Below are 57,671 nucleotides of genomic sequence, written 5' to 3' on the forward strand. Positions count from 1 at the left end.
CGCACCCATACTCAGGATGCAACCCCTCTGACGCTCGGCCAGGAGTTTTCCGGCTATGCGGCGCAGGTAGCATCATCGATCAAGCGTATCGAACTGACGCTGCCCGGCCTTTGCGAACTGGCACAGGGCGGCACTGCCGTCGGCACCGGCCTCAACGCGCCTGTCGGCTTTGCCGAAAAGGTTGCCGAAGAGATTGCCACCATCACCGGCCTGCCCTTCGTCACCGCTCCGAACAAGTTCGAAGCACTGGCCGCTCATGACTCGATGGTCTTCGCCCATGGCGCGATCAACGCGGCGGCAGCAGCGCTCTTCAAGATCGCCAACGATATCCGTTTCCTGGGTTCCGGCCCACGCGCCGGTCTCGGCGAACTTGCATTGCCGGAAAACGAGCCAGGCTCCTCGATCATGCCAGGCAAGGTCAACCCGACCCAGTCCGAGGCGCTGACCCAGGTCTGCGCCCACATCTTCGGCAACCAGGCCGCCATCACCTTCGCAGGATCGCAGGGCCACTTCGAGCTCAACGTCTATAACCCGATGATGGCCTACAACTTCTTGCAGTCCGTCCAGCTTCTGGGCGATGCAGCCGTTTCCTTCACCGACAATTGCGTGGTCGGCATCGAAGCGCGCGAAGACAACATCCGCAAGGGCGTGGAGAACTCGCTCATGCTCGTGACCGCGCTGAACACCAAGCTCGGCTATGACGCCTGCGCCAAGATTGCCAAGACCGCGCACAAGAACGGCACGACGCTGCGCGAAGAGGCTGTCGGTGGCGGATATCTGTCGAACGAGGAATTCGATCAGTACGTCCGTCCGGAAAACATGATCGGCCCTAAGTAATGACAAAGGTCAGGCAACGGGTCGCACTCGTTGTCTGACCACACTCCCCATCTCAGGCTTTTCTGAAATACTATTTACAGCCATTAATTTTCGTAGATAAAATCTTTGCGAGACTGTAACTGGATTCCGTGTTCACGTGCGATTCTCGGAGAAGGCTACGCCCAAGAACACGCCGACTTTCCATGCAGCATCAACAATCGGTTGGGGAACCATCGTTGAGGCGTGTCGGTCAGAACAAAAACGGGACGATCTGGGGACACATCATGAATACGGGGCCGACACAAAATTTTCCCGGAGCAGACGTGGCGAGCCAAATCTTGCACGCCATGCGCAGCATGGGTATCTCGCCCATTCCCCGCAATTACAATCTTTTCTACGAAGCCTTCATCGGCTCCAACCCCGCTCTTTCCAAGGAACTGCTGCAGCTCGGCAGCAAGGCGACCCAGGAAGAACTGGACGAACTGGGCACCCGCTACTTCAACCATAGCCACAGCAAGATCATCGAGACGGTTCACGAGAAGCTGCATCTCGAGCTGGACGCCTTGCTCACTGTTTTGAAGCACGAGCAATCAAGCCTTGAGAAATACAATCGGCTGCTGGATGAAACGCGCGAGCGGATCACGGTCAAAAGCGCGACAAGCACCTCACTCGTTGGCGCGGCCATCGCGATCCTTTCAGAAGCAACCGGGACCAAGATCGCCCAAGGCGAGAGCAGTTCCAAAGACTTGGACAGACATGCTGAAGAGATGCAGCAGGTTCGTCTTGAACTGGATGAATACAAGCGCATCGCCAATACAGACTCGCTCACCCGTCTGTCGAACCGCCGGGCCTTCGATGAAAGGCTCGCATCGACCTACGATACGAGCTTCGGGCTCCATCTGTCGTCCCTGATCCTGCTGGACATCGATAACTTCAAGCGCGTCAACGATACTTACGGCCACCCCGTCGGAGACAAGATTCTTGCAAGCGTTGCATCGGTCATCCGCAAGTCGGTCCGTAAGGATATCTTTGTGGCCAGAAATGGCGGCGAGGAATTTGCGATCATCGTAGACAACATGAATGCCGACGAAGTGCGGGAGATGTGCGAGCGCATTCGCCTCTCGCTCGAAAAGACCCCGTTCCGAAACTCGAAGACCGGCGTGGATTACGGGCAGATTACCGTTTCCATCGGTTACGCAATGGCCTCTCAGGCGCAAAATCCTGTCGAACTCTACGCCCGTTCAGACGTCGCGCTCTACAATGCCAAGACGTCCGGGCGCAACCGCACCATCATGTTCGAAGACGGGATGCAGAAAAACTACTCCGGCAAAAGCTGGCTGATCTACCGGACGTAAGGATCGGGCTCAGCGGCGCGCCGCTGATCTCATGGGAATCGCACTTTTCACCACATGGTTTTCGCCGCGCGCTCCGGCCACTCTTTGTCGTATGTCTCCTTGTCGAAATCCGCTTTGGCCGCTTTCAACAATGCGCCGGGTGTCGGCAGCGACTTCGGATCGATGAAGTTTTCGAGATTCCACAGCTCGGAGCGGATCAGCGCACGGGCACATTGGAAGTAGACTTCGTCGATGGTGACCACCGTCACCGTGCGCGGGTTCTTCCCATCCATCACGAAGCTCGCGAGCAACGCGGGTTCTGCCGACACCACCGCCTTGCCGTTGATGCGCATTGTGGTGGTCGAACCGGGGACGAGGAACATCAGGGCTACACGCGGGTCCCGCACGATGTTCATGAGAGAATCGACGCGATTGTTGCCGCGCCAGTCTGGCAGCAGAACGGTTTTCTCATCCTGAACCCGAACGACACCGCCCTTGTCGCCGCGCGGCGAACAGTCCATTCCCTCCGGCCCGACGGTTGCCAGCGCCAGAAAGGGTGCCGCCTCGATCATCTTGCGGTATTCGGGCGTGAGAGTTGACGTGACTTTGACCAGGGAAGCCTCGGAGCAACCGTCATAGATTGCCTTCAACTCCTCAACAGAACGAATAATTCCCATAAACCCTCACTCCCGATTAAGCTGTCTTTCCACAAAGCGTCAGCCGCTGGCCTCTGCCTCTTCACGTGCTTCGCGTTGCGCGCGCTCGCGTGCTGTCCTGGCAGCCACGAGATCGGCGGGCGAAGCATTGCCGCGTATCAGCGACCGGCCCGCATAAATACCGCCCACGACCTCGATCGCAAAGCGCTCGACATCCACATCTCGAAACTCTTCCACCAGCCGCTCGGCTGTATCCCGTTCTTCACCGACGGAGGTCAGGGCCTTCTGCGAGAAATCCAGCGCCGATTCATAGGTTTCGCGGATCTGATAATCGACGCCGGCCTTGACCAGATCGATTGCGTGACCGCGATCGAAAGCGCGGGCCAGAACCGGTACGAGGGGAAACTCGTGCTTGACGATTTCGGCAATGCGGATCGCAGCCTCCTTGTCATCGATGCAGATCAGCACCGCGCGTGCGGTTGCGGCGCCAGCTGCATGCAGGATCTCCGAGCGTGCGCCATCGCCATAATAGACCTTGAAGCCAAAATCGGCCGCATCGCGGACAAAATCCGCGTCCTTGTCGATCAGCGACAACGTGTAGCCCCGCGCGAGCAGCGGCTGGCTAACGATCTGACCGAAGCGGCCGAAGCCAATGATCAGAATGCTGCCCTCGACATTTTCGGGAAGCTCCAGACCATCCGTGTTGGGCTTTGCCGCCGGCATGATCCGGTCATGGGCAATGACCATCAAGGGCGTCAGTATCATCGAGATGATGATCATCGCGGTCAGCACCGCATTGGTTTCGGCATCGAGAATGCCTGCAGTGGATGCGGCGGAATAGAGGACGAAGGCAAATTCGCCGCCCTGTGCCATCAGCACGGCACGCTCGATCGCCTCACGCTGGCAGGTACCGACGAGGCGGGCCACGCTGTAGATCAACAGCGCCTTGACGAACATATAGGCAATGACGCCGATGACCACGATCTTCCAGTTGGCAGCAATCACCGAAAGATCGATCGCCATGCCGACGCCAAGGAAGAAAAGCCCAAGCAGGATGCCGCGAAACGGCTCGATATCGGCTTCCAATTGATGGCGAAAAGCGGACTCGGAAAGAAGCACGCCAGCAAGGAAGGCGCCCATCGCCATGGACAGGCCACTCACCTGCATCAGCAGGGCCGATCCAAGAACGACGAGCAGAGCCGCAGCCGTCATCACCTCGCGCGCGCCGGAAGACGCCAGCAGTCGGAAGAGAGGGTTGAGCAGATAGCGACCGGCAAAGATCAGGGCAACGGTCGCAGCCAAAGCAATACCGATCGAGGAGAGCCGCTCCGCCATCGTGACTTCTTCGCCGCCACTGCCGAGGAATGTGACCAGCACCAGAAGTGGCACAATTGCCAGATCCTCGAAGAGAAGGATGGCGATGATGCGCTGCCCTTTCAACGTCGAGAGGCTGTTGCGCTCTTGAAGCATCTGCATGACGATGGCGGTGGATGTGAGAACGAAACCCGTTCCCGCGACGAAGGAGGGAATGACAGCATAGCCGAAAGCCACGCCGATCATCGTCAGGCCGCCGATACAGACCATCACCTGAAGCGCGCCGAGACCGAAAATGTCCTTGCGCATGGACCACAGCCTTGAGGGCTGCATCTCAAGACCGATGATGAAGAGGAACATCACCACGCCGAGTTCGGCGATATGGATGATGGCCTGCGGATCGGAAAAGGCACCTAAGCCGAAAGGGCCGATGACAAGACCGGCCGCGAGATAACCAAGAACCGAGCCGAGACCAATGCGCTTGAAGATGGGTGCTGCCACCACACCGGCGGCCAGCAGGACGACCACTTGGGCCAGATCATTCGCATTTCCCTCGACGGCCAAGTGTCACCTCCATATTGAAATCACATGCAACTTCCCTAACGGAACCGCGGCTCCCTGCTCAAGCCTTTTTCCGCGAGTTCCTGTTCGTAACTCTGGAACAGTGCGTCTCCTTTTTCGCCCAACTCCTGGAGATAGCGCCAGGTAAAGATACCGCTGTCATGCCCGTCATCGAATGCGATGCGTACCGCATAGTTGCCCGTGGCGACCACGTTGCGGATCGCCACATCGCGCTTGCCCGGCACCGTCACCTTCTGCCCGGGACCATGTCCCTGAACTTCCGCCGAAGGGGATAGGACGCGCAGCATTTCGGCGGGGAGCGTGTGAGAGACACCATTATCGAACACCACCGTCAGGTGTTTGCGATCTTTGGAAACCCGCAATTCGGTGGGCCATGCTTCACTCATGTCGAGTTCCGTCACGTTAAAGGGAAGGAACAACTATGGCCTTGTCGGCTTAGAGGCAAGACATTACATGTTGTAGCAGAACGATCCCGAGATCCAATCGCGCAAAGTACCTGAACATGGAGAGATCGGCTTGAACAGCGTTCTAACGCATCTCGGGCAAGCTCAAGCAATTGCCAAAGCTGATGGCCCCATGATCGACCCCTTCGGTCGGGCGGTCACCTATTTGCGCGTCTCGGTGACGGATCGCTGTGATTTTCGCTGCACCTACTGCATGTCGGAGCACATGACCTTTCTGCCGAAGAAGGATCTGCTGACGCTCGAAGAACTCGACCGGCTCTGTTCCGCCTTCATCGCCAAGGGCGTGCGCAAGCTGCGCCTGACAGGCGGTGAACCACTGGTGCGCAAGAACATCATGCATCTCATCCGCAATCTCGGCCGCCATGTTGAAGCGGGCCGGCTGGATGAGTTGACGCTGACCACCAATGGCTCGCAGCTTGCCGCTCATGCTGCCGAACTTTACGATTGCGGCGTGCGCCGGATCAATGTGTCGCTTGATACGCTCGATGCGGAGAAGTTCCGACAGATCACCCGTTGGGGTGATTTCTCCAAGGTGATGGCCGGTATTGACGCGGCTCTTGCGGCGGGCATCAAGATCAAGCTCAATGCAGTGGCGCTGAAAGACTTCAACGAGCACGAAATTCCCGAACTCATGCGTTTTGCCCACGCGCGTGGCATGGATCTCACGGTCATTGAAACCATGCCGATGGGCGAGATCGAGGAGGACCGCACCGATCGCTATTTGCCGCTGTCGGACCTCCGTGCCTCGCTCGAAGAGCGCTTCACGCTCACCGACATTCCCTTCAAGACGGGCGGACCCGCACGCTACGTAGAGGTCAAGGAAACTGGTGGACGGCTCGGCTTCATCACGCCGATGACGCATAATTTCTGCGAGAGCTGCAACCGCGTCCGCATTACCTGCACCGGCACGCTCTATATGTGCCTCGGTCAGGACGATGCGGCGGATTTGAGAACGCCGCTTCGCGCCTCCGACAGCGACGCGCTTCTGTCTCAGGCGATCGACGACGCGATCCTTCGCAAACCCAAGGGTCACGACTTCATCATCGATCGGAATCGCAAGCGACCCGCCGTCGCCCGCCACATGAGCGTCACCGGCGGCTGATTCTTCAGCTAGCTTATTATTTGATACCCTTACATTAAATGGATTGAATTCGAGCGCTCACCATGTCACGACTTTGGGACAGGAGGAGTGAACGGAGTCGCCTCGCTGCGGAAGGCCCGCATCGCGACCTCGTTCTTGGGATGGCATCATGGCATTGACGGACAATACGCGCGGAGCGCTGCTCATGGCTCTGGCGATGGCAAGCTTTACGGTCAACGACGCCTTCACCAAGTCCGTCACGCCCTACATCAATATCGGACAGATCCTCTTCGTTCGCGGCGTTATGACCTGCGTTCTGGTTTACGTGATTGCGCGCCATATGGGCGCGCTGCGCCCACTCAAGACCATGTTGCGCCCCGTCATCCTGATGCGTTGTCTCTGCGAGATTTCAGCCTCCATCCTATACCTCAAGGCGCTCAGCATGATGCAATTCGCCAATGTGGCGGCCATCATGCAGTCCCTCCCCCTTGCGGTGACGCTCGGTGCAGCACTTTTCTTGAAGGAGCCTGTGGGCTGGCGACGCTGGACTGCGATTTTGGTCGGCTTTCTTGGAGTCCTTGTTATTCTCAGACCCGGTCCGGAAGGTTTTACCTCCGGCGCACTACTGGTGCTGGGTGCGATGTTCGTTACCGCCGGACGCGACCTCTTGACCCGGCGCATGTATGCAGATGTTCCCTCCATGGCCGTCACCATGACAACCACCGTCGTCAACACCTTGTTCGGTGCGGCGCTGATCATGCCATTTGGTGGCTGGCAGCCGATGGACACCTATGTCTGGTCCCATCTGGTGGCAGCCGCCTTCCTAGTCGTCATCGGTTATCAGGCGGTCATCACGGCAATGCGCAGCGGTGACATCTCCTTCGTTGCACCCTTCCGCTACACCAGCATGATCTGGGCCTTCTCGATCGGCTTTTTCTTCTTCGGCGATCATTTGGATGTCTGGACGCTGTCGGGCACGGCCATCATTGTCGCCTCCGGTCTCTACACATTCTACCGCGAAAGCCGGCGTCACCGTGCGCCGATCGCCAAGCAAGCGATAGGCATCGAATGAACAAGGCGCGCTTTCTCGATCGCTCGACCCCACCGCATGTGATGACACTCGTTCTGGTGGCCGGTGTCGCAGCACTCAGCATGAATGTCTTCCTGCCGTCGCTTGCGGCAATGTCGGTCTATTTCGGCACTGATTATGCCGTCATGCAGTTTGCCGTCTCAGGCTATCTCGCCGCCACTGCCGTGCTTCAACTCGTGATCGGACCGCTGTCCGATCGCTTCGGGCGTAGACCCGTGATGCTCGTCAGCATCGTGCTGATGATTGTCGCCACGCTGATCTGCACATTCGCGCCGAACATCACCGTCTTCATGATTGGCCGCGTTCTGCAGGCGGCTATTGCCTCGGGCTTCGTTCTGGCGAGAGCGATCGTTCGTGACATGGTGCCTGCCGAGCAGGCGGCCTCGATGATCGGCTACGTCACCATGGGCATGTCGGTGGTGCCTATGGTCGGGCCCACCGTCGGCGGTTTTCTCAATGATCTCGCCGGCTGGCAGGCAAGCTTCGCTTTTGTCGGCATGTCGGCGGTGGTGGTTCTGCTGCTCGTCTTTTTCGACATGGGCGAAACCAACCGGCAGAAGTCGGCAAGTTTCGCAGCCCAGTTCCAGGCCTGGCCGCAGCTTCTTCGCTCCACCCGTTTCTGGGGCTATGCGCTGACCTGCACGCTCTCCTCCGGCCTGTTTTTCTCCTTCCTCGGCGGCGCGCCGTTCGTCGGCAGTGTGCTCTACGGGCTGACGCCAGCGGTGCTGGGCATGCAGTTCTTCTTCATGGCGACAGGATATATGCTGGGCAACTTCGTTTCCGGCCGCTACGCCAGCCGCATCGGCATCCCGGTGATGATGCTGGCCGGCAATGTGATCGCGCTTGTCGGCATCGTCATTGCATACCTGCTCCTTCAACTTGATCTCGGCAGCCACTATGAGTTCTTCATTCCGCTCGCGCTGATCGGCGTCGGCAATGGCGTGACACTGCCGAGCGCCAATGCCGGCATGGTCAGCGTCCAGCCGCATCTGGCAGGCTCCGCCTCCGGACTTGGCGGCGCGCTGACGATTGGCGGTGGAGCGATGCTTTCCGTTGTCGCCTCGTCTCTGCTATCGGAGGAAGCTGGAACGACGCATCTGCTCCTCGTCATGCTGGTGAATGGCGTGCTTGCCGTGGCGACAAGCGCTTATGCGGGCAGACAGGAGCGCCGCCACGCGCAGCGTCTGCTAAGAGGTGAGGCATGATGAAAACCGCACGCTCCCTTCCTGGCCTGATTCTGGCCGGCGGTCTTTCGCGACGCATGGGCTCCAACAAGGCTCTCTGCCCCTTTGGCGAGCGACACCTTCTGCACCACGTCATTGATAGACTGGCGCCACAGATTTCGACGCTGGCGCTCAATGCCACCGGCGAGTGGGGCAAGGCCTTCGACCTGCCTCTCGTGCCAGATACCAAGATGGGTCACGCAGGACCTCTCGCTGGCGTTCTCGCAGGCTTGCAGCACTTTAGAGACCACCCATCTGGCGCGAGCCACATGTTGACGGCGCCTTCAGACAGTCCGTTTTTTCCGGACGATCTTGCTTCGAAGCTTTTGGATCACCTACCGGACGAGAACACCATCGTTGTCGCCGCATCCAACGGACAGGTTCATCCCGTCTTTGCTCTCTGGCCGTTTGCTCTCGTCGAGGATCTGGAGAACTGGCTCGCGGAGGACGACAACCGTCGCATCCGCAGCTTTCTGGCGCGCCACCCCACGATCGGCGTGTCCTTTCCACCAGTGGAAAGCGCCACCAGTTCCATCGATCCGTTTTTCAACATCAACACCCCGGAAGAGCTATCGCAAGCGCAAACCTTCCTGAAGAGTCTTACTCCATGACGCGTCAAAAAGTGTTTGGCATTTCCGGCTGGAAAAACTCGGGCAAGACTGGGCTGGCAGTCCGCATCGTCACGGAGCTCACCGCGCGCGGCTACCGTGTCTCCACGATCAAGCACGCCCATCATGATTTCGATATCGACAAGGTGGGTGCGGATAGCTGGCGGCACAGACAGGCCGGCGCGCATGAGGTGACGATCGTATCCGGCACGCGCTTTGCCATCATGCATGAGCTGCGCGGCGCGGCTGAACCCTCTTTCGAGGAAATCCTCGCGCGCATTGCGCCCTGCGATCTGGTTCTGATCGAAGGCTATAAATACGAGCCCGTGCCGAAAATAGAGGCCCGCCGGAAGGACGCCGCAAAGACGGAACCGCTGGCGCCGAGCGATCCGCATATCATTGCAATCGCTGCCGATCACTTGATCCCGGAAAGTACTCTTCCCGTTTTCGATCTCGATGACACAGGCCGTATCGCCGACTTCATCGAGGCGACGGTCGGACTTGAGCGTCCATCAAAATGAAAAAGCCGGGCCTTCCGACCCGGCTTTTCCTTTACCTTGATACGCAAAACACTATTCAAGGAAAGAGGATGGGTTCACCGGCGTTGCGTCCTTGCGGACTTCGAAGTGAACCTGAGGACGCTTAGCACTGCCAGTCATGCCGGAGGTGGCAATTGTCTGGCCGCGCTGAACCTTCTGGCCGCGCTGAACATCGAGGTTGGCAGCGTTGCCGTAAACAGTGACCTTGCCGTCGTCGTGACGCACCAGGACCGTGTTGCCGAGTTGCTTCAGACCGTTGCCGGCATAGATGACCACACCGTTTTCGGCAGCCTTGATCGGCGTGCCTTCCGGAACGGAGATGTTGATGCCGTCATTGCGGTTGCCATCGACATTCTCACCGAAGCCGGAAATCACGGCACCGCGAACCGGCCAGCGATACTTGCCGATGCCGGTGGATTCCGGCGCGATTGACGCGACATCAGACTTCTTCTCGACATCGCTCACACTTGCTTCGGCAGCCGGTGCCTTCGGCACTTCTGTCTTGGCAACAGGTGTCTCGACAGCCTTTGCAGCAGCCGCGGGCGCAACAGTCTCATGCGGCTTGACCGAGGCGGTCTTGATGCCGTCTGTTCCAGCGGCTGGGATGGCGAGCGTCTGACCGATGCGAATATTGCCATCTGCAATGTTGTTGGCAGATTTCAGCTCGGCAACGGAGACGCCGTTTTCACGAGCGATCTTGGCAAGGCTGTCGCCCGGCTTGACCTTGTAGCCACCGGTTGGCGGCAGCGGCTTGCCACCTGGAGGGGTCAGCTTGCCATTCTCAGCCGAAACCTTGTCGCGAGCAGCGCCCTGTGCCGGCAGGACAGCGAGATTCTGTTCCTGACCACGGGTTGGAGCCGGGGCGTTGTTCTTGCTCAAATCGATATTGTTGGACGCAGCACGGGCTGCATTGGGTGTCTGACCAAAGCGCGGAATGACGATCGACTGACCAGGACGCGCAGCCGATGCACTCTTCAGGCCATTTGCCTGCAGGATTGCCTTCTCCGGCACGCCGTAGCGTCTGGAGAGCGTTGCGACGGTCTCGCCGGAATTCAGCGTGACCGAAGACGCGCCTTCCGTGTGCCAGCCATTATTGTCGCGCTTGACGGAGCCGGTCGACAGCGTATCGGCGCTGTTGTTCGCCGGCAGCCGCGCCGACGCCATGGAGGGTGCGCCGTTTGCGGTCGCAGATGGGAATGGCTGTGCCATGGCTTCGCGTCTCGTCGCAGGATCGCGGCTTGCTACCGGCGATGGAGCGGAGAGCTCGGCGCGCTGAACAGGTGCGGCAGAGGATGCCGAACGGGCCGTTGATGGCTGGACCGAACCATAGCCGCCATTCGAAGCCGGATAAGGCTGGTTCATGGCCGCGTTCTGGTTGCCATAACCGCCCTGCGGGGCGGCAGCATAACCGCCACCATTCATATCAGCCTGGGGAACGGGGGCCTGACCATAGGCACCGGCACCGTTGCGCTGAGGAATGGACGCGGTCGTCATCTGATCCGTATTGTTACTGGAAAAGAGTCCGCTAAAGCGTGTCGCGTCCGAGCTGCAACCCGTTGCGACGCTTGCCAGCAATGCCGCTGCGAACATCTTTGCGATTGATTTTCCGGTTTTAGGCGAATGACTCATACGCATGACTCGATCTACACTGACGCAAACGCCGCATCGGAATCGATCCGGCTGAACAAACACTTGCAAGGCCCCTCTTCCGAAACGGAAAAACCATGCGTCGATGAGATGATTAAAGCGCGTTAGTGTTACCACGCCGTTAAAACGTTAAGCTCTTCGCATATTTTTTGATAATTCGATAACCATGCCGGCCTCAGCGATATCCAGCATGGGGTCTCATCCGTCGCCAATGCATGGCCCTGCCTGATTCCCACCAGTTGACCGCGACCCCTCATCCGCGCCAAATCTCGATGGAGGGGAGGAACCACGATGATCGACAAGCTGGAATTTTTCATTGCTCTAGCCCGCGCGGAACATTTCGGTCGGGCAGCCGAAGAATGCCGCATCTCGCAGCCGACACTTTCGGCAGCAATCCGCCAGCTTGAGGATCAGTTGGGCGTCGTGCTGGTCGTGCGCGGGTCGCGCTATCAGGGGCTGACCCCGGAAGGCCAACGCGTTCTCGAATGGGCAAGGCGGATCGTCGGCGATGCTCGCACCATGCGCGAAGAGATGCGCGCAGCCCGAAAGGGTCTCGCGGGGCATATCAGGATCGCCGTTATCCCCACTGCACTCGCCATGGTGCCAAGGCTGACCGAGCCTTTTCAGGCACGTCACCCGGATGTTACGTTCTCGGTCGCCTCGCGGACGTCCCTGCAGGTTCTCAGTCAGCTGGAAAATCTCGAGATCGACGCGGGAATCACCTACCTCGACAATGAACCGCTGGGCCGGGTCACCACCGTTCCTCTTTATTCGGAACGCTACCACCTCATTACAGCAGCCGGAACGCCGCTTGCGGATCGCGAAGTTGTGACGTGGAAGGAGGTCTCCGGTCTTCGGCTTTGTCTATTAACACCGGACATGCAAAACCGTCGTATCATCAATGCGCATATGGCTGAAGCTGGCGTCCAAACAAAGCCGACACTTGAATCCAATTCGATGATCGTGCTGTTTTCCCACATAAGAACCGGTCAATGGGCCTCCATCATGCCGCGTAACGTTGCGGAATCATTCGGTTTTCCGGAGCAGATCCGGATGATACCGATCTCGGAGCCGGATGCTGAACACTTGGTGGGATTGGTCGCGACCCATCGTGAGCCTCACACGCCTCTCGTTTCAGCGCTTCTGCATGAAGCCAGATCCCGCGCGGCGGCATCGGCTTTCGATAGAAATTTTCTATCGCATAACGGGACGTCTTTATTGACCTGACGGATGCATTCTCGCCATCCTTCCCGAAAGCCAGATTGGGACACGCGCAACCTACGAGCACTCGGCTTCTCGGTATCGCGGGTTCCACGGAGATAAGTCTCTGTCTGTCTGGCGTCGGTTTGGGAGGACTGACCATGAACATTCGAGCGGTTGCCAGTACCGAGGCAAGCCGGATATCCGAAATCATCGATCACTGTCGCCACTTGGAAGGTCCGATGTTGCCTATCCTGCACCAGGTGCAGGCGGAGTTCGGCTATATTCCGGAAAGTGCCAAGCAGTTGATCGCCTCCGCGCTCAATGTTTCGCGCGCCGAAGTGCATGGTGTCATCACCTTCTACCACGATTTTCGCGATCACCCCGCCGGGCGCCACACCCTGAAGCTCTGTCGTGCCGAAGCCTGTCAGTCGATGGGCGGCGACAGGCTTGCCGAACGCGCGAAAGCAAGGCTCGGCCTCGACTGGCACGAAACCGCACCCGATGGCTCGGTCACGCTCGAACTTGTCTTCTGTCTTGGCCTCTGCGCTTCTGCCCCGGCCGCCATGCTGGACGGTGAGCTTTATGGACGCGTCGATGAGCACTGTCTGAACGACATCGTGGCGGAGGTCAGCAAATGACCATCACCGTCTTCGTTCCCCGCGATGCGGCAGCCCTTGCTGTCGGTGCCGACAGGGTGGCCGCGGCCATCGAGCGAGAGGCCGCCTCCCGCGGCCATGATGTCCACATTGTCCGCAACGGCTCTCGCGGCGTGCTCTGGCTGGAGGTGCTGGTCGAAGTGCGCACCGACGCGGGTCGTGTCGCCTATGGGCCGGTCAAGGCATCGGATGTCCCGTCTCTTTTCGAAGCGGATTTTCTCAATGGCGGCGCGCACCCACTCGCCCATGGCCTGACAGAGGATATCCCATTCTTCAAAAGCCAGACACGCCTCACCTTCTCGCGCTGTGGCGTTACCGATCCTCTGTCGCTCGATGACTATCGCCAGTATCAGGGCCTGGCCGGCCTGGAGAAGGCGATCGGGATGCCTCCTGCGGACATCGTCCGACAGGTCACCGACAGCGGCCTTCGTGGACGCGGTGGTGCAGGCTTCCCGACAGGCATCAAATGGAAGACCGTCGCAGACGCTTCCGCTGACCAGAAATACATCGTCTGCAACGCCGATGAGGGCGACAGCGGTACCTTCGCAGATCGCATGATCATGGAAGGCGATCCCTTCGTCCTGATCGAGGGCATGGCTATCGCCGCAATCGCAGTCGGTGCGACCAAGGGCTACATCTACACCCGCTCCGAGTATCCGCATGCGATCGCCGTCATGGACGAGGCGATAAAAATTGCTCGCTCTGCTGGCATCCTCGGCTCTTCCGTGATGGGCTCGTCCCACGCCTTCGATATGGAAGTGCGCGTTGGCGCCGGTGCCTATGTCTGCGGCGAGGAAACCTCGCTTCTCAACAGTCTGGAAGGCAAGCGCGGTATCGTTCGGGCCAAGCCGCCGCTTCCAGCGCTCCAGGGCCTGTTCGGCAAGCCGACCGTCGTCAACAACGTCATGTCGCTGGCTTCCATTCCGGTGATCATGGATCGCGGCGCGCAGTTCTATCGCGATTACGGCGTCGGCCGCTCCAATGGCACGATCCCGATTCAGCTCGCCGGCAACCTGAAACATGGCGGTCTCTACGAAGCCGCGTTTGGCATGACGCTCGGCCAACTCGTCAACGAGATTGGCGGCGGCACCATTTCCGGTCGCCCGGTCAAGGCGGTGCAGGTGGGCGGTCCACTCGGTGCCTATTTCCCGCCATCGCTCTTCGACACGGTCTTCGACTATGAAGCCTTTACCGCCACCGGCGGTCTGATCGGTCACGCGGGCATTGTCGTCTTCGACGACACCGTCGACATGCTGAATCAGGCACGTTTTGCAATGGAATTCTGTGCGGTCGAAAGCTGTGGCAAATGCACGCCCTGCCGCATCGGCTCGACACGCGGCGTCGAAACCGCCGACAAGATCGCGCGCGGTATCGAACCCGAGAAAAACCGCCAGCTTCTGGCCGATCTCTGCAACACCATGAAGTTCGGCTCGCTCTGCGCGCTGGGCGGCTTCACCCCCTATCCGGTGATGAGCGCGATGACGCACTTCCCGGAGGATTTCGCACCCACCCCACTTGTTGAAGCGGCGGAGTGATACCATGACCCTTGTTCACGAAATCGATTACGGTACCCCGGCCTCAAAATCCACGGACGTGGTGACGCTGACCATCGATGGTCGCGAGATCACCGTGCCTGCGGGCACCTCCATCATGCGCGCCTCCATGGAAGCGGGTATTCAGGTTCCGAAGCTTTGCGCCACCGATATGGTCGACGCATTCGGCTCCTGCCGCCTCTGTCTGGTGGAGGTGGAGGGTCGAAACGGCACCCCCGCCTCCTGCACCACGCCGGTTGCGCCAGGTCTCGTCGTCCATACACAGACGGAACGGTTGAAGCAAATCCGCAAGGGGGTGATGGAGCTCTACATCTCCGACCACCCGCTCGACTGCCTGACCTGTGCGGCCAATGGCGATTGCGAGTTGCAGGACATGGCAGGTGCGGTTGGCCTGCGTGATGTGCGCTACGGCTATGAGGGCGACAACCACGTCAAGGCGCGCTCGACTGATGGCGGCGTCAACGCGCAGTGGATGCCGAAGGACGAGTCGAACCCCTACTTCACCTATGATCCTTCAAAATGCATCGTCTGCTCACGCTGCGTCCGCGCCTGCGAAGACGTGCAAGGTACGTTCGCCCTGACCATCGAAGGGCGTGGCTTTGATAGCCGCGTGTCGCCCGGTGCGCATGAAGCCTTCCTCGATTCCGAATGCGTCTCCTGCGGCGCCTGTGTTCAGGCCTGTCCCACGGCAACACTGACGGAAAAATCCGTGATCGCCATTGGTCAGCCAGAACATTCAATGGTCACCACCTGCGCCTATTGTGGCGTGGGCTGTTCCTTCAAGGCGGAAATGCGCGGCGAAGAGCTGGTCCGTATGGTGCCGTGGAAGGATGGACAGGCAAATCGTGGCCATTCCTGCGTCAAGGGCCGCTTTGCCTATGGCTATGCCAGCCACAAGGACCGCATCCTCAATCCGATGATCCGTGAAAAGATTACAGACCCCTGGCGGGAGGTGACGTGGGAAGAGGCATACTCCCATGTGGCGTCCGAATTCCGTCGTATCCAAAGCCAGTACGGGAAGGACTCGATCGGCGGCATCACGTCCTCGCGCTGCACCAATGAAGAGACCTACCTGGTGCAGAAGCTGATCCGCGCCGGCTTTGGCAACAACAATGTCGATACCTGCGCCCGCGTCTGCCATTCGCCAACCGGCTATGGCCTCGGCCAGGCCTTCGGCACATCTGCCGGCACACAGAACTTCGACAGTGTCGAACAGTCTGACGTCGTGCTTGTCATTGGCGCGAACCCCACGGATGGCCACCCGGTCTTCGGCTCCCGGCTGAAGAAGCGGCTGCGCCAGGGCGCCAAGCTGATCGTCATAGATCCACGCCGCATCGATCTTGTGCGCACGCCGCATGTGGAGGCTGCCTTCCACCTGCCGCTGAAGCCCGGCACCAACGTTGCGGTGCTGACTGCACTTGCCCATGTCATCGTCACCGAAGGTCTCTTCAACGAAGCCTTCATTCGCGAACGTTGCGATTGGTCCGAATTCGAGGACTGGGCAGCCTTCGTATCGGAAGAGGAGCACAGCCCGGAGGAGACGGAAAAGTTCACCGGCGTTCCGGCAGCAGAGCTTCGCGGTGCTGCGCGTCTTTATGCCCGCGGCGGCAATGGCGCCATCTATTATGGTCTTGGCGTCACCGAACACAGCCAGGGCTCCACCACCGTCATGGCAATCGCCAACCTCGCAATGGCAACGGGCAATATCGGTCGTCCTGGCGTCGGCGTGAACCCGCTGCGTGGTCAAAACAACGTCCAGGGCTCCTGCGATATGGGCTCTTTCCCCCACGAACTGCCGGGCTATCGCCATATCTCGGACGACGCGACGCGCGAGACTTTCGAAAAGCTATGGGGCGTGACGCTCAACAGTGAGCCTGGCTTGCGTATTCCCAACATGCTGGATGCCGCAGTCGAAGGGTCGTTCAAGGGCATCTACATTCAGGGCGAAGACATTCTGCAATCCGACCCGGATACAAAGCATGTGTCTGCAGGACTCGCTGCCATGGAATGCGTCGTCGTACACGACCTCTTCCTCAACGAGACAGCAAACTACGCCCATGTCTTCCTGCCGGGATCGACCTTCCTCGAAAAGGACGGCACCTTCACCAATGCCGAACGCCGCATCAATCGCGTGCGCAAGGTGATGAGCCCGAAAAATGGCTATGCCGATTGGGAGGTAACGCAGAAGCTCGCCCAGGCGATGGGGCTCGATTGGAACTACACCCATCCATCCGAGATCATGGACGAGATCGCAGCAACAACGCCAAGCTTCGCCAGTGTTTCCTACGACTATCTGGAGAAGCACGGCTCGGTCCAATGGCCTTGCAACGAGAAATTCCCGCTCGGCTCACCCATCATGCATGTCGACGGCTTCGTGCGTGGCAAGGGCAAGTTCATCCGCACCGAATATGTGGCGACTGACGAACGAACCGGCCCTCGCTTCCCATTACTGCTGACGACAGGTCGTATCCTCTCCCAGTACAATGTCGGCGCGCAAACCCGCCGTACCGAGAATGTCGTGTGGCACGAGGAGGACCGGCTGGAAATTCATCCTCACGACGCCGAACAGCGCGGCATCAAGGACGGTGACTGGATCAAGCTCGCAAGCCGTTCAGGCGACACAACGCTTCGGGCGCTGATCACCGACCGCGTAGCGCCCGGCGTCGTCTATACGACCTTCCACCATCCGGACACGCAGGCCAATGTCATCACCACGGACTTCTCCGACTGGGCGACCAACTGTCCGGAATACAAGGTGACGGCCGTTCAGGTCTCGCCATCCAACGGTCCGACGGAGTGGCAGGAAGATTATGAAGAATTCTCCCGCCAGTCGCGCCGAATCGTGGCGAAACTTGACGCGGCGGAATAGGATCGGAGAATGCAGCAGAAACCGAGCCGAACGATCGACGAATGGCGCTTCCGACAGGGGCGAATGGAGGCGGGCCACCGCATCGTCCCGGAGGAAGTACCGGTCGCCTTCTCCTATGGAGGCTCCACCCATGCGGTGATGATGGCAACGCCGACAGACCTCATCGACTTCGCCTATGGTTTTTCGCTGGCGGAGGAAATCGTGACGTCGGCGGAAGATATCCTCGAGGTCGATCTGGTTGAAGCGGGTCGAGGGATCGACGTGCAGATTACGCTGAAGGATACGACAGCCGACGCGCTGGTGGCCCGCCGCCGGCGCATGGCAGGACCAGTCGGCTGTGGTCTTTGTGGTATTGAATCGATCGAGCAGGCAACTCGCAAGGTTGCGACGGTCAAGGATCCGGCGGCCCGCCTCATGCCCAGGCAGATCAGCGAAGCCATTCGCCTGCTTGGCGATGGGCAAGGCCTCAATCGCGAAACACGAGCTGTACACGGCGCGGGTTTCTACCGGCCAGAGAACGGCATCGTCGCGGTGCGAGAAGATGTCGGGCGGCACAATGCTCTGGACAAGCTCTCCGGTGCAATCCTCCGCTCCGGGCATCCGGCAACCGATGGTATCGTGGTCGTCACCAGCCGTCTTTCCGTCGAAATGGTGCAGAAAACGGCCCTTCTCGGATGCCCGGTCCTCGTCGCGATTTCGGCGCCGACAGCGCTTGCCATCGAGACGGCAGAAGAAGCTGGCATCAGCCTGATCGGTATCGCCCGCGGCGATGAATTCGAAGTGTTTACCAGGCCTGACCGTCTGGTCTCCGGGGAGAGCAGTCATGTCGCTTAGCCACACAGATGAGAAGCTGATCCGCATGGCGAACCAGATCGCCACATTCTTTACCTCGCAGCCGCAGGACGTGCAGGTGGATGGGGTGGCCACGCACATCAACAAGTTCTGGGAGCCGCGCATGCGGCGGCGGTTCTTCGAGATGATCGACAACGGCGCAGACGGCTTCCTGCCGCTCGTCGTGACGGCATCGGCAAAGATCAAGCGGCCGGGAGACCCAACCACGCAGGCGGTCGGCCTGGGAGAAGACGCAGCAAAGGGTGCGCCGGGAGGCAAAGGTCCGATTGCTGGAGAATCTCTTTCGGAACCCAGCATTCCTTCCGGCGCGGCGTGAAGGTGGACCGAAAGCGCACGGTCCTTGCGCACGCCAATATGAGGTCGAAACCTACATCCTGGAAGACGGGTTTGATCAGCCCGGCTTTCCCTTTTTCATCGATGCCCGCTCATCAGGTGTGAGCGAGAGCATTTGACGTTGTCCTGACATTCCAAAGAGGGAGGTATTGTCGATGGCAGTTGCAGGCGTAAGCGGAGGAGGCATGGCGGGGGCAGGTCTTCTCGATCGAGAGCGAATTATCGCCAAACCCGGTTTCAACCGGTGGCTGGTTCCGCCAGCCGCACTGGCAATCCACCTGTGCATCGGAATGGCCTATGGCTTCAGCGTGTTCTGGCTGCCGTTGTCGCGAGCCCTTCCGGCGACCGATCCGAGCTGCTCGAGCCTGACGCTCGTCGGCGCTCTCTTCACCACCGCCTGCAATTGGCGCGTGGCGGACCTTGGATGGATCTACACGCTCTTCTTCGTTCTGCTCGGCTGCTCGGCTGCCATCTGGGGCGGCTGGCTGGAGCGTGTCGGTCCACGCAAGGCTGGCTTCGTTTCCGCCTGCTGCTGGTGCGGCGGTATTCTCGTTGCAGCGCTCGGCGTTATGACCCATCAGTTGTGGCTGATGTGGCTCGGTGCTGGCGTGATTGGCGGCGTGGGTCTTGGACTTGGTTACATCTCTCCCGTCTCGACCCTGATCAAGTGGTTCCCGGATCGGCGCGGCATGGCAACCGGCATGGCCATCATGGGTTTCGGTGGCGGCGCAATGATCGGCGCTCCACTTGCCAACCTGCTGATGGGCTATTTCAAGACCGACACGACGGTCGGCGTGTGGCAGACTTTCGTCGTGATGGCGTTGATCTATTTCGTCTTCATGATGGCAGGTGCTTTCGGCTACCGCATACCACCGGCTGGCTGGCGCCCCGAAGGCTGGACGCCGCCGGCTGCCAAAAGCGCGATGATCACGACGCGTCATGTGCATCTGCGTGATGCTCACAAGACCAAACAGTTCTGGTTGATCTGGGCAGTTCTCTGCCTCAACGTCTCTGCCGGTATCGGCGTCATCGGCATGGCCTCGCCCATGCTGCAGGAAATCTTCGCTGGTTCCTTGATCGGCCAGCCAAGCGTTGCCTTTGCCGATCTTGACGCCGCGCAGAAGGCACAGATCGCGGCAATCGCCGCTGGCTTCACTGGCCTTCTGTCGCTCTTCAACATTGGTGGCCGCTTCTTCTGGGCATCGATGTCCGATAAGATCGGCAGAAAGAACACCTATTTCTGCTTCTTCATCCTCGGCATCATCCTCTATGCGCTGGCACCCACGCTTGCTCTGATGGGCTCCAAGGCTCTCTTCGTCCTCGCCTTCGGCATCATCCTGTCGATGTATGGCGGCGGTTTTGCCACCATTCCGGCCTATCTGGCAGACATCTTCGGCACGCAATTCGTTGGCGCCATCCACGGTCGTTTGCTGACAGCCTGGGCAACGGCCGGCATCGTCGGTCCGGTCGTGGTCAACTATATCCGTGAGGCGCAGATCGCCGCCGGTGTAGCGCCTGGGCCGGCCCTCTATACCAGCACGATGTATATTCTTGCCGGTATGCTGGCGCTTGGCCTCATCGCCAACGCCTTCGTCAAGCCGCTCTCCGACAAGTGGTTCATGTCGGATGAGGAAGTCGCCTCGCTCCAGGCCAAGACCGCTGCCGCCAATGCCGGCCCGACCGGTTCCTTCGGCATCGGCAAGGGTGGCTTCGATGGCAAGGCCGCTCTCGCCTGGGCCGCTGTCGGCCTTCCGCTTCTGTGGGGCGTGTGGGTGACGCTGAAGAGCAGCTTCGCGCTCTTCGGGTAAGTTGCCGACGGATCTCAAAGACCATCAAGAGCCGGCGAAAGTCGGCTCTTTTTTTGCCAGTTTGCCCCGGCGTTCTACAGGTAGGTCGCGATATGGGATTCGATCGGCAAATAAGGCGTCTCGAAGAGTTCCTCGCGCTCGAAGCGGCTGCCGGTCTTGGAGAAACGGGTCATCACGCAGCGACCGTCTTCCAGGATGATCGGTGCAATCATCATACCACCAGAGACGATCTGCTCGGTGAAGAAGCGCGGCATGGCAGAAAAGGCTGCGGTGGAGACGATACGGTCGAAGGTCCCCTCGCCGACTAGACCGTTGGAGCCGTCGGCCTGACGGATCACAACGTTACGAATGCTGAGATCATCCATCCGGTTCTGTGCCGCTTGAACCAGCGTCTTGTAGCGCTCAACCGAGAGCACGCGCTCGACTCTGCGCCCAAGCACGGCCGTCATGAAGCCGCTTCCGGTGCCGATTTCAAGCACGCGCTGGCCTGGCTTAACCTGAAGCCGGGAGACGATCTTCACCGCCATATCGGCACCTTCCATGAAGGCCCCGCAGTCGATCGGGATGGTGCGGCTGGAATAAGCATCCGCCGCAAGCGGTGCCGGGACGAAGAGAGAGCGTGGCGTCTGCTCGACGGCGGTCAGGAGATCGAGATCGGAAATGCCTTCGGCCCGCAGCCTCAAGACGAGAGCGGCAAAGCCTTCTTTCTCCACCATGGGGGATTTCAATCGTTCACTCCGAATCCAAGTGCCTTGGCGATCCGATCCTTGACCGTGTAGTCGGTAAGGTCAAGCTTGAGAGGTGTTACGGAAATCTGGTTGTTCTTGACGGCATGGATATCCGTGCCTTCCATGAAGGTGCCAAGCCGCTCCCCGAAGCGCAGCCAGTAGTAAGGAAGGCCGCGGCCATCCTGACGCTGCTCCACCGTCAGCCCGAAATCAAGCTTGCCTTGCCCCGTGACGCTCACGCCCTGCACGTCTTTCGGCGCGCAATTGGGGAAGTTGAGATTGAGGAATGTGCCATCCGGCAGATCGATCTCGCTCAGCTTGCGAATGAGATCCGGCGCATAGGTTTCAGCGACCTCCCAGGGAACGATCCGCTCGGCATTGCCCGTATAGGCGTAGGCCTGGCTAAGCGCAAAGGAACGCACGCCTTGCAGCGTACCTTCGATAGCGCCGGCAATCGTACCCGAATAGGTCACATCATCGGCCATGTTGGCGCCGGAATTGACACCGGAGAGAACGAGATCGGGCTTGCCGGGAAGAACTTCACGAATGCCCATGATCACGCAGTCTGTCGGCGTGCCGCGAAGCGCGTAGTGCTTGTCGGAGATCTTGCGCAGGCGAAGCGGTTCGGAAAGCGTCAGGGAGTGTGCAAGACCGCTCTGGTCGGTTTCCGGTGCGACGATCCAGACATCGTCCGACAGAGTGCGGGCAATGCGCTCAAGCGCTGCCAGCCCCTCGGCATGGATACCATCATCATTGGTCAGCAAAATCCGCATGGTCTTCTCCCTCATCGGTTCGTTCTACAACACACAGCGCCCGTCTCCGCTCAACCAAATGTCTTGCTGGACGACGCTCTCCTCCGGGCAGAGATGAAGTACTCCTGCGCCGTCGAAGCAGGAGTCGATATCGAAGCTCAGGCTGCCTTCTCGATCCGAGTCAGGCCACCCATGTAAGGCAACAACACGTCCGGAATGGTCACCGAGCCATCGTCGTTGAGATAGTTTTCCAGAACCGCGATCAGGCAACGTCCGACGGCCGTGCCCGAACCGTTCAGCGTATGAACGAACTTCGTAGCCTTGTCGCCCTTACCGCGATAGCGCGCATCCATACGCCGTGCCTGGAAGTCACCACAGACGGAGCAGGACGAGATTTCGCGATAGGTGTTCTGGCCTGGAAGCCAGACTTCGAGGTCATAGGTCTTGCGCGCGCCAAAGCCCATATCGCCAGTGCACAGCGTCATGGTGCGGAAATGCAGGCCAAGGCGCTTCAGCACTTCTTCGGCGCAGGCCGTCATGCGCTCATGCTCGGCGATCGAGCTTTCCGCATCGGTGATCGAGACGAGTTCGCACTTCCAGAACTGGTGCTGGCGCAGCATGCCGCGCGTATCGCGACCCGCAGAGCCCGCTTCCGAACGGAACGATGGGGTGAGCGCCGTGAAACGAAGCGGCAATTTCTCCTGATCGAGGATTTCGCCACCAACCAAGTTTGTCAGCGTCACTTCAGCGGTCGGGATCAGGTATCGTCCATCCGTCGTCTTGAAGAGGTCTTCTTCGAACTTCGGAAGATTGCCCGTGCCATACAGCGTTTCGGCGCGCACCATCAGCGGCGAAGACACTTCTGTGTAGCCATGCTCGCGGGTGTGCAGATCGATCATGAACTGACCAAGCGCGCGCTCCAGTCTAGCAATCTGGCTCGTGAGAACCGTGAAGCGCGAACCGGAAAGCTTTGCCGCACGGTCGAAATCCATGTAGCCAAGCGCTTCGCCGATCTCGAAATGCTCCTTGGCTTCGTGATTCCAGCCGGGTTTCTGGCCGACGACGCGGGTCACGACGTTGTCGTTCTCATCCTTGCCGACCGGCACATCGTCCAGCGGGATATTGGGAATGCGCGACAGGGCATCGTTCAACTGGCTGGTAACCTGACGGTCCTCCTCTTCCAGCTTCGGCATGCTGTCCTTGATGTCGGCAACCTCTGCCTTCAGCTTCTCCGCAAGCTCAGCATTCTTCTGCGCCATCGCCGCACCGATTTCCTTGGAGGCGGTGTTGCGGCGGGATTGCATGTCCTGCAGGGTCTGGATAACGGAGCGGCGCTTCTCGTCGAGCGCAATCAGGCTCGCGGACTGAGGTTCGGCTCCGCGCTTGGCCAGCGCCGCATCGAAAGCTTCAGGGTTGTCGCGTATCCATTTAATATCGTGCATCGTGGTTCCAGACCGTGGTTTTACGTCTTTGCTTGTTGAAAAACAAAACGCCGGGACAAGTGACCCGGCGTCTGAAGAAAGAACTCAAGAAGCCGTCACGCCTCTTCGGGACCGTCAAGCTCCCGGCCAGCGTTTTCGGCAGCGCGTTTCTTCTCCACGAGTCGAGCCATATAGATGGAAACCTCGTAGAGAAGGATCGCTGGCAAGGCAAGACCGATCTGGGACATCGGATCGGGTGGCGTCAGAACGGCGGCCACGACGAAGGCAGCGACGATCGCGAATTTGCGCTTCTCTCTCAGCCAGTCGCTGGTCAGCAATCCGACACGCGCCAGAAGCGTGGTCACGACCGGCAGCTGGAACACGAGACCGAAGGACAGAACCAGCGTCATGATGAGGCTGAGATACTCCGACACCTTCGGCATCAGTGAAATTGCGACCTCGCCGTCTTCCGGCAGCTGCTGCATGGCGAGGAAGAACCACATGACCATGGGTGTGAAGAAGAAGTAGACCAGCGCGCCGCCAAGCAGAAACAGCAGGGGCGATGCGATCAGGAACGGCAGGAAGGCAGCGCGCTCGTTCTTGTAGAGACCAGGCGCGACGAATTTGTAAAGCTGCGACGCAACCACCGGGAAGGAGATCACCATGGCGCCGAACATGGCAACCTTGATCTGGGTGAAGAAGAATTCCTGGGGGGCCGTATAGATCAGCGAGGACTTGGCGACGTCCAGCCCTGCCCAGATCACCGCCCACTTGTAAGGAATGACGAGAAGGTTGAACAGGTGCTTGGCCATGGCGAAGCAGGCCAGAAAGGCCACGAAAAATGCTCCCAGCGACCAGATGAGCCGCGTGCGCAATTCCATGAGGTGTTCGATAAGCGGCTGCGGCTTATCCTCGATATCCTCACTCATGCTTCATCCTTCTTGGCCTTGGCCGTTCGTGCTTTCTTGGCTGGCTCGGCAGCCATGGAGGCGTCGGGCTTGGCGCGCGCCGCCTTCGGCTTGGGCGCGGTAGCCAATGCGACCTTCTTATCCGCCGCCTTTGCTGACGTCTGTTTCGCAGCTTTGGCCGCAACGTCCGTCAGCGCAGGAGAAATTGCGGGCTCGGCCTGCATTTCAGCGACGGACGAGACCTTCGGCTTCTTCGCATCGGCCTTGGCCGAAATCGTGCGCGGAGCGCGTTTCGGCTTGGCAGCGACCGCCTCGGCTTCGACTTCCTGCGTGGTTTTCGCGGCAGCCTTGCGGCTCCGCTTCGGCTTCTCGGCAACCGGATCTACGACCGGCGTTGCTTGCGCCACAAGGGGCGCTGGAGCCATCGGTGCGGCGGCGATCGGCGCAGGCGTCAAAGCAGGCGGCGGCGCGTCGGGCAACGTCATCTCCGGACCCGACAGGGTGACATCCGGCGCATCGACCGGGGCGCTGGTTGCCGGTCCGGACGGCGTTGCCGCCTTCTGCAGATCGGAGCGGATGTCATTACCGAGCTGACGCAAAGGGTTCATCGCATCGCGCAGGGAATTTGTGGGGTTGAGATTGCGGACATCGGCGATCGTCTGGCGCACGTCGTCCATGTCGGCCTCTTTCATGGCCTCATCGAACTGCGCGCGAAAATCACCCGCCATCTTGCGGAAGCCGGCCATCGTCTTGCCGAAGGCACGGATCATGGGCGGCAAGTCTTTCGGGCCAACAACCACGATCAATACGATCGCAATCACCAGCAGCTCGCTCCAGCCGATATCAAACATCAAAAAGCTCCCGACACGCGCAACAACGCGCCATGATCCTCAAGTCCCGACGACCAGGGCAAAGACGTGACCGTCCTACCCCGGATCAATTACTTGATCTCGTCAGCCTTGTGATCGACCGTCTTGGCATTGACATTGGTGTCGGCAGGCGGTGGCGTGGCATCGTCATCAGCCATGCCCTTCTTGAAGCTCTTGATACCCTTGGCGACATCACCCATCAATTCGGGAATCTTGCCCCGGCCGAACAGAACCAGCACGATCACCAGAACGATCAGCCAGTGCCAAACACTAAAAGAACCCATAACGCAAACTCCCTGAATTTTGCTTTTAACGATGTAAGCCGTTTGAATGGCTTTTTCAAACAACAAAATGGCTATTCGACAAAGTAAGGCAGCGAGAAATGCTGTGATGCAGCAGCATATCGACACATCTACGTGATCGCTGTGCACCCGCAACAAAATCAATCGTCTACGTCGCCACCGCGGGGGGCAAGCAGCCCCAGTTCTTCGAGGTCGAGCTGCGTGATCGGGTCCTCGTCCTCGGTCAATTCGTCGCTCATCGACGGCACGGGAATGCCGAAATTCGGCGGAATGCGGCCGGACAGCAGCCCCGCTCCCTTGAGTTCATCGAGGCCCGGCAGGTCGCGCAACTCCTCGAGACCGAAGTGATCCAGAAACTCCACCGTCGTTCCCATGGTCACTGGACGCCCAGGGGTGCGGCGGCGCCCTCGAAAGCGCACCCACCCCGCCTCCATCAGCACATCCAGCGTGCCGCGCGAGGTCTGAACACCGCGTATATCCTCGATCTCGGCGCGCGTGACGGGCTGATGATAGGCGATGATCGCCAGTACTTCGAGTGCCGCACGCGAAAGCTTCTTCGGTTCCTTTTCATCGACATGGATGACAAAGGAAAGATCGCCCGCCGTGCGGAAGGCCCAGTTGCCGCCGACCTGCACGAGATTGACGCCGCGTGTCGCGTAGACCTGCTTCAGCCGGTGCATCATAGGCGGGACATCGACACCGCGCGGAATGCGCTCAGCGATGAAGGCTTCCGACACGGGCTGCGCTGAGGCGAAGACCAGGGCTTCAGCAATGCGCTCCGCCTCTCTTTCAAGACGCTCCGCAACCGTGCCGCCGCCGATCTCTGCACCCTCGTCAGAAACGCCGCCGTCAATATCCACATCATTCGACATCATCGGCCCTTTCAGAACGTTCCCGCGCTCTACCAGAGCCTTTACGCATGAAGATCGGTTGAAACGCTCCATCCTGGCGAATCTCCAGCGATCCTTCCCGCACCAGTTCCAGCGACGCTGCAAAGGCACTGGCAATGGCGGTGGCGCGCATTGAGGGATCGGGAACATATTGCAGGAGATACCGGTCGAGCTCCGTCCATTCACCGATTTCACCGAGCATAGAGGTCAGCAACTCGCGCGCTTCCACCAGCGACCAGACCTGGCGTTTCTCGATCGTCACCTGCGTGATCGCCTGGCGCTGGCGAAGCGTCGCATAGGCGCTCAGCAGGTCGTAAAGGCTCGCCTCGAATGCAGACCGACTGCGATGGGGAATATGCTCCGGCGCACCACGGGCGAAGATATCGCGGCCGAGTTGATTGCGGTTCACCAGCCTCTCGGCGGCGTCGCGCATGGCTTCCAGACGCTTGAGGCGGAAGGCCAGCGTTGCAGCCATTTCCTCGCCGGTCGGGCCCTCATCCTTGCTCTGTTGCGGGATCAGCAGCTTGGATTTGAGGAAGGCGAGCCAGGCCGCCATAACCAGATAATCGGCGGCAAGTTCGATGCGGACCCGGCGCGCGGTTTCGACGAATTGTAGATATTGCTCCGCCAGCGCCAAAACGGAAATGCGGGAGAGATCGACCTTCTGAACGCGAGCCAGGTGCAGCAACAGATCGAGCGGGCCTTCGAAGCCCGCCACATCGATCATCAATGCCGCCTCGCCTGTCGCACGCTCCGGCGTCACATCCTGCCAGAGCTTGTCCATCGGCGTGCCGCCGCGCGATTTCTCTGCTGCCATTGTCTCGTCTGTCGGGCCTTTCGCTGGCGCTCTGCCCGCTCAGCGGATCAGGCAACCGCCAGCATGGCGTTGAATTCGTCTCTCAAGCTTGCCTCATCGGCATCGTCTGCAGCGGGGAAGCCCGCTTCTACGGCCTTGGCGCGTTCCAGTGACCGGCCGGTGAGAGGGGGAACTTCCTTCACGACCTGAAGCATTTCACTCATCACGCCGTTGCAATGCAAGACTATATCGCAACCGCCCGCAACAATATTGGCCGCGCGCTCGCCAAGCGTCCCCTTCAATGCATTCATCGAACTATCATCCGACATCAGCAGTCCGTCAAAACCGATGCGTCCACGGATAATCTCGTCGATCACTTTGCGGGACGTCGTGGCTGGGCGCTCAGGATCGATGGCATTGAAAACAAGATGCGCGCTCATGCCCATCAGTTCCTTGTTCAAGGCACGGAACGGGACAAAGTCGTGCACATCGAGATCATCCAGCGGCACGTCCACCACCGGTAGTTCATGATGCGAATCCACCATTCCGCGTCCATGGCCTGGAATGTGCTTCATCACCGGCAGCATCCCGCCGGCCTTCAGACCGTCAGCGGCCGCCTGCCCCATTTCCGAGACCATCTTCGGATCGAAGCCGTAAGCGCGGTTGCCGATGACATTGCTTGCACCTTCCACCGGAACATCGAGAACGGGCAGGCAATCCACATTGATGCCAAGGCGCATGAGATCGAAGGCGTGCAGGCGCGACATCAGCCAAGCGGCGCGCAGACCCTGTTCACGATCGCGCAGATAGATTGCGCCCAAGGCATGGGCGTTCGGGTAGGACTGGAGGATCGGTGGGCGGATGCGTTGGACCCTCCCACCTTCCTGATCGATCAGAACCGGCGCGTCCGGGCGACCGACCGCCTCACGCATGGAAGCCACCAGATCGGTAATCTGCTGCGCGTCACCAATATTACGACCGAAGAGAATGAAACCCCAAGGCTGCTCCGCCTTGTAGAGGGCGATCTCCTCCAGCGTCAGCGTCAAGCCGCTGCAGCCAAGGATCATAGCTTTCGATTCAGTCATGGTATGGGTCCTGTCGATGAGGGCACGTGCAATCGATATCAGTTACGAAAAAAGCCGGGACGGCGTGACCATCCCGGCTTTTGGATTTGAGTTTCGCGATCAGCGGGCGACGAGGCAGCTGCCGCCAGCAGAGCGGAAGCGTTCGCACAATGCCGCCGCTTCGTTCTTGTCACCAGCGGGGATGCGAACACGGTAGAACGTGCCCTTGCCGGCAATTTCGGCAGCCTTGATGTCTACACCACGTCCACCGATGACAGAGCCGAACTTCGCCGACATGTTCTGATAGGACTTCTGCGCTTCTGCCTGGCTCGGCAGAGATGCGATCTGGATGTAATAGCCACCCGAAGACGGCGTGCTGGTTGCCGCTGCAGGAGCAGCGGATGCAGTCTGCTGAGCGGGCTGGGCCGGTGCCGCCGGACGGACGTTACCCTGATTGGTCACGGTGGCAACCACGTTTGCAGGCTGGCTGGACGGACGGGCCGCTGGAAGCGGTGCAGCCGTTTGGGTCTGGGCCGGCTGAGCCGCGGCAGGTGCCGGACGAGCCGAGGTCTGCGCTGCCTGGGCATGCTGCTCCGGCGTCACGGGAACACGAGAGGTGGCGAGTACCGATGGTGCCTTTTCCGTGGTTGCCGGAGCCGCCAGTTCTTCGACCTTATCCTGCTGTGGTGTTTCAGCCGCAGGTGCCGGCACTTCCTGTGCAACAAGCGTACCGTCCGGCTTGACAATCATGGTGCGCACCTTGCGGGGCGAAACATTCACGCCGGACTGACCGTTATGTTCTGCGGTCTGGGTGTTCTCGCCACGGGAGAGCAGGCGCGGATCTTCCGTTTCGCCAACCGGCGTGGACGTACCGTCCTGCATCTGGTCGGCTTCGTCTTCCATCGGAAGCTGCTCAGGAATGAGCGTGCGCTGCACGACATCCACAGGCTCTTCATTGGTCGAGATCAGCGATGGCTGCTTGGGGTCGGACGGTGCGGCACCGGCAACGCGATCATAAACCGCCTTGTCCTGGTTCGGTACGACGCGACCACCCGGATTTTCCGGCACAACCTTCGTTGGCTCACTATCGGCGGAGATAATCACCGGCGCGCCGTTCGAACCCATGTGGGAGGAACCGCCACCAATCAGCGCGTAGGTGCCGCCACCGACGAGAAGGAGACCGACAGCCGCTGCCATTGGGACGAACCAACGACGGGCACCGCCTTCGCGCTCATCCTCGGCATAACGAACCTGCTGCTCTGGAGCGGCATCTTCGCGTGTCTGCGACCCGAGGCGGCCTTCTGCCGCCTCCTGCATGCTGCGGCGGAAGTCCTGCTCCAGCGCACGCTCGAACTCGTCTACCTCTTCCTGTGTCGGCTGAGGCTGTGCCTGACGCGGCGCTCCATTCTTGTGACGATCAAGACCACCGGAAGCAGGCGAGGCAAACAGCGAGGCAAGCTCGGTGTCGAGATCGAGATCTTCTTCCTGACGGCGCGCAACCGGCTTCGGCTCGAAAACGCCAACGGGCAATTCCGGAACGTCCAACTCGGTGATGGTTTCAGGCGCATCCTCGGTCTCACCGATCTGGCTCGGATCGAAAGGCAGGCTTTCCAGCGACGCGACAGGTGCAACTGGTTGCTGCGCTGCAGGACGACGTTCCTCGTAGCGCGCACGCTCAACGACCGGCTGAGGCTGCGAGCGGGAAGCGACAGGTGCAGCGGCGACAATCGGTGCCGCAGCTGGCTTCGGCTGCATGACTGGCGCCGACTTTGGGGCAGGCGCAGGTTGGGCGGCAGGCGCAGCCGGGGCGACGGGTGCAGGTGCCACTTCGATATTGGCGATCTCGGACAAATCGATGTCAAAATCGATATCCTCAAGCGCAAGCTCGAAATCAGAGTCGTTGAAAGCATCGAAGTCATCGGCAGCAGAAGGGGCTGCGATGGGAGCCGGTGCTTCAGCGCGAGGCGCTGGCGCGACCGGTGCAGAGATACGCTGGGCTGGAGCGACAGGGGCAGCAGCGACCGGCGCAGGCGCGGCAGGCGCCGAGACAACCGGTTGCGGTGCGACTGGCTTTGGTGCCGCAACAGGCGTTTCGAAAACAGGCTCTGCGCGGACGGGTGCAGGCGCTGGCTTGACGGCCTGGGCTTTGATCACCGGCTCGACGGCTGGCAAGATCGGGGCAGCCGTGACGACCGGCTCCATTCTGGCAACAGGCGCAGCAGCATCGACGCTCTTGTTGCTGATCTCGTAGCGTGCAACGTCATAGATCAGCTCGTCCATGGCGGACATCTTCTGACCTGCGAGCACATCGGCGGTCAATTCATCGGCGACAGGCGCGCGTGGTTCAACGGCTGGGATCGCCGCTGGAGCAGGCTGCGGCTGAGCCTTCGGAGCGACAGGCGTCGCCCGGGTCGTGCCGAAATTGGCAAGCGGCAACCGCAGGCTGGAGAAATCGAGCGAGGACTTGCGCAGCGATGGCGCGGTCGGCTGGAGAGAGGGCGCGTCATCGGCGACCGACATTTCCAGTTCGCTGGCGAGATCGATCGCCGTCTCTCCGGATGTCTCCGCCATGCGCTCCCAATCCGGCTCCTGAACAGGGGCTGGCTGGTACTGCGCGGCTGGCTGCGGCGCAGCGACCGGCTGCTGCATCTGGACCGGCTGTTCGTAAGCGCGGGGCTCAGGTGAAAGAGCAGCAGGAACCGGAGCTTCTACGACGGCCTCGGGGGCCGCGGCATAGGCCGGTTCACGGGGTTCTGGTGCTTGGTCGCGATGATTGACATCAAACACAGCAGCGACCGAGTGTGGGTCGTCGCTGAAATCGTCTCTCAGATCGGAACGGGGTGCTGGTGCAGCGTGCTCCGTGACCAGATAGTCTTCATGGCCCGCAGGGACTTGTGGCGCAACCGGCTCGACCTCGGGCTCGCGGCGGGAGAACACCGATTCAACCCGCTGCATGAACTCGTTGACCGGAACGGGCGCGCGCACGTCGTTGGCGGGATCCAGCGCGATGGGCTCGTGGCGCGGCGCGTCATAGACGGCGAACTCGCGAAGCAGCTCATCCTCGAGGTTGAATTCCGGCTCCCGGCGCGCGGCAGGCGGCGCAGCGTTCTGCGCAGCCAGGGGAGCGACATGGGGAGGACGATCCTCTTGCGCGACGAGTTGCGCCAATTGAGCCAGGGGATCGTTGTCAGCGAATTCCTGCGACCGAGAGTCTCGGTTATACGCGACATTTTTTTCGACCATTACGTGTTCCACCATCTACGCATCACAGCACTTGCCAGCGTATTGTGAGCAAATAATGGTGAGGGATGTCATCGCATCTCGTCAGGCGCATCCGCTCCCAAAAGCGTCAATCCGGACTTCAGCACATTTGCGACAGCACTCACCAGCCCTAGTCTGGCAACGCTCAATTCTCGGTTTTTATCGTTAACAAAACGTAATTCCGGCTGATCTTTACCTTTGTTCCAGTGTCCATGGAAGGAACTGGCCAGATCGTAGAGGTAAAATGCCAAGCGATGCGGCTCATGATTCTGTGCCGCAGACTCGATCAGACGGGGATATTCCGCCAGCTTTGCGATCAACTGCAACTCATTGACATCGTTAATCAAAACCGATCCGGAAGAAAGAGCGGAAACGTCCAGATCCAGCCCCGGAAACGCCTCGTTAGCCTGCCGGAAAACCGACTTGCAACGGGCATGAGCATATTGCACATAAAATACCGGATTGTCTTTAGATTGCTCGGTTACCTTGGCAAAATCGAAGTCCAGAGGCTCCGAATTCTTCCGGTAGAGCATCATGAATCGCACCGGATCGCGTCCGACTTCGTCGACGACGTCCCGCAATGTAACGAAATCGCCGGAGCGTTTCGACATCTTGACGGGCTCGCCATCACGGAAAAGTTTGACGAGCTGGCAGAGCAGCACGGTGAGCTTCGACTTGCCTTCGGAAACGGCGCGCGCAACCGCCTCCAGACGCTTGACGTAACCGCCGTGGTCGGCACCGAGCACATAGATCATCTCGGAGAAGCCACGATCGTACTTGTCCTTGAAGTAGGCGACGTCGGCTGCAAAGTAAGTATAGGTGCCGTCTGACTTCATCAGCGGGCGATCCATATCATCACCCACCTCCGTCGAGCGGAAGAGCGTCTGTTCGCGGTCTTCCCAATCTTCCGAAACCTCGCCCTTCGGCGGCGGCAGCGTGCCCTTGTAGACGTGACCCTTAAAGGTCAGGTCGTTGATGGCAGAAAGAATCGGGCCGGCATTACCAGCATGAAGAGTCCGCTCGGAATAGAACACATCGTGCTTGACGTTCAATGCCGCGAGATCCTCACGGATCATCGCCATCATCGCATCGATTGCCTTGTCCTTGACGATCGGCAGCCACTGTTCTTCCGGCATGGTCCGAAGCTTGATGCCGTACTCATCCGCCAGTGCCTTTCCAACGGGAACGAGATAGTCGCCGGGGTAAAGACCGGGCGGGATCGTGCCGACGTCTTCGCCGAGTGCTTCGCGGTAACGCAGGAATACCGACTTCGCCAGCACATCGATCTGCGACCCGGCATCGTTGATGTAGTATTCCTTGGTCACGTCATAGCCGGCAAAGGAGAGCACGTTCGCCAGCGTATCACCAACGACAGCGCCGCGGCAGTGACCGACATGCATAGGCCCTGTCGGATTGGCGGACACATATTCGACGTTGATCTTCTTACCCGTTCCTACCGTGGACCGGCCAAAATCCAGACCTTGCGAAATCATGCCGGCCAGCAGCCGCTGCCAGTAGCCGACCGATACGCGAATGTTGATGAAACCGGGACCGGCAACATTGACGCTATCGACATCGGCATCCTGCTCAAGGGCCGGAACGATCAACTCGGCCAGCGCGCGGGGATTGGTGCCGAGTGGCTTTGCCAGCACCATGGCCGCGTTGGTCGCGACATCGCCATGGCTTGGATCGCGTGGCGATTCCACGGTGACACGGCCAAAATCGACAGCATCGCGATGGGCTTTGACGAGATCGATCGTCTCGAGAGCTTTTTTGATTCGTGCGTCAAAATCGGCAAAAAGGTTCATGGTCATCTACCTGCGCGAAGGGCTTTCATTCATTTAGTATTGGCTTCGCAATTGCGCGCTGCCTATCGCAAATCGGGGGTATGGTCAAACAGCCGCTGGTGTGTTCTCAGGGCATAACTGTCTGTCATGCCGGCCAGATAATCGCCAACATGGCGGGCTCTGGCAGCCTCGGTCATGCCGGGAATGCTGTCCACCCAGTAGTGGCTTTGCATCTCCGCTGGCGTTTCCATGTAGCGATGGAAAAGATCGGTGACGATCTGTGTCGCGCCTGCGCGTATGCGCATGATGTCCGGGTGGCGATAGATATGTCCGAAGAGCAGCTTCTTGATCTGCTTGTCGGTCTCAGCCATCGGCGGCGAAAAGGTCGCGATGGTGCGGTCGGCGGCGCGAATGTCGGCCGCACTTTTCGGCTTTAGACTGCCAAGATTCTGTTGCGCAACGCCTATCACATCTTCAACCATTCGCGTGATCTGACGGCGCATGATCTCATGTGCGAAGCGATCGTCATCGAGCGACGGGTATTTTGCCCGAACTTCGGCCATCAGGCTTGAGAGAAACGGCACTTCCTCCAGCATATCGAAGGTCAGATAACCTGCACGCAGACCATCGTCGATGTCATGCGTGTTATAGGCAATGTCATCGGCAATGGCGGCGACTTGCGCCTCCAGGCTGGCAAATGTGCCGATCTCCAGATCCTGCAGCTGGCAATATTCGAGGATCGGCAGCGGCACAGGACCATGCGTCCCGTCACCCGCCGCATTCAACAACGGGCCATTATGCTTGACCAGACCTTCAAGTGTTTCCCAGGTCAGGTTGATGCCGTCATATTCGGCGTAGCGCCGCTCGAGCTTGGTGACGATGCGCAGTGACTGGGCGTTGTGATCAAAGCCGCCATAGGGTTTCAACACCGCATCCAGCGCATCTTCACCGGTATGACCGAAGGGCGTGTGGCCAAAGTCATGCACCAGCGCCACGCCTTCCGCCAGATCTTCATCCAGCTTCAGGGCACGGGCAAGAGCACGGGCAATCTGCGCCACTTCGATCGTATGGGTCAAACGCGTGCGGTAGTGGTCACCATCGGGACTGATAAACACCTGCGTCTTGTGCTTGAGGCGCCTGAAGGCCGTCGTGTGAACGATGCGGTCGCGATCGCGCTGGAACTCGGAGCGCGTCAGGCTGGAGGTCTCGGGAAACAGGCGCCCGCGCGTCGTCCATGGATCGGCGGCATAGACCGCTCTCTCTCCGCTACCAAAACCCAACGCACGCTGATCGATAATCATCTCTGTCCTGCCATCGGCCCATTGACCTTTTACACTGCCCTTCATACCTATCGCGAAGGTTGCCGCAAAGCGCGTTTGCTGGTGGTAACGCTATAGACGGTGAATTTGACTGGTTTATAATCGGTCTTACACAGAACTTTGCTCTCCGGTTCTTGACCCCGGTTGGAGAAACGACATGACCACAGACGTTACACTCTCTGAATCCGCTGCGAAACGAATCGCCCAGATCGTCTCCGCCGAGGCGGGCAAGCAGGCGCTCCGCGTATCCGTCGAAGGCGGCGGCTGTTCGGGCTTTTCCTATAAGTTCGACCTCGACGGCGCCCCGACCGACGACGATATCGTCATATCGCGCGGCGACGCAAAGGTGCTGATCGACAGCATGTCGATCGTCTACATGGCCGGTTCTGAAATCGATTTTGTCGACAACCTGCTCGGCCAGTCTTTCCAGATCAAGAACCCCAACGCCGTTGCCAGCTGCGGTTGCGGGACCAGCTTTTCGATTTAGAGCGCTTCCTGTTGAAACAGTGAAAACCGGTGGCTTTCGCCGCCTCATCGAGTAAAACAGGGTCCAAACGGAATGGAACCTGCGATGAAGATTGCCACCTGGAACATCAACGGCGTCAAGGCGCGCATCGAAAACCTCTGCGAATGGCTGAAGGATTCGAGCCCTGATATTGCCTGCCTTCAGGAAATCAAATCCGTCGATGAAAACTTTCCGCGCCTCGAGATCGAAGCGCTGGGCTACCATGTGGAAACCCACGGCCAGAAAGGCTTCAATGGGGTCGCGCTTCTCTCCAAGATGCGCCCCGATGAGGTCAATCGCGGCCTGCCGGGTGACGATAGTGATGAACAGGCGCGCTTCATCGAAGGTGTGTTTTCCGTGCAGGGCGGTGTCATCCGCGTCTGCTCGCTCTATCTGCCGAACGGCAACCCGCCGGATGATCCGGTGAAGTATCCTTACAAGCTGGCCTGGATGGAGAGGCTGCGCCGCTTTGCCGAAGAGCGGATGCAACTGGAAGAGCCGTTGATTCTGGCCGGCGACTACAACGTCATTCCTGAGCCTTTCGACTGCCATGACCCAAGGGTATGGGCCGGCGACGCCCTGTTCCTGCCGCAGACACGCGCCGCTTTCAGAAGGTTCGAAAATCTTGGCCTCACCGATGCCACCCGCGCCACCTCCGACGAGGCCGGGCTCTACACGTTCTGGGATTACCAGGCAGGCGCTTGGCAGAAGAACAACGGCATCCGCATTGACCACCTGATGCTGTCATCGGAGGCAGCGGACAGGCTGCATTCCGTCTCCATCGAGAAACATGTCCGCGCCTGGGAAAAGCCATCCGACCACGTGCCGGTCTCCGGCTACTTTGACTTCGAAGCAGCCTGACATCGCGGCGTATAAAATGGGATGAGGCCGGACGCGATCATCTCACGCCCGGCCCCGTGCCTCGTTAGTCTCGGAAGAGACTGCAGGTCAGAACTCTTCCCACTCGCTCTTCATGGCCACCGCTGCATTGCCGCGGTATGGCGATACGGTCGGCCTCCTCACTGGCGCATGATGCTGGGAGTTCGCTGCTGTCTGCGCCGGTGCAGTTGGACTGCTCCCCGTCTTGAAGCGGGCCACGAGATTGCTGAGGTTGACTGCCTCGTCAGCAAGCTTGCTGGTCGCCGCTGTGGATTGCTCTACCATCGCCGCGTTCTGCTGGGTCGTCTGATCAATCTGATTGACGGCGCCGTTCACTTCGCTGAGGCCGGTGGACTGCTCTTTCGAGGCGGTGGCAATCGAATGAACATGTTCATCGATTTTCCCGACATGGTCCCGGATCGCTTCCAGCGCCCCACCGGTCTCTGTCACGAGCGATACGCCGGCAGTCACCTCATTGCGGGATCTGACGATCAGCGTCTTGATGTCCTTCGCCGCTGTTGCTGACCGTTGGGCAAGCTCCCGCACTTCCTGCGCCACGACAGCAAAGCCCTTACCAGCCTCGCCGGCACGGGCGGCTTCCACACCCGCATTCAATGCCAGAAGATTTGTCTGGAAGGCGATCTCGTCAATGACATTGATGATGTTGCCAATCTCATTGGATGCCTGCTCGATGCGCCCCATAGCCGAGACGGCGTTCCTGACGACATTGCTCGATTGTTCGGTGCTCTGGCGGGCCTGCGCAACCATTTCGGAGGCTTCGCTCGAGCGGGCGGTGGAGTTCTTCACGGCCGACGTGATTTCCTCGAGTGCCGCTGCCGTCTCTTCAAGCGAAGCCGCCTGCTGTTCGGTGCGTTTCGACAAGTCGTCAGAGGCGATGCGCAGCTCGCCCGCCCCGCTCCTGATCATGTCGATTGCGGAACGGACCTCCATCATCACGGAGCGAAGGCTGTCCATCGTTGCGTTGACGTTGCGCTGCAGTTCGAGAAACACACCACGGAAATCACCCTGCATCGATTCCGTCAGGTCGCCATCCGCAAGCGCCGCAACCACGCGGTTGGTTTCTGCCACACCGCGGTCGACCGATGTGACCAGTTCGTTGACGCTGAGCGCGAAGCGATTGAGGTCCGGGTTCTCATAACGCTTGCTGATGCGAGCGGAGAAATCACCCGCAACCGCAGAAGAGACGACTTGGGCGATATTGCTCTGTAGATCCGCATTCTGCTCCTGGAGTGCGGCCTCCTGAGCCGCAAGATCACGAACCCTCACTGCATTTTCTTTGAACACCAGAACAGCTCTGGCCATATCACCGACCTCGTCCTTATTGTCGGTGTAGGGGATCGCGACGGACAAATCACCGTCCGCCAGCGTCTTCATGCAATCGGTGGTTCTGGTAATCGGCGTCGCAATGGCCCGGCGGCCAAAGAAGGCGGAGACGATCATCAGCAGAACCATGAGGCCTGAGAGAATGATGGTAATCGTGGACGCAAGCGCCTGAAGCTGCCGGCGTTCTTCATTGGCCGCCTCCGATCTCGCTTTCGCGTCATTGACGATCTCATCAGCCAGCGATGCCAGTTCAGCGCTCGCATTTTTCAAGGGAGGAAGCTGCTGAGAGATATCGGCGTTTGCGGCACGATCGGTCGCGAGCTTTCCGACGTCAGCGCTGTATTTTGCGAGCACGTCGGAAATTTTCTGAGCGCCTTCCTTATTGCTGGAAGCAACCATCGCGGCTGTTCCAAGCTCAAGATATTTGACTGCCGACTCATGGCGTTTTGTCGTGTAGTTCTGCGCGTCTTTCAGTTCAGTCGGCGTTGACGCTAACCTTATGTCTGCCACACCGATTTCCATGCCTCGCAGCGAGGCCTTCATGTCCACCATGTTGCGGGCGAGGTCAGCCTGAACGCGCCCCTTTGAGACAGCGGCGTCCACGGATTGAGAGAGAAACCAGCCCGTCACCGAAGCAGTCAGAACAAGGACAACGCCCGTACCTGACATGAGGGCGAGTTTGGTACGAATGCGGGAAAAATCCAACGCCATAGCAGCGTCCCATTGACGAAAATTCACGATGACAGGACATGCTTTGTGGAGCAACGCGGGCGCGATTCATTCAGCCCGCAAGAGTAGAAGGAGACACGAAAGCAACCTATGGTCGCTCTCTATGTTTAATATAACGTTATTGTGAACGACTAAGAGTTCGCTGAAATAGAAAGCCTGGAAATTGGACGGAGGTCTGCTTAATCAGCATCCCCGGAGGAGATGTTGCGTGCAAGTTGAATTGCGACGCGACGGTCATCCTCAGCGGCGACAGAGAAAGCCTGCTCCTGAAGGTTTTGTATCCACACACAGTTCGCGGCTGCGCATTTGTCCAGCGCGGCGGTCATGAAGGCCAGTCCTCGAACGGTCTGTCCTTCCTGGAACAGCAGATTGCCGAAGATCGACATGGCGCCGGCATGACCGTGCTTGCGAGCCTGGTTCAGCCACTTCTTCGCCTGTTGTGCATCCGCACGACCGCCTTCGCCCGCGAGGATCATCTGGGCCAGTTGAAACTGCGCCTCGGCCACACCGAAGGTCGATGCGACCTGGAAATAAAGCTGGCGTGCCTGGCCAAGATCCATCTTCACAGGGCTGCCGGGAATACCGTGCCGGTAATAATCGGCGAGAGACAGCAACGCATTGACGAAAAAGCCCGTGTCTTCCGAACCGGGCTCCACGCCCTGGCTGGCAATCTCGCTGTAAATCTTGAAGGCTTCAAAGTCGTTCTTGGCGACGCCATCACCATAGGCGTACATATTGGCAAGAGCCCAGCGAGAGCCGGTATGACCCTTTTCAGCCGCGTAGCGATACGCCTCGACAGCATCTTCCTTCTTGCCATTCTTGTAGGACTTGAAGCCGAACTTGAAGAGATCGAAAGGGCCCGATTCCTTGGTAACGCCTGAATTGATATCGAATGCCAGAACCGGCACTGAAAGCGATGCGAGCATCAGCCCCAGACATAGCGGTTTCAAAACGTTGATGTCACATCTCAGCATTTCAACGAACTTCTCTCACTCTTCCCGCACATGGCGAAGGCGAACCTTACGTCCATAGCGGGCCGCGATCTCTCAACACACTGCGTCGTTCCGGCAACAGCTTTCAATGTGCTGCCGGTGGTCCTGAGCGGTAATACATCAGCAATCTCATGAGCACAGGTATAAGCACCGTTTCCGGCAACATCACGGCGTCTGTTTGCCGTCTGGACTCCACCAAACAAGCTTTGACGGGACCAACCCATCTTTACTTGCTTAAAGCCTGAATCCGCACCTGTTTTCACTTCCACCACTTCCGCAGCACCACTTTTGATGTCTGCATATTCTTCTATTCCCGCGCCGTCGACAGCACTCAAGCACATGCTTTGTGGCGGGAAATGGACAAATACGACCACATTCTTACGCTACGTGAAGGTTGCAGGAATTTGTTGCCAAATCGTCACAATATTGCCGATCGGCAACAAAAAAACCCGGCCGAGAACGACCGGGTTTCAATTGAGTGTTTTTAGAGAGTTAGAACTTCACTTTTACCGATGTATTGATCGCAGCAACAACGTCATTGCCGTAGTCGTACGTCGCGTCGGTACCGTACGTGACACCGCCGCGCGTGACCTGACCAGAACTACCGCTAGTCAGCACACCGACGGCCGCGCCCAGACGCCATTCAATATTATCTGTAACGGCATACTGAACGCCTGCACCAAGTGTCCATGTGTCAGACGATGCGCCAATGCCGGTGCTTGTACCCCGGTCCCAGGTCACGCTAACAGCACCTGAAAGCTTATCGTTGAACTTATGGCCGATGCCGCCGCTTACAGTCCAGCCGTCCCTGTAGAGCAGATCGAGCGACGTGACACCCGTAGCAGGGCAGCCAAAAGCACCATTCTCTTCACAGAACCGAATAGACTGGATCAAGCTCCAGTTAGTCCACTTTACCGAACCAAATGCCAGCCAGTCCGGAGCGATGCCACTTTGAAACTTCAGTTCCAAAGAATCTGGGGCCTCCGCAGATCCTACGACGTTGAAGCGCCTGCCAGTAAAGGGGTTTACCACTGGAACCTGCGTAAGGTCGAGTGTTCCTGTAAGATCGTACTTCACCCTACTATTGTAAACCAAGCTCGTTCGGAGCGCATATTCCGGAATTTCATAAGCAATACCAGCGCGCCATCCCCACGCCTCGTCCCCGAGGTCAAGTCTCCCGTTGCCTGCTGGAGGCGAACCAGGTCCGAGATACAGGACGTTTCGAGTCTTAAAGCCCTCGATCTCTTGATAGAAGCCGCCTCCAATAAATCGAAACTGACCAGGGCCTGCATCAAACTTGTACGAACACGTCAGCCCGTAATTATCTGTCCGCAGTTTTGTTTCGATATTGCTTTGGGCGCCAGCCCAGTTTGATCCCGGATTGAGATGAGCTCCAAAAGGCTGTGAGTAATCGACCAAGCAGTCAACGTCGCCATAACTGCCTTTAAATCCCACATATGGAATCGCGTAATTTTCAGTATCGTCTGCAGTTGTAACGCCTCCCGGAAACGCATTACCAGCGGCCCCATCTCGCGCGTTTTTCAACTTTCTTTGGGGCGCGACGTAGGTGACCCCGGACTGAAACGTGAAGGGCGATGCGTCGAACAACTGGTCAATGTTATAACCGCCGCGCTCAAGGCCACCCGCAAATGCAGGCGTGACAGAAGTGATGCCGACAGCAAGGCACACCGCACCGTGTATAATTGAAACTCGTTTTGCCATCTCTCTCCCCAATCAAAGGCAATGCAATGACTAGAAATTGAAATGCTTTGGAGAAAATGACAATGCACCCCTGGTCTCAGCATCCGAGGTGACTTTGATCAAAGCTTTACGTGAATAATCGAAGTCAGACGAAAATCAGCGTCCAATCGAAATATTCTTCCAATCCGAGACCACCAAACGCCCAATTTAAGAAAATATTTGCCCTGCGGGTCACATGTGTGACCGCGACACAACATTCATAGTTTTCGCTCAAAAAAGTCCGATTTCTGTCACGTTCTGAGGAACTTGGTTGGGACCCAACGACGTGAGCCGTTTCTCGGCGACTCAACTAAGCTTGCCTGCCACGAGAATAAAAAAAAGCGCCTCCGTTGAGAAGGCGCCTTTTAGCTTGCGTCGACGTCAGATCAACCGGCTTCGTTGACCCGCTGCAATGCGATCTTCAAGCTCTTGATCTGAAGCTCGAGTTCAGCCTTGCGGTCACGGTCGGCTGCGACCACTTCCGGATCGGCATTGGCGACGAACTTCTCATTCGAGAGCTTCTTGTCGATACGCTCCAGTTCGGCCTCCGACTTGCCGATTGCCTTCTCGAGACGGCTCCGTTCAGCAGAGACATCGATGAGATTGCCAAGCGGGATGCACACGGTCGCCTCGCCGACGACGATCTGTGCCGAGCCCTTCGGTGCTGTGTCGGCAGCCAGGATCTCGTCGGCGCGGGCCAAGCGGCGGATCGCGGCGGAGTGGCGGTCGAGACGCATTTCGGTCGTCGGGTTGGCAGCGACGACAACCAGCGGTGCGGTGGCACCTGGCGGTACGTTCATTTCGGCACGTGTGGAGCGAATGCCGGAGACGAGATCGATCAGCCAGTTGATTTCAGCCGCAGCCGCCTCATCCGTGAACTCTGGTGCCGGCCAGTCGGCGTGGCAAAGCAACTGATCGCGGCCCGCACCCTCGCCCGCTGTATGTGCCCAAAGTTCTTCCGTCATGAACGGCATGAAGGGATGCAGCAGCTTGTAGATTTCTTCCAGAACATAGGCCGCACAGGACTGCGCTTCTGCCTTGGCTGCCTCGTCCTCTCCGTTGAAAACAGGCTTCAGGAGTTCGAGATACCAATCGCAAAACTGGTTCCAGACGAAGCGGTAAAGCGTGCTGGACGCATCATTGAAGCGGTAGCTCTCGATGGAAGCCGTGACTTCCTTTGCCGTGTTGGCAAGCTCGGTCAGGATCCAGCGGTTGATCGTCTGCGTTGCCGCTTCCGGCAGGAAGTGCGGATCAAGCTTCACACCGTTCATTTCGGCAAAACGCGTGGCATTCCACAGCTTGGTGCCGAAGTTGCGGTAGCCGGCAATACGTGCCGGATCGAGCTTCACGTCACGCCCCTGCGCCGCCATGATGGCAAGCGTAAAGCGCAGCGCGTCGGCACCATATTGGTCGATCAGTTCCAGCGGATCGATGACGTTGCCCTTGGACTTCGACATCTTCTGGCCGTTCTTGTCGCGAACCAGCGCGTGGACATAGACGGTGTTGAACGGCTCAACGGCGTGACCGGCATCGTCTTTCATGAAATGAAGACCCATCATCATCATCCGCGCGACCCAGAAGAAGATGATATCGAAGCCGGTGACGAGAACGTTGGTCGGGTAATAGCGCGCAAGCTCCGGCGTCTTGTCCGGCCAGCCGAGAGTGGAGAACGGCCAAAGCGCGGAGGAGAACCATGTGTCGAGAACGTCTTCGTCACGCGTCAGGATGTCGCCCGGCTTGAAGTTCTCAAGCTTCTCCTGCACCCAGGCCTTCCAAGGGCCTTCATGGGCAAGATAATGCTGAACGGCAGCGTCAAGCGCTTCTTCCTCGGTCTTTTCGACGAAGACCTGGCCATCGGGACCATACCAGGCAGGAATCTGATGGCCCCACCAGAGCTGGCGCGAGATGCACCATGGCTGAATGTTTTCCATCCATTCGAAGTAGGTCTTGTCCCAGTTCTTCGGTACGAAGTTCGTGCGTCCTTCGCGAACCGACTCCATGGCAGGTTCGGCAAGCGTCTTTGCATCGACGAACCATTGGTCCGTCAGCATCGGCTCGATGACGACGTTGGAACGGTCACCGAAGGGTTGCATGATCTTCTTGTTTTCGACGTAAGGGACGTCGTTGCCTTCAGCATCCTTCACCGTGACGGCAAGACCATCGGCGTTGATCGCCGCTACAACGCGCTTGCGCGCCTCGTAACGGTCAAGACCACGATACTCGTCGGGTACGAGGTTGATGGCGTCGACATCGGCTTCGGACGGCAGCTTGCCGGAGCGGGTGATTTCGCCGGCAAGTTCTGCGCAACGCGCATAAGGCTCGCCATCATCGCGCATCTGCGCCTGCGTATCCATCAGGCGATAGAGCGGGATGTTATTGCGACGGGCGACTTGATAGTCGTTGAAATCATGCGCGCCGGTGATCTTGACAGCACCGGAACCGAAGGTCGGATCAGGGTACTCGTCGGTGATGATGGGGATCAGGCGGCGGCTTTCCTTCGGACCGACAGGAATTTCGCACAGCTTGCCAACGATTGGCGCATAGCGTTCATCGGACGGATGGACGGCAACAGCACCGTCGCCCAGCATGGTTTCCGGACGGGTGGTCGCGATCGCGATATAGTCGCGCTCTTCCTGGAAGACGATGTTGCCCTCGGCATCCTTCTCGACATAGGTGTAGGTTTCGCCGCCCGCCAGCGGATATTTGAAGTGCCACATATGGCCGTCGGCTTCGCGGTTCTCGACCTCGATGTCGGAAATGGCCGTTTCGAAATGCGGGTCCCAGTTGACCAGACGCTTGCCGCGATAGATCAGGTCCTGCTTGTAAAGCGTAACAAAGACTTCGAGAACGGCCTTCGACAGACCCTCATCCATGGTGAAGCGTTCGCGCGACCAGTCGCAGGACGCACCAATGCGCTTCAGTTGGTTGAAGATCAAACCGCCGGATTCGGCCTTCCACTCCCAGACCTTATCGATGAAGGCTTCGCGGCCCATGGCGCGACGGCCCGGAAGCTGGTTCTCCATCAGCTTGCGCTCGACGACCATCTGCGTGGCGATGCCCGCATGGTCCATGCCCGGCTGCCACAAAACATCCTTGCCGCGCATACGCTCAAAACGGACCAGAATGTCCTGCAGCGTGTTGTTCAGCGCGTGGCCCATATGCAGGGAGCCGGTGACATTCGGCGGCGGAATGACGATTGTGAAGGTCTCGGCACCCGGCTTGGCGTTCGCGCCGGCGCGAAACGCATCGGCCTCATCCCAGGCCTTGGCAATTTTGGGTTCTACGGAAGCGGAATCGTAGGTCTTATCGAGCATTTCCTGGCCTGAAATCTGGAGTTCTATTTTTGGTTTTTAAATAAGGATGGCAGGTTGAGAGTCAACAGCTGCCGACGCGGCATCAGGTGTATGCGTAACCGCTTTATCATTGGAATTCGAATATCTGCCGGAAAACGCCAGGCGCAATCAGCGACAAGGGGTTGATCTGCAACCGCGGCGTGGCCGTCGGACCCGTCAGTTTGAAGGTGATGCCGAGAAGACCACGGTCACGACCATTGCCTAAAAAGATGCCGATGAACGGCAACTCGCCGAAGAGACGGTTGAGGCCATAGGCAGGCATGAAGGTCCCGGTCATATCGATATTGCCGTTCTGGTCCTTCAAAACGCCCTGGAAGGTCGCGCCAATCTGCTCGCCACGGACCACGCCGTTCTCCAATGCCACGACGCCGTTGACAACGACGACGCGAGCAAAGCCGCGCTGGAACTTCTCCGAACTGACATCGATGTTGCGCCGTACTGCCGCATTCAGACTGCGGCCATCCTGACCGGAGGGGGTCGCAACAATATCCTGCAGCTTGGCTTCATTGAGAACGGCGAAGTTACGTAGATCGAGCGAACCACTCCACGACGTGCCATTGGACGTGGTCATGACCAGATTTAACAGACCACCGCGGATGCGGGTGTAGAGATTGGTGAAGCGGGCAAAGGCGCCGGCATCGCTACTGGTCAGATTGATCGTGCCACCATCGCCCTGGTTCGTGGTCTGCGCCACCACGGCCTGACCGCGACCGGACACGCCCTTGAAATCCACCGAGCGCACCTTGCCATCCCTGACCCCAACGCTGGCGGTGACGTTGGATAGCGCCTCGTCATTGAAGCCATAGACCCGGTCGAGATCTGCCTTGATGTTGAGCGAGCCGAGATCGCCGCTTTGGGCCGTACCGGCGGACGCGCCAGAGGATCCGCTATCGGAATTGCGCAGCTTGGCGATGATGGGCCTAAGATCAGCCGACTTGCCGTTGATATTGACCGTGTAGCTTCTTTTTGCCGCGGAAACGGAGATGGCATAATCATCTTGAGGCGACAATTGAAACCGGGAGAAATTGGCGGAGATCAAACCACTCTTGTCGAAAGCAAGGTCGCCAGCGGCGCCAAAGCCATCGCCCTTGAACGCCAGATCATGAATGCTGGTACGGCCGTTGACGGTCTCCATGCTGAAGGACGCATTCGCCTTGACGCCCACACCCTTCGTCCAGCCAAGCCCCGGCAGAACCATGGAAGCATTGGAAAGATCAAGTTTCACATCCTGCCGGTCGGGATCGGTGCTGTCGATTTCGAGCAACGTCGTTCCGCCCAGCACACTGGAGAGTTCCGGTGCCAGCTTGGCAATCTGACCCGGCTCCAGCACCGCATTCAGCACCAGCTTTCGGCCCGCTGTGCTGGTCTTGCGAATGGGCTGGGTGAAATCGATGTTCATCGCCACATCGTCGATCCGCCCCTTGCCGAGAAGATGCAGCGTCTCATTGTTGAGCTTCAGGCTGCCATTGACCGAAGAAACCTTGCGGTTGGAGATTGGCCGCGCCAGCGAAACGTCGTTGAGCGCCAGATCCGCCGTCCATACCGGATCGGGCGGAGACTGGCTTTTCAACAGGCCGACCCTCAGCTTGGCGTGGGCGGTCACATTTCCGGAGAAATCGCCGGGCTGAAATTCGGTGTCTCTCAACGCATTGATCGGCTGGAAGGACGCCAGTTCCGCAATACTGTCGGCCGATCCTTTGACGTTGAGATCGAGGTCGGCCATCAGCGGCTTGTCGTAAACATCGGCGATCGAGAAGCGGCTGTTTTCAAGTTCGAGACTGCGGTTCGATGGAAAGAAGGAGGTTGCTTTCGAGACGGTCACGTCGATCTTTTCGCCCACAAGCTCGAAATGAGCGTAAGCATCGCGAAGCGGTGGAATGTCACCGGCGACATTCAAGCGGGTGTTCTCAACATCGAATTTGATCTGCAATTCGCTGGCGGATAGCTCCAGCGGGCAGTTCGGTCCGCACATTCGACCAGCCGGGATGAACACGGCAATGGAGCCGTTGCGCACCGTACCGCCAAACAGGTTGGCGATAACCCATGGCCGCGCCTTGTGCGCCATCCAGAACGGCCAAAGCTGCTTGACAGCCGTCGCCTCCATTTTCGGGATTTGCCCGCCAAAGCTGATTTCCGGAGACCCTTGTCCAAAATGGACCTTGAGTGAGCCCGCCATGTTGCCGAGCTGGCTTGAAACATAAAGGGACGGCACATTGATCTCGCGTGTGGTGCGGTCGAAGGTGCCGTCCGCCTTTAGATCGAATGTCACGGGCTCCTCGCCACCTGCATCGGCAACGGCCGTCGCATTGGGCAGATGGACGGAAAGATCGAACCCCTTGTCGTTGTCGAGGATTTTGGCCTGGATGGGCAGCGTTGTGCGGCCAAATTGTAGGTTCGAATTGTCGACCAGAACGGCCTTGCCGTCGAAATCGTAATGCGCATTGACCACACCACCGCTGACAGGCTGTGCTTCCCCACCGATATAGAGCTCACCGTTTCCAAGCGCGAAAGATAGATCGAGGGCCGGCTTTTCATTCTCGGCACCGCGGGCCGCAGCGATGTTGATGCCGGTCTTGACGTTGAGCCCCTGGTGCATCAGCCCTTCGTTATCGAACTGTTCCAGAAGGGGACCGATATCGAACCCATCGAGCCGAGCGGAGAAATTGTTGATGCGGCCATCGACAGCGGTGGCGGCGAGCGCCAATTCCGCAACCTGGCCGTTGAATGCCACATCGCCATCAAGCGTATAGCCTCCCTCGCCATCGGGAACGAGAGACAACTCGCTGAGATTGATGGTGCGCGGCTTGCCGTCGTCGCGCGGCGGCAAGCGGATCGCGATATCGGAAAGATCGATTTCCTCCGTGCCGCTGCGCTGGAAGGTCTGCGACAGGCGATCGAGATCGCCAAAGGCATTTTCCAAAAGCGCAGGGATCGCATCGATGCGAAGCTGCGCGAGATCGAAGGCCTGCCCCTTCGGCAACAGCGCGGTGTCGAGCTCCATTCCGTTGGCTTCCAGCGTGGCAATCGACACACGTCCGGTCAGCAACGCGACAGGATCGAGCGCCATGCCGATGGACCGCGCCCGGCTTAGGTGCTGCCCCGATTCGCTATCGGTAATATCGACATCCTGGGCGACCAGCGAAAGCCGTAGGCCAGAGGAAAAGCGAATTGCCGTGGAGCCTATGCGCGCTTGGTAGCGGGGACCGAGTGCCCGCTCCAAAGCCTGCTGCGCCTGGCTTGAGAGAACACTGTCTACTGAACCGGTTTCGACGGACAGAATGATACCGCCGATGGACAGGAAGGCGAGAATAAAGAGGGCAACAAAGACCTTTGCAAAGGCGCGCAGCGTGGAGCGCGGCGCCGGGCAGTGAACGATGATCGGGTCTTCCGCTTGCGCAGACGGTAAATCGTGCAACGGCACGATGTCTCGCTTGCTGAAACTGACCTTCTCCCCGCGAATTTCCGCCATCCGTCCCCTGCCCGCTCCCGGAAATATCCTGAACCCCAAGCCAGGGCCTTTTCAGTTTGGCGGTTTCACCCTGCCATCCCGCTTGACTCGCCACAAGACTGGACGAAGCTGTTATTCGGTATATATCGAATACCTGCCCCCATGCTCAACAATCCGGGCAAAAGAAAGGTGAACCATGGCAGAACTGACGATTGGCGACGAAGCACCCGATTTCCGTCTTCCCAGAAACGGCGGTGGCGACATTTCTCTTTCCGATTTGAAGGGCAAAACGGTCGTCCTCTATTTTTACCCCAAGGATGACACATCCGGCTGCACGGCAGAGGCAATCGACTTCAGCGCACTGGGCGCACAGTTCGAAGCGGCAAATACCGTCGTCATTGGGATTTCGCCCGATTCGGTGAAGAGTCACGACAAGTTCGCCGCCAAGCATTCGCTCACCGTGATGCTGGCCGCCGACGAAGACAAGAGCGCGCTGGAAGCCTATGGCGTCTGGAAGGAAAAAAGCATGTACGGCAAGAAGTACATGGGCGTAGAGCGCACCACCTTCCTCATTTCCCCGGACGGCAAGGTCGCAAAAATCTGGAGCAAGGTGAAGGTCCCAGGCCATGCGCAGGCAGTTCTCGATGAGGCAAAGGCGCTTTGACCGGTCGAGTCTGATCCGGTGACCATGCCATTCACGATGACATCACTCCGCGGCGCGGCAACCGAGGCCATCGCCACAGCCGATCTCGACCGGAAGACGGGATTGGCGCAGGACGCCGCGACCCGCTGGTTCGAGCGGCGTATCTCCTTGCGGTCACCGCTCGATCCCAAGCTGCCGGATCGCCCGGGACGACCTGAGAAGCCGGAACTTGTTCCACCAACCGCGGTCAAGCGACGGTCGCTTCACAGTGTGAAGGGCCGGATCGCTCTGTTGCATGCCATTGCCCATATCGAACTCAACGCGGTGGATCTCGCACTCGACATCGTTGCCCGCTACGCCAGCGAGCCTGTTCCGCATTCCTTTTTCGATGGCTGGATGCAGGTCGCTTTCGAAGAGGCGAAGCACTTCCGGCTGGTGCGAGATCGCCTGCGGGCGATGGGTGCGGACTACGGTGATCTTCCTGCGCATGACGGGCTTTGGCAGGCCGCGCACCAGACGCGCAACGACCTGACCGCAAGGCTTGCGGTCGTACCGCTCATTCTCGAAGCACGCGGTCTCGATGTCACACCCTCTCTCCAGGCCAAGATGCGCGAGACCGGCGATCTTGAGAGCGCTGCCGTTCTCGACGTCATCTATAATGACGAAAAGGGGCACGTCGCGATCGGCGCGAAATGGTTCCGCTTCCTGTGCGCGCGGGAAAAGAAGGACCCTGCGGAAACATTCAAGCAACTGGTCAGGATCAACTTTCGTGGACCACTGAAGCCGCCCTTCAACGATCTCGCCCGCGCCGAGGCGGGTTTGACTCCGTCCTTCTATCGTTCGCTCACCGCTGTCAGCCAAAGCTGAGCGCGTTTGTAAAAGCTTCGTTAACCTTAACAAATTATCTTCCTCAGTGGACGACGAACCGCTGGAGCAGAAATGACGGAAGCGAGGACAAACCTGGCCTTTGGCAAGAAGCGCAAGCAGCACGTCCTCATTCTGGCGAGCGGCGAAAAGGTTCGCCATGTCACGATCAGACCCTTGCTCGTCATCCCCACACTGCTGATTATCCTCGTCATGAGCCTCGGCTTTATCGGTTCGACGGCTTATCTCGTCTTCCGGGACGATATGCTGGGCGCAATGATCGCGCGGCAATCGCGCATGCAAAAGGATTATGAAGACCGCATCGCAGCGCTACGCTCGCAGGTGGATCAGATTACTTCGCGTCAGCTCCTTGATCAGCAAGCTGTTGAAAAGAAGGTTGAAACGCTTCTTGCCCAGCAGAACGCCCTTTCCTTCCGCCACGGACGCGCCAACGAACTCCTCAATGAGGAAGACACTCGATCGGCACCGGATGAACAGAGTGTCACGCCGTCGGCCAACCCTTTCGCTCCCCAGAAAAAGGCCAGCCTTTCCGGCGGCGCGTCCGCCATCGACCGTGCACTGCGTGGTGCGGAAAAAGGATCGACGCTCAAAGGCAGCTTGACCTATAGCGACAACAGAGACGCCGTATCAGGTCGCGCGCTGACACGCATGCTCGTCTCGCTCAACCGCATCGAATCGGACCAGCTCGGGCGAATCGCTTCGCTGACGATCGGTGCAAAGAGCCGAGCCGACGCCATGGCCGATATTATTCGTAGCACCGGCCTGAAGATCGATGACAAGGCTGACGATGCCGTTGGCGGTCCCTTTGTGGAAGCCTCGACCAATCCGTTTCAGGCCTCACTCGCAGATCTCGACAACGCCCTGGACCGTCTGGAAACCGTTCGTGGCACTGCAGAGCGCCTGCCACTCGGCAATCCGGCACCCGGTCGCGACATAACCAGCCGCTTCGGCAATCGCATGGACCCGTTCCTCGGTCGGCCCGCATTGCATACCGGTATAGACTTCCGCGCAGAAACCGGCGCCGATGTGCGCGCCACCGGTGCCGGAACCGTGTCTTTTGCAGGCTATTCAGGCGGTTACGGCAACATGGTAGAGGTCGATCACGGCAAGGGTGTCACGACGCGCTATGGCCATCTGTCGCAAATCCTCGTTCGTACCGGCGAAAAGATCGAGCTGTCCGATGTCATCGGCAAGGCTGGCAGCACTGGGCGCTCCACAGGACCCCACGTGCATTACGAAGTGCGGTTAAATGACGAGGCGGTCGACCCTATGCGCTTCCTCGTTGCGGGCACTGAATTAAAGACCTATCTGCAGTAAAGACCCGTCACGCATCAGAATTCGAGCCGGATTTTCTTCCACCGGCCAGTTTTGATGTACCATTTCGGGACAAATCCCTGTTTCCTTGACTTTTCGGCGATTTAGGCCTATGTCGCGGACCACGATCTGCGGCACTAACGCTACGACAGTCGTTTGTTCTTCGAACCAGAACGGAAACAGTTTTTCCTTTGACAACATTCTCTGATCTTGGCCTGAGCCAAAAAGTCCTTTCCGCTATTGCCGATGCTGGCTACAGCACGCCAACACCTATCCAGGCGGGCGCTATTCCTCCGGCGCTGGAAAGACGCGACATTTGCGGCATTGCACAGACGGGAACCGGCAAAACGGCCTCCTTCGTGCTGCCGATGCTCACCCTGCTTGAAAAGGGCAGAGCGCGCGCAAGAATGCCGCGGACGCTCATTCTGGAGCCGACGCGCGAACTGGCGGCGCAGGTTGCCGAGAACTTCGAAAAGTACGGCAAGAATCACAAGCTGAACGTTGCGCTTCTCATCGGCGGCGTTTCGTTTGAAGAGCAGGATCGCAAGCTGGAGCGCGGCGCGGACGTCCTGATCTGCACCCCCGGCCGTCTGCTTGACCACTGCGAACGCGGCAAGCTTCTGATGACGGGCGTGGAAATTCTCGTCATCGACGAAGCCGACCGCATGCTCGACATGGGCTTCATCCCCGATATCGAGCGCATAGCGAAGATGATTCCCTTCACGCGCCAGACGCTATTCTTCTCGGCCACCATGCCGCCGGAGATCCAGAAGCTGGCCGATCGCTTCCTGCAAAACCCGGTCCGCATCGAAGTGGCCAAGCCTTCTTCGACGGCAAAGACGGTGACGCAGCGCATCGTTGCCACCCACGACAAGGATTACGAGAAGCGCGCCGTGCTTCGCGAACTCATCAAGGTGCAGACCGAGCTCAAGAACGCGATCATCTTCTGCAACCGCAAGAAGGACGTGGCTGATCTTTACCGTTCGCTTGAACGGCACGGTTTCTCCGTCGGTGCCTTGCATGGCGATATGGACCAGAACTCGCGCACGAAGATGCTGGCGGGCTTCAAGGACAACCAGATCACGCTGCTGGTTGCGTCCGACGTTGCCGCCCGTGGCCTCGACATTCCAGATGTCAGCCACGTCTTCAACTTCGACGTTCCGATCCATGCGGAAGACTATGTCCACCGCATCGGCCGTACCGGCCGCGCGGGTCGCTCGGGTGCTGCCTTCACGCTCGTCAATCGCCGTGACACCAAGTATCTCGACGCCATCGAAAAGCTGATCGGCGAAAAGATTGAGTGGCTAAGCGGAGATCTTTCGGAACTTCCGGCACCCATGGAAAGTTTCGCCACCGACCGTCCGCGCCGCGGCAAGGACAAAGACAAGGATCGTGGTCGTGGCCGCGATCGGAACCGCCGCGAAGCGCCTCAAGAGGTGGAAGCGGAAATCCCGAATGTGAAACCGGCTGACACCATCCAGGTTGCGGCAAATGGAGGCGACAAAGTGAAGGCAGAGCGCAGGCACGAGAAGGCACCGCGTAATTTCGAGCGGAGCCACGGTGCTTCCCACGCGAATGACGACAATCGTGATCGCCGCCGCCACTACCGCGACCATGATGATGGCCCGACACCCGTCGGCTTCGGCGACGACATCCCGGCCTTCATGCTGATCGTCGCAAACGCCAAAGGCTGATGGCACAGCCAGGCATCGATTTCCCCGGTGTCGGATGCGGTCTCGTCATCAGGCGGGACGGAAAGGTGCTGCTCTATAAGCGCGTGAAATCACCCGAAGCCGGCCACTGGAGCATTGTGGGCGGCAAGGTTGATCACATGGAGCACGCCCTTGAGGCTGCCCGTCGCGAAGCTGAGGAAGAAAGCGGGCTGACCATCGGGAACGTCCGCTTCCTCTGTATCAGCGAGCAGATCATACCAGCCGATGGACAACATTGGCTGTCGCTGATTTACGTGACAGACGACGTGACGGGAACGGCGCAATTGACGGAGCCGGACAAGCTCTCCGATATGGGGTGGTTTGATGTCGACGACCTGCCCTCCCCTCTCTCTGTTTTTGCCCGGGATGCGTTTCGCCATCTCGCATCGTGACTGGGTGACGCTTTGCCGGCGTCGGCATTTCGCCAATCACCCGACGAACGAGCATTCTTTGTCATAAAGCGCATTTTTCTTGGTATTGAACCTTTTGCATCCTGCTCAGCCTCGATAACATCGGACAATCGCACAGGATAATGCCATCCATGAATTCACTCCGCCTGCTCAGTTTTGCCTTCAGTCTCAGCATCGCTGGCGTTGCAAATGCTGCGACGATCGCAGTCGTTGCTCCGCAGAACGGCGCATATGAGATGCTGGGCTTGCAGATCCGGCAGGGTGTAAAGGCGGCAGCCGCGAAGGTTGGCCTCGATGTCATGGAAATTCATGAAAGCTGCGAGGACGGCAGCGGTGGTGCCATCGCCGACGGTCTTGTTGCGTCGAAAGTCTCCGTGGTCGTCGGCTTCCTGTGTACCGAAACCCTTGCGGATGCACTGCCGACATTGAAAAATGCCGCGATCCCGGCCATCACCCTGTCGAGCCGCTCGCCCATTCTGATGGAAGATGCATTGAAGCGCGGCTGGCCGCTCTTTCGTATGGCACCCTCGGAGAACGATGAAACCTCGGCGGTTGCGGAGATCATGCTGCGCGATTGGAAGGGCTTGCCCTTTGCGCTTCTTGATGACGCGACGATCTATAGCCGTGAACTGGTGGACCGTGTCCGTGCGCGATTGGAAGAGGCAGGTTTGAAACCGACCTTCACGGACACGCTACGCCCTTCACAGGAACAGCAGATTGCGCTCGTGCGTCGCCTGAGCCGCACCGGCGTGACACATGTCTTCGCGGCGACAGAACGCAACGACCTATCGATCATCGCACGCGACGCCGCCGCAGAGAAAATTCCCCTCGTGCTTATGGGCAGCGATGCGTTGCGGGCGGCAAACGCGCCTGTTCCGCTGCAACCTGGCACGCTTGCTGTCGCCTTGCCGGATTACGCAGCACTGCCCTCCGCGGCGGAGGCGGTGCAGCAGTTGCGTGCTGCCAATATCGAACCCGAAGGCTACGTTCTTCCGGCCTATGCCGCCGCCCAACTCTCAGCGCAGGCGCTGGAGAAGGCATCGGAGCAATCGAAACCAACACCTGTCGTGATGGTTGGCACCACCTTCGATACGGTCATCGGCCCCGTCATCTTCAACGAACGCCACGAGTTGCAGGACAATTCCTACCGGCTTCAGCGCTGGACTGGCACCGACTTCGTCGTCGTCGACAAGGCGTTGAATTAGGGCCCTCCAGCAACCTGGTATCGTAAGATCGGCTTCTATCTAATCGATTTGTCCCTTTTGAGGTTCGGATCGAAGCTTGTTGACCCAAGCGTGCGGTGCTAAGGGCCAGCAACGCCTTGCCAATCAGGAGCATTTGCAGATGACCCTCCCCGTCCGGATCGCCCCTTCCATTCTTGCCGCCAACTTCGCCAAACTCGGACAGGAAGTCGCCGATGTCACGGCCGCTGGCGCCGACTGGATTCATCTGGACGTGATGGACGGTCACTTCGTGCCAAACATTTCCTTCGGGCCGGATGTGATCAAGGCACTGCGCCCCCACAGCAAGGCCTTCTTCGATTGCCATTTGATGATCGCGCCCGCCGATCCTTATCTTGAGGCCTTCGCCAAGGCCGGTTGCGACAGCATCACGGTCCATGCCGAAGCCGGCGCGCATTTGCACCGCTCGCTGCAAAACATCCGCGCGCTCGGCAAGAAGGTCGGCGTCACGCTCAATCCGGCAACCCCGCTCTCCGTGCTCGAAAATGTCTTGGACGATGTGGACCTCATCCTCATCATGAGCGTCAATCCGGGCTTTGGCGGCCAGAAGTTCATTCCGGCCATGCTCGACAAGATCCGCGCGGCGAAGTCGCTCATCGGCAATCGCCCGATCGAACTGGAAGTGGATGGCGGCATCACCACCGAGACGGCAGGCAGCGCCATTGCAGCGGGCGCCAATGTGCTGGTTGCCGGTTCTGCCGTCTTCAAGGGCGATGGTGTGGATGACTATACGAAAACCGTCTCCGCTCTCAGAGCATCGGCCGAAAGCGGCAGAGCTTGATCTCCAGGCAGACGTCCGTGTTGCCGGGTTTACCCTGACGCGCCGAATGCGTTGAGATTGCCGAAACACTTTGCTAAACGGGCACCAGATTTCTCAGTTCAAGAAGGCTTTGCCATGATCCCTCGTTATTCCCGGCCGGAAATGGTCGCTATCTGGTCGCCGGAAACCAAGTTCCGCATCTGGTTCGAAATCGAGGCGCATGCCTGCGACGCGCTGGCGGACATCGGCGTGATCCCGAAGGAAGCGGCAAAGACCATTTGGGAAAAGGGTGGCGCGGCCGAGTTCGACGTTGCCCGCATCGACGAAATCGAAGCCGTCACCAAGCATGACGTCATCGCGTTCCTCACCCATCTTGCAGAATTCGTTGGTCCGGATTCCCGCTTCGTCCACCAGGGCATGACCTCATCCGACGTGCTCGACACGACGCTGAACATCCAATTGGTCCGCGCTGCCGACCTGCTGATCGCCGGCATGGACCGGGTTTTGACCGCGCTGAAGACCCGCGCCTTCGAGCACAAGAACACCGTCCGTATTGGTCGCAGCCACGGCATCCATGCCGAGCCGACGACGATGGGTCTGACATTTGCGCGCTTCTATGCCGAGATGGACCGTAACCGCGCCCGCCTCGTCAACGCCCGCGCCGAAATCGCCACCGGCGCCATCTCCGGCGCTGTCGGCACCTTCGCCAATATTGATCCATCCGTCGAAGAACATGTGTGCAAGGCCCTTGGTCTGTCGCCGGAGCCCGTCTCCACGCAGGTCATCCCGCGGGATCGTCACGCCATGTTCTTCGCCACGCTCGGCGTCATTGCCTCGTCGATCGAGAACGTCGCCATCGAAATTCGCCACATGCAGCGCACCGAAGTTCTGGAAGCGGAAGAGTTCTTCTCGCCCGGTCAGAAGGGTTCGTCCGCCATGCCGCACAAGCGCAACCCGGTTCTGACCGAAAACCTGACCGGTTTGGCCCGTCTGGTACGCATGTCTGTCGTTCCGGCCTTGGAAAACGTTGCTCTCTGGCACGAGCGCGATATCAGCCACTCGTCTGTAGAGCGCGGCATCGGCCCAGACACCACGATCACGCTCGATTTTGCCCTCAACCGTCTGGCAGGCGTCATCGAGAAGCTGGTGATCTACCCGGAAAACATGTTGAAGAACATGAACAAGTTCCGTGGCCTCGTTCACTCGCAGCGTGTGCTCCTGGCGCTGACACAGGCCGGCGTTTCGCGCGAGGACTCCTATCGCCTCGTTCAGCGCAATGCGATGAAGGTCTGGGAAGAAGGCAAGGACTTCCTCGAAGAACTGCTGTCGGATGAGGAAGTGCGCGCAGCCCTTCCGGAAGAGACGATCCGCGAAAAGTTCGATCTTGGCTACCACACCAAGCATGTCGACACGATCTTCAAGCGCGTCTTCGGCGAGGCTTGATCCTTAGTTCCCGGCAAAGGTAGGAATTGCTCACCTCGGCCAGTACCGAGGTGAGCGCCACTATATTCTGATACCAAAGAACCCTGGAGCTTTGTGAGCGATCCTTTGCTTTGCACCTTGATAACGCCAGCCAACAAACCAAGATAAGCGGCATGAAAGCATCAGAAGCAGATATCCTCATCGTTCCCGGCTACACCAATTCCGGCCCCGACCATTGGCAGACCCGTTGGCAAGAGAAGCTGTCGACAGCACGCCGCGTCGAGCAGGCGGAATGGTCGAAGCCCGTGCGTGAAGACTGGGTCGCTCGCCTTGTCGAGGAGGTGAACGCCTCGACGAAGCCTGTGGTCCTCGTCGCACATTCCCTCGGAGTGCCGACGGTTATGCACGCCTTGCCGGAAATCGCGCACAGAGTGGCTGGCGCAATGCTTGTCGCGCCGCCAGATGTCGCCAATCCCGACATCCGGCCGAAGCATCTGATGACGTTCGGGCCTTATCCTCGCGATCCGCTGCCATTCCCGGCCATCACCATCGCCAGCCGTAACGACCCATTCGGAACGTATGAGCATGCCGATGACATTGCCGCCGCCTGGGGCTCGCTCCTGATCGATGCTGGCATGTCAGGGCACATCAACGCGGAATCGGGCCATGGCCCGTGGCCGGAAGGCACAATGGTCTTTGCTCAGTTCCTGAGCAAGCTCAAGCCTCCGTCGGGCTTTGCGATTCCTGAGAATAAAAGCTGAACAAGATCAGCCCTGTTAGCGGCTGCTTTGGCGAATAGAAAGTAAAACGGAAATGCCGCGCAAGTATACCCTGCGCGGCTTCGGCCTTTCGGCACTTATGTTCAAACATACCGCATGTTGGTTCGTATGGAGAATTGCCGATCTCCATGCATGACGCCAAGGCCCGTCGGATGTTCGAAATACGGAATGAAAGTTCAGGCGGCGCGCTTGCCGTCGAATTGCGCGATCCCATTGCGGAGCTCGTCGGCGGCACAGCGCAGAAGGTTGGTCATCTGATCATGGATGACATCATCGGTAACGCCGACGCCGGCGGCGACGAAATCGTCGTGCAGCTTGTTGAACATCGCGTCGTCGCCTTCGCGGCCGATGGACGCGGCAACGATCTCGCTGGCGTAGGAATTGGCGTCGTCCTTGTGCATTAGGGATGCAGCCCAAAGGCCCATCAACCTGCTGCGCATGCCGTGAAGACGGAAGCTCAGTTCCTCTTCGTGAAAATACAAATTCTCGAGCGCTTTACCGCGTTGTCTCAGACCCATGATTATACCCCGTTTTACTATGTCGTTATTTGCGTCCTCTTGATCGGGACACCACTGTTCTAGAATACAACTATTGAAAAAGCGTAACTTTGAGATGTTGCCTTGGAACAGCCAAAAACAGGGTTGAAGAATTGCAAACAACCGCGTGCCGTCGCATTGTGAAATGGCTTCTTTTCCGCTATGGGACCGCTTCAAGAAACGAAACGACCGCCATCAGCACCGGCGCTAAAACAAGAGATATGTCACTATGAACCGTCGCCGCCGAATCTACG

The 57,671-nt window shown here is 58.9% G+C and carries 49 protein-coding genes (2 of these 49 cut by a window edge); 26 read left to right on the plus strand and 23 right to left on the minus strand.

Annotation, left to right across the window (positions count from 1 at the left end; all coding sequences use genetic code 11):
- Together fumC and EYC79_RS16295 are read left to right on the plus strand one after the other, a co-directional pair.
- A protein-coding gene (gene fumC / locus EYC79_RS16290; RefSeq protein ID WP_062424281.1) for a class II fumarate hydratase crosses the window boundary here: on the plus strand, positions 1-837 show its 3' portion. Its footprint begins 555 nt before the window's first position; only the last 837 of its 1,392 coding nucleotides appear in the window; its start codon lies off the left edge, out of view; it ends in the stop codon at positions 835-837.
- 263 nt (positions 838-1,100) lie between these two features.
- Positions 1,101-2,171 carry a GGDEF domain-containing protein gene (locus EYC79_RS16295; protein ID WP_062424611.1) on the plus strand — a complete coding sequence of 357 codons (1,071 nt, stop codon included), beginning with the start codon at positions 1,101-1,103 and terminating at the stop codon, positions 2,169-2,171.
- A gap of 47 nt (positions 2,172-2,218) precedes the next feature.
- Here EYC79_RS16295 and EYC79_RS16300 read toward each other — a convergent pair whose 3' ends face one another.
- From EYC79_RS16300 to EYC79_RS16310, 3 genes are read right to left on the minus strand one after another with little or no spacing between them, the layout of a single operon-like run.
- Positions 2,219-2,827, minus strand: a complete 609-nt coding sequence (locus EYC79_RS16300) for a pyridoxamine 5'-phosphate oxidase family protein (protein ID WP_130978644.1) — start codon at positions 2,825-2,827, stop codon at positions 2,219-2,221.
- 39 nt (positions 2,828-2,866) lie between these two features.
- On the minus strand, positions 2,867-4,684 hold the full coding sequence (locus EYC79_RS16305) for a monovalent cation:proton antiporter-2 (CPA2) family protein (protein WP_130978645.1): 1,818 nt from the start codon (positions 4,682-4,684) through the stop codon (positions 2,867-2,869).
- Positions 4,685-4,719: 35 nt separating this feature from the next.
- Positions 4,720-5,088 (minus strand): gamma-butyrobetaine hydroxylase family protein, encoded by a 369-nt coding sequence (locus tag EYC79_RS16310; protein WP_130978646.1) that lies wholly within the window; start codon positions 5,086-5,088, stop codon positions 4,720-4,722.
- A gap of 190 nt (positions 5,089-5,278) precedes the next feature.
- Here EYC79_RS16310 and moaA point away from each other — a divergent pair, with 190 nt between their 5' ends.
- From moaA to mobB, 5 genes are all read left to right on the plus strand, one after another.
- Positions 5,279-6,268, plus strand: a complete 990-nt coding sequence (moaA, locus tag EYC79_RS16315) for a GTP 3',8-cyclase MoaA (protein WP_207773955.1) — start codon at positions 5,279-5,281, stop codon at positions 6,266-6,268.
- A 148-nt stretch (positions 6,269-6,416) separates the two neighbouring features.
- The gene (locus tag EYC79_RS16320; protein WP_116493448.1) at positions 6,417-7,319 is read left to right on the plus strand and encodes a DMT family transporter; all 903 of its coding nucleotides are present in this window, start codon (positions 6,417-6,419) and stop codon (positions 7,317-7,319) included.
- On the plus strand, positions 7,316-8,542 hold the full coding sequence (locus EYC79_RS16325; protein WP_116493449.1) for a multidrug effflux MFS transporter: 1,227 nt from the start codon (positions 7,316-7,318) through the stop codon (positions 8,540-8,542). Before EYC79_RS16320 ends, EYC79_RS16325 begins: the two co-directional genes overlap by 4 nt.
- A complete protein-coding gene (gene mobA, locus EYC79_RS16330) occupies positions 8,539-9,171 on the plus strand; it encodes a molybdenum cofactor guanylyltransferase MobA (RefSeq protein WP_245495304.1) in 633 nt (210 codons plus the stop codon). Before EYC79_RS16325 ends, mobA begins: the two co-directional genes overlap by 4 nt.
- Positions 9,168-9,689 carry a molybdopterin-guanine dinucleotide biosynthesis protein B gene (gene mobB, locus EYC79_RS16335; protein WP_062424274.1) on the plus strand — a complete coding sequence of 174 codons (522 nt, stop codon included), beginning with the start codon at positions 9,168-9,170 and terminating at the stop codon, positions 9,687-9,689. Before mobA ends, mobB begins: the two co-directional genes overlap by 4 nt.
- A 51-nt stretch (positions 9,690-9,740) precedes the next feature.
- Here mobB and EYC79_RS16340 read toward each other — a convergent pair whose 3' ends face one another.
- The gene (locus tag EYC79_RS16340) at positions 9,741-11,342 is read right to left on the minus strand and encodes a peptidoglycan DD-metalloendopeptidase family protein (RefSeq protein WP_130978647.1); all 1,602 of its coding nucleotides are present in this window, start codon (positions 11,340-11,342) and stop codon (positions 9,741-9,743) included.
- 303 nt (positions 11,343-11,645) lie between these two features.
- On the opposite strand from EYC79_RS16340, the gene EYC79_RS16345 reads away from it, so the two are divergent.
- The 7 genes from EYC79_RS16345 to EYC79_RS16375 all read left to right on the plus strand — a co-directional run bounded on the left by EYC79_RS16345 (position 11,646) and on the right by EYC79_RS16375 (position 20,628).
- Complete coding sequence (locus tag EYC79_RS16345) at positions 11,646-12,581, plus strand: LysR family transcriptional regulator (RefSeq protein WP_130978648.1); 936 nt, start codon at positions 11,646-11,648, stop codon at positions 12,579-12,581.
- A 134-nt stretch (positions 12,582-12,715) separates the two neighbouring features.
- Positions 12,716-13,195 (plus strand): formate dehydrogenase subunit gamma, encoded by a 480-nt coding sequence (locus EYC79_RS16350; RefSeq protein ID WP_130978649.1) that lies wholly within the window; start codon positions 12,716-12,718, stop codon positions 13,193-13,195.
- Entirely contained in the window at positions 13,192-14,748 is a 1,557-nt protein-coding gene (locus tag EYC79_RS16355; protein WP_130978650.1) for a formate dehydrogenase beta subunit, read from the plus strand. The genes EYC79_RS16350 and EYC79_RS16355 overlap by 4 nt, the downstream gene beginning before the upstream one ends.
- A 4-nt stretch (positions 14,749-14,752) precedes the next feature.
- A complete protein-coding gene (fdhF, locus tag EYC79_RS16360) occupies positions 14,753-17,635 on the plus strand; it encodes a formate dehydrogenase subunit alpha (RefSeq protein ID WP_130978651.1) in 2,883 nt (960 codons plus the stop codon).
- Between the two features lie 9 nt (positions 17,636-17,644).
- The gene (gene fdhD, locus EYC79_RS16365; RefSeq protein WP_130978652.1) at positions 17,645-18,469 is read left to right on the plus strand and encodes a formate dehydrogenase accessory sulfurtransferase FdhD; all 825 of its coding nucleotides are present in this window, start codon (positions 17,645-17,647) and stop codon (positions 18,467-18,469) included.
- Positions 18,459-18,803 (plus strand): formate dehydrogenase subunit delta, encoded by a 345-nt coding sequence (locus EYC79_RS16370; RefSeq protein ID WP_130978653.1) that lies wholly within the window; start codon positions 18,459-18,461, stop codon positions 18,801-18,803. The genes fdhD and EYC79_RS16370 overlap by 11 nt, the downstream gene beginning before the upstream one ends.
- A gap of 172 nt (positions 18,804-18,975) precedes the next feature.
- Positions 18,976-20,628, plus strand: coding sequence for an OFA family MFS transporter (locus tag EYC79_RS16375; RefSeq protein ID WP_130978654.1), 1,653 nt, complete (start codon positions 18,976-18,978; stop codon positions 20,626-20,628).
- 74 nt (positions 20,629-20,702) lie between these two features.
- On the opposite strand, the gene EYC79_RS16380 is transcribed toward EYC79_RS16375, so the two are convergent.
- From EYC79_RS16380 to EYC79_RS16435, 12 genes are all read right to left on the minus strand, one after another.
- Positions 20,703-21,356, minus strand: a complete 654-nt coding sequence (locus EYC79_RS16380; protein WP_162744222.1) for a protein-L-isoaspartate(D-aspartate) O-methyltransferase — start codon at positions 21,354-21,356, stop codon at positions 20,703-20,705.
- Positions 21,353-22,129 (minus strand): 5'/3'-nucleotidase SurE, encoded by a 777-nt coding sequence (gene surE, locus EYC79_RS16385; protein WP_130978655.1) that lies wholly within the window; start codon positions 22,127-22,129, stop codon positions 21,353-21,355. The genes EYC79_RS16380 and surE overlap by 4 nt, the downstream gene beginning before the upstream one ends.
- Before the next feature lie 137 nt (positions 22,130-22,266).
- Positions 22,267-23,550: a serine--tRNA ligase gene (gene serS, locus EYC79_RS16390; protein ID WP_112953950.1), complete on the minus strand. Its 1,284-nt coding sequence runs from the start codon at positions 23,548-23,550 to the stop codon at positions 22,267-22,269.
- Positions 23,551-23,645: 95 nt separating this feature from the next.
- Positions 23,646-24,458, minus strand: a complete 813-nt coding sequence (tatC, locus tag EYC79_RS16395) for a twin-arginine translocase subunit TatC (protein WP_062424262.1) — start codon at positions 24,456-24,458, stop codon at positions 23,646-23,648.
- Positions 24,455-25,288, minus strand: a complete 834-nt coding sequence (gene tatB / locus EYC79_RS16400) for a Sec-independent protein translocase protein TatB (RefSeq protein ID WP_130978656.1) — start codon at positions 25,286-25,288, stop codon at positions 24,455-24,457. Before tatB ends, tatC begins: the two co-directional genes overlap by 4 nt.
- Before the next feature lie 89 nt (positions 25,289-25,377).
- The gene (locus EYC79_RS16405; protein WP_062424260.1) at positions 25,378-25,590 is read right to left on the minus strand and encodes a twin-arginine translocase TatA/TatE family subunit; all 213 of its coding nucleotides are present in this window, start codon (positions 25,588-25,590) and stop codon (positions 25,378-25,380) included.
- A gap of 158 nt (positions 25,591-25,748) precedes the next feature.
- A complete protein-coding gene (scpB, locus tag EYC79_RS16410) occupies positions 25,749-26,480 on the minus strand; it encodes an SMC-Scp complex subunit ScpB (protein ID WP_205654428.1) in 732 nt (243 codons plus the stop codon).
- Entirely contained in the window at positions 26,470-27,315 is an 846-nt protein-coding gene (locus EYC79_RS16415; RefSeq protein ID WP_062424259.1) for a segregation and condensation protein A, read from the minus strand. Before EYC79_RS16415 ends, scpB begins: the two co-directional genes overlap by 11 nt.
- Before the next feature lie 47 nt (positions 27,316-27,362).
- Positions 27,363-28,379 (minus strand): beta-N-acetylhexosaminidase, encoded by a 1,017-nt coding sequence (nagZ, locus tag EYC79_RS16420; protein WP_130978658.1) that lies wholly within the window; start codon positions 28,377-28,379, stop codon positions 27,363-27,365.
- 99 nt (positions 28,380-28,478) lie between these two features.
- Positions 28,479-31,601: an SPOR domain-containing protein gene (locus tag EYC79_RS16425; RefSeq protein WP_130978659.1), complete on the minus strand. Its 3,123-nt coding sequence runs from the start codon at positions 31,599-31,601 to the stop codon at positions 28,479-28,481.
- A 68-nt stretch (positions 31,602-31,669) separates the two neighbouring features.
- A complete protein-coding gene (gene argS, locus EYC79_RS16430; protein WP_062600573.1) occupies positions 31,670-33,427 on the minus strand; it encodes an arginine--tRNA ligase in 1,758 nt (585 codons plus the stop codon).
- Positions 33,428-33,489: 62 nt separating this feature from the next.
- Positions 33,490-34,707 carry a deoxyguanosinetriphosphate triphosphohydrolase gene (locus EYC79_RS16435; RefSeq protein ID WP_130978660.1) on the minus strand — a complete coding sequence of 406 codons (1,218 nt, stop codon included), beginning with the start codon at positions 34,705-34,707 and terminating at the stop codon, positions 33,490-33,492.
- Positions 34,708-34,882: 175 nt separating this feature from the next.
- On the opposite strand from EYC79_RS16435, the gene erpA reads away from it, so the two are divergent.
- Positions 34,883-35,212, plus strand: a complete 330-nt coding sequence (erpA, locus tag EYC79_RS16440; RefSeq protein WP_062599987.1) for an iron-sulfur cluster insertion protein ErpA — start codon at positions 34,883-34,885, stop codon at positions 35,210-35,212.
- An 84-nt stretch (positions 35,213-35,296) separates the two neighbouring features.
- On the plus strand, positions 35,297-36,091 hold the full coding sequence (xth, locus tag EYC79_RS16445; RefSeq protein ID WP_062441952.1) for an exodeoxyribonuclease III: 795 nt from the start codon (positions 35,297-35,299) through the stop codon (positions 36,089-36,091).
- Between the two features lie 87 nt (positions 36,092-36,178).
- Here the strand turns inward: xth and EYC79_RS16450 are convergent, their stop codons facing one another.
- From EYC79_RS16450 to EYC79_RS16475, 6 genes are all read right to left on the minus strand, one after another.
- Complete coding sequence (locus tag EYC79_RS16450) at positions 36,179-38,164, minus strand: methyl-accepting chemotaxis protein (protein WP_130978661.1); 1,986 nt, start codon at positions 38,162-38,164, stop codon at positions 36,179-36,181.
- Positions 38,165-38,361: 197 nt separating this feature from the next.
- Positions 38,362-39,156, minus strand: coding sequence for an exopolysaccharide production regulator ExoR (gene exoR / locus EYC79_RS16455; protein ID WP_062424253.1), 795 nt, complete (start codon positions 39,154-39,156; stop codon positions 38,362-38,364).
- Positions 39,150-39,509, minus strand: coding sequence for a hypothetical protein (locus EYC79_RS16460; RefSeq protein WP_130978662.1), 360 nt, complete (start codon positions 39,507-39,509; stop codon positions 39,150-39,152). Before EYC79_RS16460 ends, exoR begins: the two co-directional genes overlap by 7 nt.
- Before the next feature lie 157 nt (positions 39,510-39,666).
- A complete protein-coding gene (locus EYC79_RS16465) occupies positions 39,667-40,896 on the minus strand; it encodes an OmpP1/FadL family transporter (protein ID WP_062599991.1) in 1,230 nt (409 codons plus the stop codon).
- 404 nt (positions 40,897-41,300) lie between these two features.
- Positions 41,301-44,228 (minus strand): valine--tRNA ligase, encoded by a 2,928-nt coding sequence (locus tag EYC79_RS16470; RefSeq protein ID WP_130978663.1) that lies wholly within the window; start codon positions 44,226-44,228, stop codon positions 41,301-41,303.
- Between the two features lie 106 nt (positions 44,229-44,334).
- The gene (locus EYC79_RS16475; RefSeq protein WP_130978664.1) at positions 44,335-47,736 is read right to left on the minus strand and encodes a YhdP family protein; all 3,402 of its coding nucleotides are present in this window, start codon (positions 47,734-47,736) and stop codon (positions 44,335-44,337) included.
- Positions 47,737-47,911: 175 nt separating this feature from the next.
- Here EYC79_RS16475 and bcp point away from each other — a divergent pair, with 175 nt between their 5' ends.
- From bcp to EYC79_RS16520, 9 genes are all read left to right on the plus strand, one after another.
- On the plus strand, positions 47,912-48,379 hold the full coding sequence (bcp, locus tag EYC79_RS16480) for a thioredoxin-dependent thiol peroxidase (RefSeq protein ID WP_113180249.1): 468 nt from the start codon (positions 47,912-47,914) through the stop codon (positions 48,377-48,379).
- Positions 48,380-48,403: 24 nt separating this feature from the next.
- Positions 48,404-49,225, plus strand: coding sequence for a ferritin-like domain-containing protein (locus tag EYC79_RS16485; protein ID WP_130978665.1), 822 nt, complete (start codon positions 48,404-48,406; stop codon positions 49,223-49,225).
- A 72-nt stretch (positions 49,226-49,297) separates the two neighbouring features.
- Positions 49,298-50,560 carry a peptidoglycan DD-metalloendopeptidase family protein gene (locus EYC79_RS16490; RefSeq protein WP_130978666.1) on the plus strand — a complete coding sequence of 421 codons (1,263 nt, stop codon included), beginning with the start codon at positions 49,298-49,300 and terminating at the stop codon, positions 50,558-50,560.
- Positions 50,561-50,748: 188 nt separating this feature from the next.
- Positions 50,749-52,251 (plus strand): DEAD/DEAH box helicase, encoded by a 1,503-nt coding sequence (locus tag EYC79_RS16495; protein WP_062599997.1) that lies wholly within the window; start codon positions 50,749-50,751, stop codon positions 52,249-52,251.
- Positions 52,251-52,661 carry an NUDIX domain-containing protein gene (locus tag EYC79_RS16500; RefSeq protein WP_130978667.1) on the plus strand — a complete coding sequence of 137 codons (411 nt, stop codon included), beginning with the start codon at positions 52,251-52,253 and terminating at the stop codon, positions 52,659-52,661. Before EYC79_RS16495 ends, EYC79_RS16500 begins: the two co-directional genes overlap by 1 nt.
- Before the next feature lie 149 nt (positions 52,662-52,810).
- Positions 52,811-53,884 (plus strand): ABC transporter substrate-binding protein, encoded by a 1,074-nt coding sequence (locus EYC79_RS16505; protein ID WP_130978668.1) that lies wholly within the window; start codon positions 52,811-52,813, stop codon positions 53,882-53,884.
- Positions 53,885-54,023: 139 nt separating this feature from the next.
- Complete coding sequence (gene rpe, locus EYC79_RS16510; RefSeq protein ID WP_130978669.1) at positions 54,024-54,701, plus strand: ribulose-phosphate 3-epimerase; 678 nt, start codon at positions 54,024-54,026, stop codon at positions 54,699-54,701.
- Positions 54,702-54,815: 114 nt separating this feature from the next.
- Complete coding sequence (gene purB, locus EYC79_RS16515; protein ID WP_062424242.1) at positions 54,816-56,123, plus strand: adenylosuccinate lyase; 1,308 nt, start codon at positions 54,816-54,818, stop codon at positions 56,121-56,123.
- A 152-nt stretch (positions 56,124-56,275) separates the two neighbouring features.
- The gene (locus tag EYC79_RS16520) at positions 56,276-56,863 is read left to right on the plus strand and encodes an RBBP9/YdeN family alpha/beta hydrolase (protein WP_130978670.1); all 588 of its coding nucleotides are present in this window, start codon (positions 56,276-56,278) and stop codon (positions 56,861-56,863) included.
- A 194-nt stretch (positions 56,864-57,057) separates the two neighbouring features.
- On the opposite strand, the gene EYC79_RS16525 is transcribed toward EYC79_RS16520, so the two are convergent.
- Positions 57,058-57,399, minus strand: a complete 342-nt coding sequence (locus EYC79_RS16525) for an ATPase inhibitor subunit zeta (RefSeq protein WP_111847114.1) — start codon at positions 57,397-57,399, stop codon at positions 57,058-57,060.
- A 247-nt stretch (positions 57,400-57,646) separates the two neighbouring features.
- Between EYC79_RS16525 and purC the strand changes: the two genes are divergently transcribed.
- Positions 57,647-57,671, plus strand: the 5' end (the start) of a protein-coding gene (purC, locus tag EYC79_RS16530; protein ID WP_027673419.1) for a phosphoribosylaminoimidazolesuccinocarboxamide synthase. 740 nt of this gene lie beyond the right edge of the window; the window shows 25 of its 765 coding nt (coding positions 1-25); the start codon lies at positions 57,647-57,649; the stop codon falls past the right edge of the window.

This window comes from Agrobacterium cavarae (assembly GCF_004310285.1).
GTDB classification, from domain to species: domain Bacteria; phylum Pseudomonadota; class Alphaproteobacteria; order Rhizobiales; family Rhizobiaceae; genus Agrobacterium; species Agrobacterium cavarae.

Bases quoted from the DNA above. Each gene is read 5' to 3' on its own strand.
- EYC79_RS16295 (WP_062424611.1), top strand. From the start codon at position 1,101: ATGAATACGGGGCCGACACAAAATTTTCCCGGAGCAGACGTGGCGAGC.
- mobB (WP_062424274.1), top strand. From the start codon at position 9,168: ATGACGCGTCAAAAAGTGTTTGGCATTTCCGGCTGGAAAAACTCGGGC.
- EYC79_RS16425 (WP_130978659.1), bottom strand. From the start codon at position 31,601: ATGGTCGAAAAAAATGTCGCGTATAACCGAGACTCTCGGTCGCAGGAA.
- EYC79_RS16475 (WP_130978664.1), bottom strand. From the start codon at position 47,736: ATGGCGGAAATTCGCGGGGAGAAGGTCAGTTTCAGCAAGCGAGACATC.
- EYC79_RS16485 (WP_130978665.1), top strand. From the start codon at position 48,404: ATGCCATTCACGATGACATCACTCCGCGGCGCGGCAACCGAGGCCATC.
- EYC79_RS16415 (WP_062424259.1), bottom strand. From the start codon at position 27,315: ATGGCAGCAGAGAAATCGCGCGGCGGCACGCCGATGGACAAGCTCTGG.
- EYC79_RS16465 (WP_062599991.1), bottom strand. From the start codon at position 40,896: ATGGCAAAACGAGTTTCAATTATACACGGTGCGGTGTGCCTTGCTGTC.
- EYC79_RS16310 (WP_130978646.1), bottom strand. From the start codon at position 5,088: ATGAGTGAAGCATGGCCCACCGAATTGCGGGTTTCCAAAGATCGCAAA.
- EYC79_RS16500 (WP_130978667.1), top strand. From the start codon at position 52,251: ATGGCACAGCCAGGCATCGATTTCCCCGGTGTCGGATGCGGTCTCGTC.
- moaA (WP_207773955.1), top strand. From the start codon at position 5,279: ATGATCGACCCCTTCGGTCGGGCGGTCACCTATTTGCGCGTCTCGGTG.
- EYC79_RS16300 (WP_130978644.1), bottom strand. From the start codon at position 2,827: ATGGGAATTATTCGTTCTGTTGAGGAGTTGAAGGCAATCTATGACGGT.
- EYC79_RS16350 (WP_130978649.1), top strand. From the start codon at position 12,716: ATGAACATTCGAGCGGTTGCCAGTACCGAGGCAAGCCGGATATCCGAA.
- EYC79_RS16505 (WP_130978668.1), top strand. From the start codon at position 52,811: ATGAATTCACTCCGCCTGCTCAGTTTTGCCTTCAGTCTCAGCATCGCT.
- EYC79_RS16435 (WP_130978660.1), bottom strand. From the start codon at position 34,707: ATGATTATCGATCAGCGTGCGTTGGGTTTTGGTAGCGGAGAGAGAGCG.
- xth (WP_062441952.1), top strand. From the start codon at position 35,297: ATGAAGATTGCCACCTGGAACATCAACGGCGTCAAGGCGCGCATCGAA.
- tatC (WP_062424262.1), bottom strand. From the start codon at position 24,458: ATGAGTGAGGATATCGAGGATAAGCCGCAGCCGCTTATCGAACACCTC.
- serS (WP_112953950.1), bottom strand. From the start codon at position 23,550: ATGCACGATATTAAATGGATACGCGACAACCCTGAAGCTTTCGATGCG.
- rpe (WP_130978669.1), top strand. From the start codon at position 54,024: ATGACCCTCCCCGTCCGGATCGCCCCTTCCATTCTTGCCGCCAACTTC.
- EYC79_RS16450 (WP_130978661.1), bottom strand. From the start codon at position 38,164: ATGGCGTTGGATTTTTCCCGCATTCGTACCAAACTCGCCCTCATGTCA.
- EYC79_RS16525 (WP_111847114.1), bottom strand. From the start codon at position 57,399: ATGGGTCTGAGACAACGCGGTAAAGCGCTCGAGAATTTGTATTTTCAC.
- EYC79_RS16490 (WP_130978666.1), top strand. From the start codon at position 49,298: ATGACGGAAGCGAGGACAAACCTGGCCTTTGGCAAGAAGCGCAAGCAG.
- tatB (WP_130978656.1), bottom strand. From the start codon at position 25,288: ATGTTTGATATCGGCTGGAGCGAGCTGCTGGTGATTGCGATCGTATTG.
- erpA (WP_062599987.1), top strand. From the start codon at position 34,883: ATGACCACAGACGTTACACTCTCTGAATCCGCTGCGAAACGAATCGCC.
- purB (WP_062424242.1), top strand. From the start codon at position 54,816: ATGATCCCTCGTTATTCCCGGCCGGAAATGGTCGCTATCTGGTCGCCG.
- exoR (WP_062424253.1), bottom strand. From the start codon at position 39,156: ATGCTGAGATGTGACATCAACGTTTTGAAACCGCTATGTCTGGGGCTG.
- EYC79_RS16370 (WP_130978653.1), top strand. From the start codon at position 18,459: ATGTCGCTTAGCCACACAGATGAGAAGCTGATCCGCATGGCGAACCAG.
- surE (WP_130978655.1), bottom strand. From the start codon at position 22,129: ATGCGGATTTTGCTGACCAATGATGATGGTATCCATGCCGAGGGGCTG.
- EYC79_RS16520 (WP_130978670.1), top strand. From the start codon at position 56,276: ATGAAAGCATCAGAAGCAGATATCCTCATCGTTCCCGGCTACACCAAT.
- EYC79_RS16325 (WP_116493449.1), top strand. From the start codon at position 7,316: ATGAACAAGGCGCGCTTTCTCGATCGCTCGACCCCACCGCATGTGATG.
- argS (WP_062600573.1), bottom strand. From the start codon at position 33,427: ATGAACCTTTTTGCCGATTTTGACGCACGAATCAAAAAAGCTCTCGAG.
- EYC79_RS16405 (WP_062424260.1), bottom strand. From the start codon at position 25,590: ATGGGTTCTTTTAGTGTTTGGCACTGGCTGATCGTTCTGGTGATCGTG.
- fdhD (WP_130978652.1), top strand. From the start codon at position 17,645: ATGCAGCAGAAACCGAGCCGAACGATCGACGAATGGCGCTTCCGACAG.
- bcp (WP_113180249.1), top strand. From the start codon at position 47,912: ATGGCAGAACTGACGATTGGCGACGAAGCACCCGATTTCCGTCTTCCC.
- nagZ (WP_130978658.1), bottom strand. From the start codon at position 28,379: ATGACTGAATCGAAAGCTATGATCCTTGGCTGCAGCGGCTTGACGCTG.
- mobA (WP_245495304.1), top strand. From the start codon at position 8,539: ATGATGAAAACCGCACGCTCCCTTCCTGGCCTGATTCTGGCCGGCGGT.
- fdhF (WP_130978651.1), top strand. From the start codon at position 14,753: ATGACCCTTGTTCACGAAATCGATTACGGTACCCCGGCCTCAAAATCC.
- EYC79_RS16345 (WP_130978648.1), top strand. From the start codon at position 11,646: ATGATCGACAAGCTGGAATTTTTCATTGCTCTAGCCCGCGCGGAACAT.
- EYC79_RS16375 (WP_130978654.1), top strand. From the start codon at position 18,976: ATGGCAGTTGCAGGCGTAAGCGGAGGAGGCATGGCGGGGGCAGGTCTT.
- EYC79_RS16470 (WP_130978663.1), bottom strand. From the start codon at position 44,228: ATGCTCGATAAGACCTACGATTCCGCTTCCGTAGAACCCAAAATTGCC.
- EYC79_RS16355 (WP_130978650.1), top strand. From the start codon at position 13,192: ATGACCATCACCGTCTTCGTTCCCCGCGATGCGGCAGCCCTTGCTGTC.
- EYC79_RS16340 (WP_130978647.1), bottom strand. From the start codon at position 11,342: ATGCGTATGAGTCATTCGCCTAAAACCGGAAAATCAATCGCAAAGATG.
- scpB (WP_205654428.1), bottom strand. From the start codon at position 26,480: ATGTCGAATGATGTGGATATTGACGGCGGCGTTTCTGACGAGGGTGCA.
- EYC79_RS16320 (WP_116493448.1), top strand. From the start codon at position 6,417: ATGGCATTGACGGACAATACGCGCGGAGCGCTGCTCATGGCTCTGGCG.